Origin of the sequence: Actinomycetospora soli (assembly GCF_021026295.1) — a bacterium.
In the GTDB taxonomy this organism is placed as follows: domain Bacteria; phylum Actinomycetota; class Actinomycetes; order Mycobacteriales; family Pseudonocardiaceae; genus Actinomycetospora; species Actinomycetospora soli.
The window spans coordinates 1-56,321 of sequence record NZ_JAJNDA010000025.1; the positions used below are offsets into that span (position 1 = coordinate 1).

At 74.4% G+C, this 56,321-nt stretch carries 53 protein-coding genes (1 of these 53 running past the window's edge); 17 read left to right on the top strand and 36 right to left on the bottom strand.

Features of this window, described 5'->3' with window-relative positions:
* On the bottom strand, positions 1 to 376 hold a 376-nt coding region (locus tag LN037_RS27550; RefSeq protein ID WP_443611904.1), incomplete at its 3' end, for a TerC family protein.
* Between the two features lie 223 nt (positions 377 to 599).
* The gene (locus LN037_RS27555; protein ID WP_230759510.1) at positions 600 to 2,162 is read right to left on the bottom strand and encodes an Rv2578c family radical SAM protein; all 1,563 of its coding nucleotides are present in this window, start codon (positions 2,160 to 2,162) and stop codon (positions 600 to 602) included.
* Between the two features lie 112 nt (positions 2,163 to 2,274).
* Between LN037_RS27555 and LN037_RS27560 the strand changes: the two genes are divergently transcribed.
* From LN037_RS27560 to LN037_RS27575, 4 genes are all read left to right on the top strand, one after another.
* Positions 2,275 to 3,642, top strand: coding sequence for an acyl-CoA dehydrogenase family protein (locus LN037_RS27560; protein ID WP_230759512.1), 1,368 nt, complete (start codon positions 2,275 to 2,277; stop codon positions 3,640 to 3,642).
* Between the two features lie 72 nt (positions 3,643 to 3,714).
* A complete protein-coding gene (locus tag LN037_RS27565) occupies positions 3,715 to 5,178 on the top strand; it encodes a hypothetical protein (protein ID WP_230759514.1) in 1,464 nt (487 codons plus the stop codon).
* 162 nt (positions 5,179 to 5,340) lie between these two features.
* Entirely contained in the window at positions 5,341 to 6,075 is a 735-nt protein-coding gene (locus LN037_RS27570; RefSeq protein WP_230759516.1) for a hypothetical protein, read from the top strand.
* A gap of 63 nt (positions 6,076 to 6,138) precedes the next feature.
* A complete protein-coding gene (locus LN037_RS27575; RefSeq protein WP_230759517.1) occupies positions 6,139 to 6,516 on the top strand; it encodes a hypothetical protein in 378 nt (125 codons plus the stop codon).
* A gap of 15 nt (positions 6,517 to 6,531) precedes the next feature.
* Here the strand turns inward: LN037_RS27575 and LN037_RS27580 are convergent, their stop codons facing one another.
* Positions 6,532 to 8,181: an NAD-dependent malic enzyme gene (locus LN037_RS27580; RefSeq protein WP_230759519.1), complete on the bottom strand. Its 1,650-nt coding sequence runs from the start codon at positions 8,179 to 8,181 to the stop codon at positions 6,532 to 6,534.
* A 211-nt stretch (positions 8,182 to 8,392) separates the two neighbouring features.
* On the opposite strand from LN037_RS27580, the gene LN037_RS27585 reads away from it, so the two are divergent.
* Positions 8,393 to 9,286: a DUF8692 domain-containing protein gene (locus LN037_RS27585; protein WP_230759521.1), complete on the top strand. Its 894-nt coding sequence runs from the start codon at positions 8,393 to 8,395 to the stop codon at positions 9,284 to 9,286.
* Positions 9,287 to 9,329: 43 nt separating this feature from the next.
* Here LN037_RS27585 and hisS read toward each other — a convergent pair whose 3' ends face one another.
* Together hisS and LN037_RS27595 are read right to left on the bottom strand one after the other, a co-directional pair.
* Entirely contained in the window at positions 9,330 to 10,598 is a 1,269-nt protein-coding gene (gene hisS / locus LN037_RS27590) for a histidine--tRNA ligase (protein WP_230759523.1), read from the bottom strand.
* Between the two features lie 14 nt (positions 10,599 to 10,612).
* Positions 10,613 to 11,305 carry an MBL fold metallo-hydrolase gene (locus LN037_RS27595; protein WP_230759525.1) on the bottom strand — a complete coding sequence of 231 codons (693 nt, stop codon included), beginning with the start codon at positions 11,303 to 11,305 and terminating at the stop codon, positions 10,613 to 10,615.
* A 106-nt stretch (positions 11,306 to 11,411) separates the two neighbouring features.
* Here LN037_RS27595 and LN037_RS27600 point away from each other — a divergent pair, with 106 nt between their 5' ends.
* Positions 11,412 to 12,209, top strand: coding sequence for a peptidylprolyl isomerase (locus LN037_RS27600; RefSeq protein WP_230759527.1), 798 nt, complete (start codon positions 11,412 to 11,414; stop codon positions 12,207 to 12,209).
* A 54-nt stretch (positions 12,210 to 12,263) separates the two neighbouring features.
* Here LN037_RS27600 and LN037_RS27605 read toward each other — a convergent pair whose 3' ends face one another.
* From LN037_RS27605 to LN037_RS27645, 9 genes are all read right to left on the bottom strand, one after another.
* Positions 12,264 to 13,772 (bottom strand): glutamate synthase subunit beta, encoded by a 1,509-nt coding sequence (locus tag LN037_RS27605; protein ID WP_230759529.1) that lies wholly within the window; start codon positions 13,770 to 13,772, stop codon positions 12,264 to 12,266.
* Entirely contained in the window at positions 13,765 to 18,363 is a 4,599-nt protein-coding gene (gene gltB / locus LN037_RS27610; RefSeq protein WP_230759531.1) for a glutamate synthase large subunit, read from the bottom strand. The genes LN037_RS27605 and gltB overlap by 8 nt, the downstream gene beginning before the upstream one ends.
* A gap of 172 nt (positions 18,364 to 18,535) precedes the next feature.
* Complete coding sequence (gene lgt / locus LN037_RS27615) at positions 18,536 to 19,654, bottom strand: prolipoprotein diacylglyceryl transferase (RefSeq protein WP_230759533.1); 1,119 nt, start codon at positions 19,652 to 19,654, stop codon at positions 18,536 to 18,538.
* A 62-nt stretch (positions 19,655 to 19,716) separates the two neighbouring features.
* Positions 19,717 to 20,508, bottom strand: a complete 792-nt coding sequence (gene trpA, locus LN037_RS27620; protein WP_230759604.1) for a tryptophan synthase subunit alpha — start codon at positions 20,506 to 20,508, stop codon at positions 19,717 to 19,719.
* A gap of 23 nt (positions 20,509 to 20,531) precedes the next feature.
* A complete protein-coding gene (gene trpB / locus LN037_RS27625; protein ID WP_230759535.1) occupies positions 20,532 to 21,842 on the bottom strand; it encodes a tryptophan synthase subunit beta in 1,311 nt (436 codons plus the stop codon).
* Positions 21,842 to 22,651, bottom strand: a complete 810-nt coding sequence (gene trpC / locus LN037_RS27630) for an indole-3-glycerol phosphate synthase TrpC (RefSeq protein WP_230759537.1) — start codon at positions 22,649 to 22,651, stop codon at positions 21,842 to 21,844. Before trpC ends, trpB begins: the two co-directional genes overlap by 1 nt.
* Positions 22,652 to 22,745: 94 nt before the next feature.
* On the bottom strand, positions 22,746 to 23,369 hold the full coding sequence (locus tag LN037_RS27635) for a Trp biosynthesis-associated membrane protein (RefSeq protein WP_230759539.1): 624 nt from the start codon (positions 23,367 to 23,369) through the stop codon (positions 22,746 to 22,748).
* Positions 23,366 to 24,943, bottom strand: coding sequence for an anthranilate synthase component I (locus LN037_RS27640; protein WP_230759541.1), 1,578 nt, complete (start codon positions 24,941 to 24,943; stop codon positions 23,366 to 23,368). The genes LN037_RS27635 and LN037_RS27640 overlap by 4 nt, the downstream gene beginning before the upstream one ends.
* 23 nt (positions 24,944 to 24,966) lie before the next feature.
* Positions 24,967 to 25,929, bottom strand: a complete 963-nt coding sequence (locus tag LN037_RS27645) for a DMT family transporter (RefSeq protein WP_230759542.1) — start codon at positions 25,927 to 25,929, stop codon at positions 24,967 to 24,969.
* 72 nt (positions 25,930 to 26,001) lie between these two features.
* Here LN037_RS27645 and LN037_RS27650 point away from each other — a divergent pair, with 72 nt between their 5' ends.
* Positions 26,002 to 26,982 (top strand): LysR family transcriptional regulator, encoded by a 981-nt coding sequence (locus LN037_RS27650; protein ID WP_230759544.1) that lies wholly within the window; start codon positions 26,002 to 26,004, stop codon positions 26,980 to 26,982.
* On the opposite strand, the gene LN037_RS27655 is transcribed toward LN037_RS27650, so the two are convergent.
* Together LN037_RS27655 and LN037_RS33915 are read right to left on the bottom strand one after the other, a co-directional pair.
* The gene (locus LN037_RS27655) at positions 26,949 to 27,590 is read right to left on the bottom strand and encodes a response regulator transcription factor (RefSeq protein WP_308286203.1); all 642 of its coding nucleotides are present in this window, start codon (positions 27,588 to 27,590) and stop codon (positions 26,949 to 26,951) included. The genes LN037_RS27650 and LN037_RS27655 overlap by 34 nt on opposite strands.
* Complete coding sequence (locus tag LN037_RS33915; protein ID WP_230759545.1) at positions 27,587 to 28,753, bottom strand: sensor histidine kinase; 1,167 nt, start codon at positions 28,751 to 28,753, stop codon at positions 27,587 to 27,589. Before LN037_RS33915 ends, LN037_RS27655 begins: the two co-directional genes overlap by 4 nt.
* A gap of 109 nt (positions 28,754 to 28,862) precedes the next feature.
* Here LN037_RS33915 and LN037_RS27665 point away from each other — a divergent pair, with 109 nt between their 5' ends.
* Complete coding sequence (locus LN037_RS27665) at positions 28,863 to 29,756, top strand: hypothetical protein (RefSeq protein ID WP_230759547.1); 894 nt, start codon at positions 28,863 to 28,865, stop codon at positions 29,754 to 29,756.
* Here LN037_RS27665 and hisI read toward each other — a convergent pair.
* The 11 genes from hisI to LN037_RS27720 form a co-directional block, all read right to left on the bottom strand.
* A complete protein-coding gene (gene hisI, locus LN037_RS27670; protein ID WP_230759549.1) occupies positions 29,693 to 30,046 on the bottom strand; it encodes a phosphoribosyl-AMP cyclohydrolase in 354 nt (117 codons plus the stop codon). The genes LN037_RS27665 and hisI overlap by 64 nt on opposite strands.
* Positions 30,043 to 30,816, bottom strand: a complete 774-nt coding sequence (hisF, locus tag LN037_RS27675) for an imidazole glycerol phosphate synthase subunit HisF (protein ID WP_230759550.1) — start codon at positions 30,814 to 30,816, stop codon at positions 30,043 to 30,045. Before hisF ends, hisI begins: the two co-directional genes overlap by 4 nt.
* A gap of 9 nt (positions 30,817 to 30,825) precedes the next feature.
* The gene (gene priA, locus LN037_RS27680; protein ID WP_230759552.1) at positions 30,826 to 31,569 is read right to left on the bottom strand and encodes a bifunctional 1-(5-phosphoribosyl)-5-((5-phosphoribosylamino)methylideneamino)imidazole-4-carboxamide isomerase/phosphoribosylanthranilate isomerase PriA; all 744 of its coding nucleotides are present in this window, start codon (positions 31,567 to 31,569) and stop codon (positions 30,826 to 30,828) included.
* Between the two features lie 11 nt (positions 31,570 to 31,580).
* Complete coding sequence (locus LN037_RS27685) at positions 31,581 to 32,906, bottom strand: RNA polymerase sigma factor (RefSeq protein ID WP_230759554.1); 1,326 nt, start codon at positions 32,904 to 32,906, stop codon at positions 31,581 to 31,583.
* A complete protein-coding gene (locus tag LN037_RS27690; protein ID WP_230759556.1) occupies positions 32,903 to 33,337 on the bottom strand; it encodes a YciI family protein in 435 nt (144 codons plus the stop codon). The genes LN037_RS27685 and LN037_RS27690 overlap by 4 nt, the downstream gene beginning before the upstream one ends.
* Before the next feature lie 21 nt (positions 33,338 to 33,358).
* A complete protein-coding gene (locus tag LN037_RS27695; RefSeq protein ID WP_230759558.1) occupies positions 33,359 to 33,805 on the bottom strand; it encodes a YciI family protein in 447 nt (148 codons plus the stop codon).
* Between the two features lie 98 nt (positions 33,806 to 33,903).
* Positions 33,904 to 34,542, bottom strand: coding sequence for an imidazole glycerol phosphate synthase subunit HisH (gene hisH / locus LN037_RS27700; protein WP_230759560.1), 639 nt, complete (start codon positions 34,540 to 34,542; stop codon positions 33,904 to 33,906).
* A 23-nt stretch (positions 34,543 to 34,565) separates the two neighbouring features.
* Positions 34,566 to 35,237, bottom strand: coding sequence for a class I SAM-dependent DNA methyltransferase (locus tag LN037_RS27705; protein ID WP_230759562.1), 672 nt, complete (start codon positions 35,235 to 35,237; stop codon positions 34,566 to 34,568).
* Between the two features lie 88 nt (positions 35,238 to 35,325).
* Positions 35,326 to 35,487: a CG2302 family histidine operon protein gene (locus LN037_RS27710; RefSeq protein ID WP_230759563.1), complete on the bottom strand. Its 162-nt coding sequence runs from the start codon at positions 35,485 to 35,487 to the stop codon at positions 35,326 to 35,328.
* Positions 35,484 to 36,092 carry an imidazoleglycerol-phosphate dehydratase HisB gene (gene hisB, locus LN037_RS27715; protein WP_230759565.1) on the bottom strand — a complete coding sequence of 203 codons (609 nt, stop codon included), beginning with the start codon at positions 36,090 to 36,092 and terminating at the stop codon, positions 35,484 to 35,486. Before hisB ends, LN037_RS27710 begins: the two co-directional genes overlap by 4 nt.
* A gap of 22 nt (positions 36,093 to 36,114) precedes the next feature.
* The gene (locus LN037_RS27720) at positions 36,115 to 37,668 is read right to left on the bottom strand and encodes a bifunctional NAD(P)/FAD-dependent oxidoreductase/class I SAM-dependent methyltransferase (RefSeq protein ID WP_230759567.1); all 1,554 of its coding nucleotides are present in this window, start codon (positions 37,666 to 37,668) and stop codon (positions 36,115 to 36,117) included.
* A gap of 59 nt (positions 37,669 to 37,727) precedes the next feature.
* On the opposite strand from LN037_RS27720, the gene LN037_RS27725 reads away from it, so the two are divergent.
* Complete coding sequence (locus LN037_RS27725; RefSeq protein ID WP_230759569.1) at positions 37,728 to 38,300, top strand: helix-turn-helix domain-containing protein; 573 nt, start codon at positions 37,728 to 37,730, stop codon at positions 38,298 to 38,300.
* Here the strand turns inward: LN037_RS27725 and LN037_RS27730 are convergent.
* A complete protein-coding gene (locus LN037_RS27730; protein ID WP_230759571.1) occupies positions 38,291 to 39,406 on the bottom strand; it encodes a histidinol-phosphate transaminase in 1,116 nt (371 codons plus the stop codon). The genes LN037_RS27725 and LN037_RS27730 overlap by 10 nt on opposite strands.
* Positions 39,403 to 40,680 (bottom strand): histidinol dehydrogenase, encoded by a 1,278-nt coding sequence (gene hisD, locus LN037_RS27735; RefSeq protein ID WP_230759608.1) that lies wholly within the window; start codon positions 40,678 to 40,680, stop codon positions 39,403 to 39,405. The genes LN037_RS27730 and hisD overlap by 4 nt, the downstream gene beginning before the upstream one ends.
* Positions 40,681 to 40,829: 149 nt before the next feature.
* Between hisD and LN037_RS27740 the strand changes: the two genes are divergently transcribed.
* On the top strand, positions 40,830 to 41,432 hold the full coding sequence (locus LN037_RS27740) for an NADPH-dependent FMN reductase (protein WP_230759573.1): 603 nt from the start codon (positions 40,830 to 40,832) through the stop codon (positions 41,430 to 41,432).
* A gap of 77 nt (positions 41,433 to 41,509) precedes the next feature.
* Here LN037_RS27740 and LN037_RS27745 read toward each other — a convergent pair whose 3' ends face one another.
* Positions 41,510 to 42,370 carry a GH12 family glycosyl hydrolase domain-containing protein gene (locus tag LN037_RS27745; RefSeq protein WP_230759575.1) on the bottom strand — a complete coding sequence of 287 codons (861 nt, stop codon included), beginning with the start codon at positions 42,368 to 42,370 and terminating at the stop codon, positions 41,510 to 41,512.
* 154 nt (positions 42,371 to 42,524) lie between these two features.
* On the opposite strand from LN037_RS27745, the gene gnd reads away from it, so the two are divergent.
* Both gnd and LN037_RS27755 read left to right on the top strand, forming a co-directional pair.
* On the top strand, positions 42,525 to 43,964 hold the full coding sequence (gnd, locus tag LN037_RS27750; RefSeq protein ID WP_230759576.1) for an NADP-dependent phosphogluconate dehydrogenase: 1,440 nt from the start codon (positions 42,525 to 42,527) through the stop codon (positions 43,962 to 43,964).
* A gap of 55 nt (positions 43,965 to 44,019) precedes the next feature.
* Entirely contained in the window at positions 44,020 to 44,715 is a 696-nt protein-coding gene (locus LN037_RS27755) for a DedA family protein (protein ID WP_230759578.1), read from the top strand.
* Between the two features lie 446 nt (positions 44,716 to 45,161).
* Here the strand turns inward: LN037_RS27755 and LN037_RS27760 are convergent, their stop codons facing one another.
* The 3 genes from LN037_RS27760 to LN037_RS27770 are packed head-to-tail and all read right to left on the bottom strand — an operon-like array spanning position 45,162 to position 48,905.
* Positions 45,162 to 45,875 carry a hypothetical protein gene (locus LN037_RS27760; RefSeq protein ID WP_230759580.1) on the bottom strand — a complete coding sequence of 238 codons (714 nt, stop codon included), beginning with the start codon at positions 45,873 to 45,875 and terminating at the stop codon, positions 45,162 to 45,164.
* A gap of 57 nt (positions 45,876 to 45,932) precedes the next feature.
* Complete coding sequence (gene typA / locus LN037_RS27765; protein WP_230759582.1) at positions 45,933 to 47,861, bottom strand: translational GTPase TypA; 1,929 nt, start codon at positions 47,859 to 47,861, stop codon at positions 45,933 to 45,935.
* 42 nt (positions 47,862 to 47,903) lie between these two features.
* A complete protein-coding gene (locus LN037_RS27770; protein WP_230759584.1) occupies positions 47,904 to 48,905 on the bottom strand; it encodes an NAD(P)/FAD-dependent oxidoreductase in 1,002 nt (333 codons plus the stop codon).
* A 57-nt stretch (positions 48,906 to 48,962) separates the two neighbouring features.
* Here LN037_RS27770 and LN037_RS27775 point away from each other — a divergent pair, with 57 nt between their 5' ends.
* Positions 48,963 to 49,166 carry a hypothetical protein gene (locus LN037_RS27775; RefSeq protein ID WP_230759586.1) on the top strand — a complete coding sequence of 68 codons (204 nt, stop codon included), beginning with the start codon at positions 48,963 to 48,965 and terminating at the stop codon, positions 49,164 to 49,166.
* Positions 49,167 to 49,209: 43 nt separating this feature from the next.
* Here the strand turns inward: LN037_RS27775 and LN037_RS27780 are convergent, their stop codons facing one another.
* The gene (locus tag LN037_RS27780; RefSeq protein WP_230759587.1) at positions 49,210 to 50,082 is read right to left on the bottom strand and encodes an SCO6745 family protein; all 873 of its coding nucleotides are present in this window, start codon (positions 50,080 to 50,082) and stop codon (positions 49,210 to 49,212) included.
* A 50-nt stretch (positions 50,083 to 50,132) separates the two neighbouring features.
* Between LN037_RS27780 and LN037_RS27785 the strand changes: the two genes are divergently transcribed.
* Genes LN037_RS27785 through LN037_RS27795 form a run of 3 tightly spaced genes read left to right on the top strand, consistent with a single transcriptional unit; the run spans position 50,133 to position 53,144 of the window.
* Entirely contained in the window at positions 50,133 to 50,987 is an 855-nt protein-coding gene (locus LN037_RS27785) for an esterase/lipase family protein (protein ID WP_230759589.1), read from the top strand.
* Between the two features lie 52 nt (positions 50,988 to 51,039).
* Positions 51,040 to 51,489: a MarR family winged helix-turn-helix transcriptional regulator gene (locus LN037_RS27790; RefSeq protein ID WP_230759591.1), complete on the top strand. Its 450-nt coding sequence runs from the start codon at positions 51,040 to 51,042 to the stop codon at positions 51,487 to 51,489.
* Complete coding sequence (locus LN037_RS27795) at positions 51,486 to 53,144, top strand: chloride channel protein (protein WP_230759593.1); 1,659 nt, start codon at positions 51,486 to 51,488, stop codon at positions 53,142 to 53,144. The genes LN037_RS27790 and LN037_RS27795 overlap by 4 nt, the downstream gene beginning before the upstream one ends.
* Here the strand turns inward: LN037_RS27795 and LN037_RS27800 are convergent.
* On the bottom strand, positions 53,087 to 53,983 hold the full coding sequence (locus LN037_RS27800; protein WP_230759595.1) for a Dyp-type peroxidase: 897 nt from the start codon (positions 53,981 to 53,983) through the stop codon (positions 53,087 to 53,089). The two genes, LN037_RS27795 and LN037_RS27800, sit on opposite strands and share 58 nt — an antisense overlap.
* Positions 53,984 to 54,076: 93 nt before the next feature.
* Between LN037_RS27800 and LN037_RS27805 the strand changes: the two genes are divergently transcribed.
* Positions 54,077 to 55,972 (top strand): HNH endonuclease signature motif containing protein, encoded by a 1,896-nt coding sequence (locus LN037_RS27805; RefSeq protein ID WP_230759596.1) that lies wholly within the window; start codon positions 54,077 to 54,079, stop codon positions 55,970 to 55,972.
* Here LN037_RS27805 and LN037_RS27810 read toward each other — a convergent pair whose 3' ends face one another.
* Positions 55,973 to 56,321, bottom strand: partial view of an ABC transporter permease gene (locus LN037_RS27810; RefSeq protein ID WP_230759598.1) — the end only. It continues 707 nt past the right edge of the window; the window shows 349 of its 1,056 coding nt (coding positions 708-1,056); the start codon falls outside the window, past its right edge; the stop codon is at positions 55,973 to 55,975. It abuts the gene before it with no gap.

The following is a 56,321-nucleotide window of genomic DNA, read 5'->3' on the forward strand; positions in this document are numbered from 1 at the left end:
TCACCAGTGCGATGAGGATGCCGACCAGCAGGACCCGGTGTTGGAAGGCCTTGGGCACCGCGAACGCGGTCATGATCAGCAGGAACACGAACAGGTTGTCCACCGACAGCGAGTACTCGGTGACGTACCCGGCGACGAACGCCGTGCCCTGCTCACGGCCGCCGAACCAGAAGACCCCGGCGGCGAAGACGGCCGCGAGACCGACGTACACCCCGACCCCGCGGGCCGCGTCGCGCATCGTCACCTCGCGCGCCCGGCGCCCGGCCCAGAGGTCGACCGCGAAGATCACCGCCAACCCGACGATGGTCAGGGCCCAGACCCAGAACGGCTCACCGCCGGCGGGCGCGGGGACGGGTGGTGCTGCTGCTGGGGACATGGCTCCTCCGGTGACGACGCATCACGTGCTCACCGGAGGTCTCTCCCGCCGCCGGACCCGTGGTGGAGCCGACGCCGGGCGCCCCGGACAGCGTCGGAGCTGTCGTGCTGACGAGGCACCCGCAGGCGTTCCGGGGATACTCCCCTCCGCACCTGCGGATGCTCCCGGCCCCGGGACGGTCGTGTCTGCGTTGGGGAGATAGACCGCGTTGTGGTCGTAGTGGTCACAGGAGCGACAGCTGCTCCGGCGGGGTCTGCTCCACCAGCGGGGCCGGCACCCGCGGCAGCGCGCCGTCCGGCCACGGCTCGGGGTTGTCCGGCGCCGCACCCTTCCCGCCGTCCAGCCGACCGCCCATGTGGTGCCCACCGCCCTCGAGGCCGTGTCGGCGCAGCAGCACACCCACCCGCCGGGCCAGGTCGGTGCGATAGGCCTGCTGCACGTAGGCGCCGCGGCGGTAGAGCTGCGCGTAGCGCTCCAGCAGGTGCGGGTGCTCGCGGGCGAGCCAGCCGTGGAACCACTCCCGCGTGCCCGGCCGCAGGTGCAGCGCCAGGACCGACACCCCGCTGGCGCCCGCCGCCGCGATCTCGGCGAGCAGGGCGTCGAGGGCCTCGTCGGAGTCGGTCAGCCCCGGGAGCACGGGGGCGACGAACACCCCCACCGGGAGCCCGGCGTCGGTGATGCGGCGGACCAGGTCGAGGCGGGCCCGCGGCGTCGGGGTGCCGGGCTCGACCGACCGGTGCAGGTCGGGGTCGAGCATCGCCAGCGACACCCCGACGCCCACGGGGACGTCCCGGCCCGCCGCGGTGATCTCGGGGAGGTCGCGGGCGAGCAGCGTGCCCTTCGTCAGGATCGACAGCGGGGTCCCCGACGAGCCGAGCGCCCGGATGATCCCGGGCATGAGGCGGTACCGGCCCTCGGCGCGCTGGTAGGGATCGGTGTTGGTGCCCATCGCGACGTGCTCGCGGGTCCAGCGCGGCGACCGCACCTCCCGGGCCAGCACCTCCGGGGCGTTCAGCTTGACCACGACCTGCCGGTCGAAGTCGTCGCCCGCGTCCAGGTCGAGGTAGGTGTGGGTGTTGCGGGCGAAGCAGTTGTGGTGGACGAGCCCCACGGCCACGTAGTCCCCCGTCGTCGTCGTGACGTCGAAGACCTCCTCCTCCCCCGCCGGCTCGACGGCGACCACGGTGCGGTCGGCCCCGCGGGCCTCGTCGAGGACGTCCCGCACCCCGGCGAGCCCGGGCGCGGGCAGCGTCTCGGCGCCGACCAGGGCGTCGCCGGGCACCATCCAGGTGCCGCCGTGACCGTCGGCGCCGGCCCGCGACACGTGCCGCCACCCCGTCCGGGCCAGCAGTCGGTGGTCGGCACCCACCACGACCTCGGTGCCGTCGGCCAGGCGGACGCGCACGACGGGCCGCCGGCTCGACCAGTGCGCGAGCACGTGGGTGCGGACGAGCCGCCGCACCCCGCCCTCCACGACCGTCCCGACGACCGCGTCGCCCTCGCGCACGTCGGCCATGCGCACCGAGCCGCCGTCGGCGCGCAGCACCGGCGTCGGGCCCACCGTGCAGTAGGTGCACGCGTGGGAGCAGCCGCGGTACGGGTTGACCGTCCACGCGAACGGCATCGGCGAGCCGCCCGGCACCCGGTTGAGCACCGAGCGGGCCCGGACCTCGTGGAACGTGATGCCCGCGAACTCGGGCGTGCGCACGCTGCGGACGAGGCCCTTCAGCGCCGGCATCCCCGGCAGCGTCCCGTCGTCGTCCAGCTGCTGACCCGCCCACCGCATGGCTAGCAGTCGAACACGTGTTCGCATCGAACGCAAGTTCGATCATCCGGCGTGGTTTCGGTACCGCCGGTACGCGGTACTGCAGATCACACCGGATCAGGAGGCCCGCGTCATGGCGTTCACGCTCGAGCTCACCCCGGCGCACCACGAGCTGGTGCGCCGTGCCCACACCTTCGCCGAGGAGGTGATCCGCCCGGCGGCCCCGAAGTACGACGAGCTGCAGGAGTGCCCGTGGGACATCGTCGACGCGGCCGCCCGTGAGGGGTTCTACAACGCGCTGTTCTACGCCGACCTGATCGCCGACCCGACGGGGCTCTCCCTGCCGCTGTTCCTCGAGGAGATCTTCTGGGGTTGCGCGGGCATCGGGCTCACGGTCGTCCTGCCGGCCCTCGCGCTCTCCGCGCTCAACCAGGCGGGCACCCCCGAGCAGATCGCCACGTGGGCCCCGGAGATGTTCGGGACACCGGGCGACATCAAGCTCGCGGCCCTCGCCGTGAGCGAGCCGCAGGGCGGCAGCGACGTGTCCAACCTGCAGACCCGGGCGGTCAAGGACGGCGACGACTGGGTGCTGAACGGCACGAAGATCTGGATCGGCAACGGCGGCATCGCCGACGTGACGGTGGTGAACGCCGTGGTCGACCCCGATCTCGGCACCAAGGGCCAGGCCATGTTCCTCGTGCCGAAGGGCACGCCCGGCATGGACCAGGTCCGCCGTCTCGACAAGCTCGGGCACCGGGCCTCCCACACCGCCGAGCTGTCGTTCACCGACTGTCGGATCCCCGGCGACCAGCTCCTCGGCAGCGAGGACAAGCTCAACCACAAGCTCGACAAGGCCCGGCGCGGCGACTCCACCCGTTCCGCCGCCCTGGGCGCGTTCGAGCAGACCCGACCGATGGTCGCCGCCATGGCCCTCGGCGTCGCGCGGGCGGCCTTCGAGTACGCCTGCGACTACGCCTCGCGGCGCGAGGCCTTCGGAGGACCGATCATCGAGAACCAGGGCGTCGCGTTCCCGCTGGCCGACCTCGCCGCCGACATCGACGCCGCCCGCCTGCTGGCCTGGCGGGCCTCGTGGATGGCCGCGAACGGTGTGCCCTTCCACTGCGGCGAGGGCTCGATGTCGAAGCTCAAGGCCTCCGAGGTCGCGGTCCGCGCCGCCGAGCAGGCCATCCAGACCTGCGGGGGCTGGGGCTACGTCAGCGACCTGCCGGTGGAGAAGTGGTACCGCGACGCCAAGCTCTACACGATCTTCGAGGGCACCAGCGAGATCCAGCGGATGGTCATCGGGCGCACCCTCGCGACCGAGGCCTCCCAGACGCCGCAGCACCACCTGCTGCCCGGCGACCACGGGGGGCTCTCACGGAAGTTCGGGCACGGCTCGCTCGCGCGCGCCCGGGCCGGCGAGGCGTTCCTCAAGCTCGCTCAGAAGGCCCCGCACCGGCTCCTCGAACTCGGGGGCCGACTCGCCTCGCCCGGGCGCTGATCACGACGGCGGGTGCCGTGACCCTCTAGGCTCACAGCACTCGTCCCCCGGATGCCGTAGTGAGGGCCCTCGATGACGCAGTCGACGCCGCCGTCGCGCCGTCCCGCTCCCACCCCCGGGGTGTTCGACACGGTGTACGCGCTCGCGGCCGCCTCCGCGCGGACCGCGGTGGAGCTGACGCTGCGCGGGCCCTCGATCGTCCGCGGGCTCGCGTCGGCGGCGCACACCGTGTCGGTGGAGGTGACCCCGCTCGTCGGGGACGCGCTGCGGGCGCTCCCCCGGGTGGTGACCGTGCTCGAGCAGCTCCTGCCGCTCGCGCAGGACCTGCAGCGCTCGCTCGACGAGCTGGCCTCCGCGACGCCCGACCTGCACGCGCTCGCGCAGGCGGTGCCGGCGCTCCAGCAGCTCGGCGGGGCGGCGGAGGACATCCGCGCGCTCACCGCCGCGGTGCCGGCGCTCCAGCAGCTCGGCGGGGCGGCGGAGGACATCCGCGCGCTCACCGCCGCGGTGCCGGCGCTCCAGCAGCTCGGGGGTGCGGCGGAGGACATCCGCGCGCTCACCGCCGCGGTGCCGGCGCTCCAGCAGCTCGGCGGCGCGGCCGGCGACATCCGGGCCCTCACCGCCGCCGTCCCCGCCCTGCAGCAGCTGGGCGGGGCCGCCGAGGACATCCACGCGCTGACGGCCGCGGTGCCGGCGCTGCAGCAGCTCGGCGGGGCCGCGGAGGACATCCACGCGCTCCGCGAGGCGGTCCCCGCCCTGCAGCAGCTCGGCGGTGCCGCGGCCGACATCCACCTGCTCACCGGTGCCGTCGACTCGCTGGCACGGCTCGGGAGCGCGGTGGACGACCTCCGGCGCATCGCCGCCGCCACCGACGACATCGGCACGATCGCGGGCGCCGTCACCACCGTCGAGCAGATCGCGGCCGCCGTTCCGACGATCGAGCGGATCGCCGACGCCGTGGGCACCGTCGAGGCCATCGCCGCCGCGGTCCCGACCGTCGAGCGGATCGCCGACGCCGTCGGCACCATCGAGCAGATCGCCGGGGCCGTGCCCTCCATCGAGCGGCTGGCGGAGGCCACCGGCACGATCGGGCGCCTCGCCGACGCCGTCCCCACCGTCGAGCGGGTCGCCGACGCCGTGCCGACGGTGCAGGCGGTGGTCGACGCCGTCCCGACCGTCCAGCAGATCGCCGACGCCGTCCCCGCCATCCGGGCGCTGGCCGAGGCCGTCCCCGAGGTCCGTCAGCTGACGGCGGCGATCGAGCACGTCGAGACGCTCGCCCACCACGCCGACACGACGTTCCCGGAGCTGCCGCCCCGCCTGCAGACCCTCGACTCGTCGCTCTCGGTCGCGGCGTCCGAGCTGGTCCGGGTCGCGCCCGACCTGCGGACCGTCGCGGGTCGCATCGAGGACCTCGACGGCCAGATCAAGGTGCTCGCCGACGCCCTCGCCCCGCTGCAGGGCACCACGGAGCGGCTCGGTCGCCTCGTCGACCGCCTGCCGGCGGGTCGTCGGCAGAAGGCCGTCGAGGGCTGACCCCACCGGTCGGGCGTCCCCCTCGGCCCCACGGACCGAGCGTGCCCCGCCGATGTGACCTCCCGTGCCGGTGTCGTCCCGACGACGGGCCTGCACCGTGGTCGGGGAGCTGCGTGCTGCCCGACGCGGAGGAGGCACCCCTTGGGTGGGAACGGCATCGACGTGACCGACTCGACGGAGCCCCGGGTCGGCACCGAGGACCGGGCCACGCAGGAGGGCGACGCGCCGCCGTCCCGACGCCGGGTGGTCGGCGTCCTGGCCGACCCGGACCGCCCGATCGAGATCGCCGAGGCGATCGCCGACGGCCTGCTGCCCCGCCTGCTGGCGGAGGAGATCGACGACGGTGTCGTGTGGGAGGTGCACACCTGCACCCGCCCCCTCGCCGTGGGCGAGGAGGACATGTCCGAGATGCTGGACGCCGCGGCCCGGCTCCTGGCCGACGAGACGTGGGACTGGGCGGTGTACATCACCGACCTGCCCATCCGGTCCGACGGTCGTCCGGTCCTCGCCGACGTGTGCGTCGACCGCGGGGTGGCGACGCTCTCGCTGCCGGGTCTCGGCATGCTCGCCCTGCAGCGGCGCACGGCCGCCGTCGTCGTCCGTCTCGTCGCCGCGTTGTGCGGCGCCGCCGAACGCACCCGCGTCGATCGGGGCGTCCTCCACCGACACCGCGCGACCCGGAGGATCGCGGCCGTCACCAGCCCGATCCGCAGCACGTCCGTCGGCGACGGTGACGGCCGCGAACGGCTCCACACGCCGCCGGTCCGCGGCCGGATCCGGCTGCTCGCCGGGATGATCCACACCAACCACCCCGGACGGCTCCTGCTGGGGATGTCCAGCGCCTTCGGCGCCACCGTCGCCGCCAGCGCCTTCATGATCTTCAACTCGTCGACCTGACGGATCGCCACCACGGCCGGCTCGGTACGGCTGCCGCTGGCGGTCGTCGCGGCCGCGCTGCTCATGACCGCGTGGATCGTGGCCCGCCACGGCCTGTGGGAACGTCGCCGCCACCACGAGGACCGTGAGCTCGTCCACCTCTACAACCTGGCCACCCTGGCCACCATCGGGCAGAGCGTCCTGGTCCTCATCGGCGCGACCTTCCTGATCGACCTCGGCGCCGTGCTGTTCCTCCTGTCCCCGGAGGCCATCACGACCACCCTCGAACGTCCACCGGTGCTCTCCGACTGGTTCGCCATCGCCGCACTCGCCACCGTCGCCGCCACCCTCGCCGGTGCCGTCGGCATCGGGCTGCAGCGCGAGCAGGACGTCCGCAACGCCGCCTACGGCTACCGCGAACGCGAGCACCGGCGCGATGCCCACGACGACGGCGATCAGTAGGCGATCAGTAGGCGATCAGTAGGCCGGGTCCCAGCGGGTCGCGCGGATCGCGTCGTGCAGCTCGTCGTCGGAGGCCGCCGGGGCGACCCCGTCGACGACCGCCCGGCGGGCCACGGCGAGCGCGATGCCGTCCGCGACGTCGCGGACGTCCGCCCACGCCGGCAGCAGCGGTGCGTGCGGGTCACGCAGCGCCGGGGAGGCGTCCCCGAGCGCCCGGGCGGCCGCCCGCATCATCGCGTCGGTCACGCGGGTGGCGCGGGCCGCGGTCACGGCCAGCCCGACCGCCGGGAAGATGTAGACGTTGTTGCACTGGGCCACCGGGACGTCGGCGGCCCCCTCCCGCGCGAGCGGCGGGAACGGCGAGCCGGTGGCGATGAGGGCGCGCCCGTCGGTCCACGCGTCGACGTCGGCCGGGCGGGCCTCGGCGTTCGAGGTGGGGTTGGAGAGCGGGAAGACGACGGGCCGGTCCACCTTCGCCGCCATCGTCCGCACGATGTCCTCGGTGAAGGCGCCCTGCGCGGTCGACAGGCCGAGGAGCACCCCGACGGTGACGTGCTCGACGACGTCCGCGAGCCCGGGCAGCCCCTCCACGCCCCAGCCGGCGACGTCGGCCGGGTCGTGGGCGAACGCCCGCTGGTCGTCGGACAGGTCGTCGCGGTCGGTCGTCAGGAGGCCGCGCACGTCGACCACCCAGCAGCGGGCGCGGGCCTCGTCCGCGGACAGGCCCTGGTCGACCATCTCCTGGCGCACCATCTCCATGACCCCGATGCCCGCCGACCCGGCCCCGAGCATGACGACCTGCTGATCGGCCAGGCGCGTGCCGGCCACCTCGGAGGCGCCCTGCAGGGCCCCGAGCGCGACGGCGGCGGTGCCCTGGATGTCGTCGTTGAAGGTGAGCAGGCGGTCCCGGTAGCGGGCGAGGATCGGGGCCGCGTGCGGGGTGGCGAAGTCCTCCCACTGCAGCAGCACGTCCGGCAGCTCCGCCTCGACGGCGGCCACGAAGTCCTCGACGAAGGCGAAGTAGTCCTCGTCGTCGATCCGGCGGTGGCGCCACCCGAGGTAGAACGGGTCGTCGAGCAGGTCGGCGTTGTCGGTCCCGACGTCGAGCAGGATCGGCAGCGTGCGCGCGGGGTCGATCCCGCCGATGAGGGTGTAGAGCGAGAGCTTGCCGACCGGGATGCCCATCCCGCCGACGCCCTGGTCGCCGATGCCGAGGATCCGCTGGCCGTCGGTCACGACGATGACGTCGACCTCGTCGTGGGGGCGGTTGCGCAGCATCTCGCGCAGGTTCTCGCGGTCGGGCCAGGCGAGGTAGAGCCCGCGGGGCCGGCGCCACAGCTCCGAGAAGCGCTTGCAGCCCTCGGCGACGGTCGGGGTGTAGACGAGCGGGAGCGCCGTCGGGACGTCGGCGGCGAGCACGGAGTAGAAGAGGTGCTCGTTGCGGTCCTGCAGCGAGCGCAGGTAGACGTAGCGCTGGAGGTCGGTGGCCTGCCGGTCCACCTCGCCCCAGCACCGGCGCACCTGGTCCTCGAGCGTCGTCACCGCGTACGGCAGCAGCCCCCGCAACCCGTGCTCCGCGCGCTCCTCGGCCGTGAAGGCGGTGCCCTTCGTGCGCATCGGGTCGTCGAGGATGACGCCCTCGTCACCCGTCCCGGCTGCCCCCATCGTGTGCTCCTCCCCTGACGGTCCGCACTGGTCAGGGTGCCGTGGACGCTCCGTTACCCGCGCGTATCGGACGGGGGTTTGAGGAGAAGCTGAGCATGGGGGCGATAACGGGTGTTCCGTCCCACTCGTTACCCTCACGTTCACCTGATCGTCGTGATCATGACGGGGCTCGTTCAGCACGCGGCCGATCCCCGGCGAGAGGGAGGCCCCGATGACGACGCACCCCGCAGGGCCGGTGCCGGCGGACCGCTCCGACCTGGCCGAGGCCGGACGGATGCTGCTCCGCACCGTGCTGCCGGTCGGGGTCCTGCTCGGGCTCGCCCTCGCGGTCTACGGCGGCACCGGGCACGACCTGACGATCGTGCTGCAGGACCGGTTCCCCGAGGACTCCGAGTACTCCGGGCTCTTCACGATCGTCTTCTGCAGCGCGCTCATGGTGTGCGCCGGGATCGCCCTCGGCTCCCTCGTGGTCTCCCGCGCCTGGGCCCGCTCCACCGGCGACACCGCGGCCGCCTCACCCGCCCTGCGCGCCGGCCTCGCCGTCGCGGTGCTCTGCATCTTCCTCGGCTTCGACGACGTCATGATGGTCCACGACGCGGTGCTCCCCGGCGCGGGCATCCCGGAGAACGCCGCCCTCGCGGCGTACGCCCTGCTCGGCCTCGTGCTGGTCGCCTGGGCGTTCCGGCCGCTGCTCGCCGAGCGCCTCGGGCTCACCTTCCTCGTCGGACTCGTCCTGCTCGGCGGCTCGCTCGGCGGGGACGTCCTCGAGTCCTTCTTCGAGGAGGACCGGCCGGGGATCGCCACGGCGCTCGGCCACGCCGAGGACGCCGTCAAGTTCCTCGCCTACGCCGCGCTGTGCCACCTGTGCGTGCTGCTCGCCCGCCGCGTCATGGCGCGGACGCTGTCGGCCGCGACCGAGCGGGCCGCCCGGGAGGCGGTCGAGCGGTCCGGCGGTGCCGCCCCGGCCGCCGCGACGTCGGGTTCCGGTCGTGTGCCGCTGCGGGTCACCCCCGGCCGGCACGCCGCGCCCACCGGCGCGACCCCGACCGTCGGCGCGGACGCCGATCTCACCCGTCCCATCCCGACGCCGGGGCCGCGACGCTAGCTCCCGCCGGACCCGCCGGACCCGCCGTCGGGAAGGGACGCGGTCAGCCGTGCAGGGCCCGGTCGACCGCCGCCGCGGCGTCGGTCAGGGCGACCTCGGTCTGGCTGCCGTCGCCGAGGTCCTTGAGCTGGACCGTCCCGGCCTCGAGGTCGCGGTCGCCGAGCACGAGGGCGTAGCGGGCGCCCGAGCGGTCCGCGGCCTTCATCGCGCCCTTGAGGCCGCGCCCGCCGTAGGCGAGGTCCGACCGGATCCCGGCGCGGCGCAGCTGCCCGACCAGCCCGACGAGGTGGTCGCGGGCGGCCTCGCCCAGCGGCACGCCGAAGACCTCGACCCGGCGGGCCGGGGCGACCTCCAGCCCCTCCGCCTGGCACGCGAGCAGCGTGCGGTCCACCCCGAGACCGAAGCCGACCCCGGAGAGGGCCTGCCCGCCGAGCTCGGCCATGAGCCCGTCGTACCGGCCGCCGCCCCCGATCCCGGACTGCGAGCCGAGTCCGTCGTGGACGAACTCGAAGGTCGTCTTGGTGTAGTAGTCGAGCCCGCGGACCATACGCGGGTTCTCGGTGTAGGCGACCCCGAGCTCGTCGAGGTACTGCTTCACCTTCGCGTGGTGCGCGGCCGCGGCGTCGGAGAGGTGGTCGACCATGAGCGGCGCGTCCGCGAGCTGCTCGCGGACCTCGGGCCGCTTGTCGTCGAGCACGCGCAGCGGGTTGATGCGCGCGCGCTCCCGGGTCGCCTCGTCGAGGTCGCACTTCTCGAGGAACGCCTGCAGCTCGGCGCGGTAGGCCGGCCGCGTCTCGGCGTCGCCGAGCGAGGTGAGCTCGAGTCGGTAGCCGGTGAGGCCGAGCGCGCGGAACCCGGCGTCGGCGACGGCGAGCACCTCGGCGTCCAGCGCCGGGTCGTCCACCCCGATCGCCTCGACGCCGACCTGCTGCAGCTGCCGGTAGCGGCCGGCCTGGGGGCGCTCGTAGCGGAAGAACGGGCCGGCGTAGCGCAGCTTGACCGGGAGCGTGCCGCGGTCGAGGCCGTGCTCGATGACGCTGCGGACCACGCCCGCCGTGCCCTCCGGACGCAGCGTCACGCTGCGGCCGCCGCGGTCGGCGAACGAGTACATCTCCTTCGACACCACGTCGGTCGACTCGCCGACCCCGCGGGCGTAGAGCGCGGTGTCCTCGAAGACGGGCAGCTCGAGGTGGGCGTAGCCGGCGCGGTCGGCCTCGCGGACGAGGGTGTCGCGGACGGCGACGAAGTCGGGCCCGACGTACTCGGGGATGCCCTTGGGCGCGGCGAAGCCGCCGGGCGGGATCTCGGCCATGCGGTGTGTTCCCTCTAGAGGTTCCGGCCGGGCGCGTTCTGCGGCCCCTGCAGGAACGGGTTGGTGTGGCGCTCGTCCCCGATGGTGGTCGGCTGCCCGTGGCCGGGCAGGACCGCGGTCTCGTCGGGCAGCGTGAGGAGCTTGGTGCGCAGGCTGGTCATCATCTCCTCCAGCGAGCCGCCGGGGAGGTCGGTCCGGCCGATGCTGCCCTGGAAGAGGGTGTCGCCGGCGAGGACGAACGGGGCGCCGTCCTCGGTGGCGCTGCGGAAGATCACCGAGCCGCGGGTGTGTCCGGGCGTGTGGTCGACGGTCAGCGTCAGCCCCGCGAGATCCAGCGTCGCCCCGTCCGCGAGGGTCTCCACGTGCCGCGGCTCGCGGAACTCCAGGCCCGGGTACATCGCGGCGAGCTGGGCACCCATCGGGCCGACCCCGGCCAGCGGGTCGGCCAGCATCGCCCGGTCCTCCGGGTGGATCCACGCCGGGATGTCGTCGCCGTCGCACACCGGCGTGACCGACCACATGTGGTCGAGGTGCCCGTGGGTGAGCAGGACCGCGACGGGGCTCAGCCGGCGGTCCGCGAGGACCTTGCGCAGCGGCTCCTCGGCGTCCTGCCCCGGGTCGACGACCACGCACGGACCGCCCTCGTCGGGCGCGATCACGAAGCAGTTGGTCTGGAAACTCCCGGCCGGGAACCCGGCGACCAGCACGTGGGCCCACCCTCCTCGAGACGACTGGCGTCCAGCCTAGTCGTCGCCCGGTGGCCTCCCCTGACCTGCCCGAACTCACCGCGGCCTGACTTCCTAGGATGCCGCCGTGCCGACCAACGAGCAGCGCCGCAAGGCCGCCAAGCGCAAGCTGGAGCGACAGATCGAGCGCCGCGCGGAACGTGCCCGCCGTCGCCGGCAGCGGCTGACGATCATCGCGGTCGGCGCCGTCGTCGCCGTTCTCGCCGCCGGCATCGCGATCTACCTCGGCACCCGCCCGAGCGAGACGACCGCGGCCCCGGCCGCCGCCTCCGGGGCATGCACGTACACGCCGGACGGCCAGGCCTCGCGGCCGGTGCAGACGCCCGACCCGAACCCGGAGCGCACCGGCGTCGTCGGGCTGACCCTGCAGACCTCGCAGGGCGCGATCCCGCTGACCCTCGACCGGGCCCAGGCCCCGTGCGCGGTGAACGCGGTGACCTCGCTGGCCCAGCAGGGCTTCTACAACGACACGCCGTGCCACCGCCTCACCACCGGCGAGGGCCTCAAGGTGCTGCAGTGCGGCGACCCGAGCGGCACCGGCTCGGGCGGCCCCGGGTTCCGCTACGCCGAGGAGCCCCCGACGAACCTCGCTCCGTCGCCGCTGGGCCAGGGCGCCTCGAACTACGCCCGTGGCCTCGTCGCCATGGCCAAGACCTCGCAGCCCGACACCACGGGCAGCCAGTTCTTCCTGGTCTACGCCGACTCGGCCCTGCCGCCGGAGTACACCGTCGTGGGCCGGATCGCCCCCGAGGGCCTCGCGGTGCTCGACAAGGTCGCCGCGGGCGGGACGGACAACTCGAACGGCGAGGGCGACGGCAAGCCCGTCACCGCGGTCCAGATCCAGCAGGCCCAGGTCCAGTCCTGAGGTTCCGATCCCGACGGCGGGTCGCGCTGCGACCCGCCGTCGGGAACCCCGGTCTCAGACGCTGAGCGGCAGCGCGTTCGGGTGCACCGGGGCCGGCAGGTCGGTGCGCCCGTCCTCGGACAGGAACGCGTCGACCGCCGCCGCGGCCGAGCGGCCCTCGGCGATGGCCCACACGATCAGCGACGCCCCGCGGTGGGCGTCCCCGCACACGAACACCCCCGGCACGTCGGTCTGCCAGTCCGAGCCGCAGCCGATCGTGCCCTTGGGGGTGCGCTCGATCCCGAGCCCCGGGACGAGCGCCCGCTCGTCGGGCCCGGTGAAGCCGATGGAGAACAGCACGAGGTCGGCGGGGAGGGTGTGCACCTCCTCGGAGGTCGGCACCACCTCGCGACGGCCGTCCTCGGTCCGGCGCACCTCCACCGTCGACAGCTCGACCGCACGCACGTGCCCGCGGTCGTCCCCGAGGAAGCGCTTGACCGCGGAGGCGAACAGGCGCTCGCCGCCCTCCTCCAGCGCCGGCGGCGTCCGGTACATCACCGGCCACGTCGGCCACGGCGAGGTCGACTCGTCGCGGGTCTGCGGCGGCGCCGGGTACTGGTCGAGCTGGTGGACCGCGATCGCGCCCTGGCGGGTCGCGGTGCCGTAGCAGTCCGCCCCGGTGTCGCCGCCGCCGATGACGACGACGTTCTTGCCCCGGGCGTCGATCGGCGACGGCCCGTCGCCCTCGCACTCCCGGTTCGCGGGCGTCAGGTAGTCCATGGCCAGGTGGATGCCCTCGAGGTCGCGACCCTCGACAGTCCGGTCGTCCCGACCCTCCAGCGCTCCGACGGCCAGCACCACGGCGTCGTACTCGGCCCGGAGCCGATCCACCGGGAGCCCGTCCCCGCCGACCTCGCAGTTCACGACGAACCGCGTCCCCTCCGCCCGCATCTGCTCCAGGCGCCGGTCGAGCTCCCACTTCTCGAACTTGAACTCGGGGATGCCGTAGCGCATCAGCCCGCCGAGCCGGTCGTCGCGCTCGTACACCGTGACGTCGTGCCCGGCGCGGGTGAGCTGCTGGGCCGCGGCCAGCCCGGCCGGACCGGAGCCGACGACCGCGACCCGCCGGCCCGACGACTCCGCCGCCGGCTGCGGGGCGACGTGCCCGTCGCGCCACGCGACCTCGGCGATCGACCACTCGACCCGCTTGATGGTCACCGAGCCGGGCTGCTCGGTGATCGACAGGACGCAGGCCTCCTGGCACGGCGCGGGACAGAGGGCCCCGGTGAACTCCGGGAAGTTGTTCGTGGCGTGCAGCCGCTCGCTCGCGCGGCCCCACTCGCCGCGCCGGACGAAGTCGTTCCACTCCGGGATCAGGTTGCCCAGCGGGCAGCCGGCGGAGCCGGAGTGGCAGAACGGGATGCCGCAGTCCATGCACCGCGCCGCCTGCCGCCGGGTCTCCGCCTCGACCGCCGGGTCGGTGACGTCGGCGTAGAGCTCGTGCCAGTCGGTCCGACGTTCCTCGACCGGGCGCTTGGGGTTGTCCTCGCGGGGATAGGTGAGGAACCCGCGTGGGTCAGCCACCCGCCACCTCCATGATGACCTCGTTCGGGTCGCGACCCTCGGTCGCGGCGCGCTGCTCGGCGTCGAGCACGCGCTGGTAGTCGGTCGGCATCACCTTCGTGACGTGCCCGACCTGGTTCTCCCAGTCGTCGAGCAGACGGGCCGCCTTCGGCGAGCCGGTCAGCTCGAGGTGGCGCTCGACCACCCCCCGCAGCCAGGCGGCGTCCTCGCCGTCGAGGGGCAGCAGGTCGACCATCTCCTGGTTGACCCGGACCGCCGGCAGGTCGTGGACGAACGCGATGCCGCCGGACATCCCGGCGCCGAGGTTGCGCCCGGTGCTGCCGAGCACCACGACGCGGCCACCGGTCATGTACTCGCAGGCGTGGTCGCCCACGCCCTCGACGACGGCGAGCGCGCCGGAGTTGCGCACGCAGAACCGCTCCCCCACCTGCCCGCGCAGGAAGACCTCGCCCGACGTCGCGCCGTAGGCGATGACGTTGCCGGCGATGGTGTGCCGCTCGTCGTGATCGGAGTCGGGGGCCTCGGTGAACCGCGCCCCCTCGGGCGGGCGGACGATCACGCGGCCCCCGGAGAGGCCCTTGGCCACGTAGTCGTTGGCGTCGCCGACGAGGTCGAGCGTCACGCCCTGCGGCAGGAACGCGCCGAACGACTGCCCGGCCGAGCCCGTGAACCCCACGTGGATCGTGTCGTCGGGCAGGCCGTGCTTGCCGTAGCGCCGGGTGACCTCGGCGCCGAGCAGCGTGCCGACCGTCCGGTTGACGTTGCGCACCGGCATCTCGAGACGGACCGGGACGGCGTCGTCGAGCGCGCCCTCCGCGAGCTGGATCAGCGTGCGGTCCAGCGCCCGGTCCAGTCCGTGGTCCTGCGCCGTCGTCCGGCGGCGGTCGGTCGAGGCGCCCTCGGGGACGTCGGGCACCGTGAACAGCGGCGTCAGGTCGATCCCCTGGGCCTTCCAGTTGTCGACCGCCTCGCCGGCGTCGATCAGCTCGGAGTGGCCGACCGCCTCGTCGATGGTGCGGAAGCCGAGCTGCGCGAGGTACTCCCGCACCTCCTCGGCGATGAACCAGAAGAAGTTCTCGACGAACTCCGGCCTGCCCGTGTAGCGCTTGCGCAGCTCCGGGTTCTGCGTCGCGACGCCGACCGGGCAGGTGTCGAGGTGGCAGACCCGCATCATGATGCAGCCGTTGACCACCAGCGGCGCCGTCGAGAACCCGTACTCCTCGGCGCCGAGGAGCATCCCGACCATGACGTCGAAGCCGGTCTTCATCGCGCCGTCGACCTGGACCGAGATGCGGTCGCGCAGCCCGTTCAGCATGAGCGTCTGCTGGGTGTCGGCGAGCCCGATCTCCCACGGCGCACCGGCGTGCTTGAGGCTGGTCAGCGGCGCGGCGCCGGTGCCGCCGTCCCAGCCCGAGATGAGCACGACGTCGGCGTGGGCCTTGCTGACCCCGGCCGCGACGGTGCCGACGCCCACCGAGCTGACGAGTTTGACGTGGATCCGGGCCCGGTCGTTGGCGTTCTTCAGGTCGTGGATCAGCTGCTTGAGATCCTCGATCGAGTAGATGTCGTGGTGCGGCGGCGGCGAGATGAGCCCGACGCCCGGGGTCGAGTACCGGACCTCCGCGATCCACGGGTAGACCTTCTTGCCCGCGAGCTGGCCGCCCTCGCCGGGCTTCGCGCCCTGCGCCATCTTGATCTGGATGTCGTCGGCGTTGACGAGGTACTCGCTGGTCACCCCGAAACGCCCGGAGGCGACCTGCTTGATCGCCGAGCGCTTCGACGGGTCGACCAACCGGACCGGGTCCTCGCCGCCCTCCCCCGTGTTGGACTTGCCGCCGATGTTGTTCATCGCGATCGCGAGGTCGGTGTGCGCCTCGCCGGAGATCGAGCCGTAGCTCATCGCGCCGGTGGCGAACCGCCTGACGATCTCGGAGGCCGGCTCGACCTCGTCGAGGTCGATCGGGGTCCGGTCCTCGTAGCGCAGGCGGAACAGGCCGCGCAGCTGCCCGCCGCTGCGGGTCAGCCGGTCGACCTCGGCCGTGTACCGGCGGAACACGTCGCGCTGCTTCGTGCGCGTCGAGTGCTGCAGCAGGAACACCGTCTCGGGCGTGAACAGGTGCAGCTCGCCCTCGCGGCGGTAGGCGTACTCGCCGCCGACGTCGAGGCGGCGGTGCGCCCGCTCGGTCGGGTTCGACGGGTAGGCCGCGGCGTGCCGGGCGGCGACCTCGGTGGCGAGCACGTCGAGTCCGCCCCCGCCGAGCTTCGACGACGTGCCGTGGAAGTACTCGTCGAGGAACTCCTGGGACAGCCCGATGGCCTCGAAGACCTGCGCGGCGGTGTACCCGCTGACCGTCGAGATGCCCATCTTGGACATCACCTTGAGCACGCCCTTGACGCAGGCCTTCACGTAGTTCGCGATGGCCTGCTCGATCTCGAGGTCCTCGAGCCACCCCGAGGTGATCATGTCCTCGATCGACTCGAACGCGAGGTACGGGTTGATCGCCGCGGCGCCGTAGGAGAGCAGCAGCGCCATGTGGTGCACCTCGCGTGCGTCGCCGGCTTCGACGACGAGCGCGACCTGCGTCCGCTCGCGCGTGGCCACGAGGTGGTGGTGCACGGCCGAGACCAGCAGCAGCGACGGGATCGGGGCCCACCGGGCGTCGGAGTCGCGGTCGGAGAGCACCAGGATGCGCTTGCCGTCGGCGATGGCCTCGCTCGCCTGCCGGCGGACCCGGTCGAGGGCCGCCCGGAGCGCCGTCTCGCCGCCGTCGACCTCGTACAGCCCGGAGAGCACCGTGGCCGCGAAGCCGGGCATGTCCCCGTCCTGGTCGATGTGGATGAGCTTCGCGAGCTCGTCGTTGTCGATCACCGGGTACGGGAGGACGACCTGCCGGCAGCTGGCCGGTCCCGGGTGGAACAGGTTCTGCTCCGCCCCGATCGGCCGGGACATGCAGGTGACGAGCTCCTCGCGGATCGCGTCCAGCGGCGGGTTGGTCACCTGCGCGAACAGCTGGACGAAGTAGTCGAAGAGCAGCCGTGCCCGCCGCGACAACACGGCGGTGGGGGTGTCGGTGCCCATCGACCCGAGCGGCTCCGCGCCCGTCGTCGCCATCGGGGCGAGCAGGATCCGCAGGTCCTCCTCGGTGTACCCGAACGTCTGCTGGCGGCGGACGACCGACTCGTGGGTGTGCACCACGTGCTCGCGGTCGGGCAGCTCGTCGAGCCGCACCAGGCCCGCGTGCAGCCACTCGCCGTACGGCTCGGCGGCCGCGAGCTCGGACTTCAGCACGTCGTCGTCGACGATGCCGCCCCGCCGGGTGTCCACGAGGAACATGCGGCCCGGCCGCAGCCGCCCCTTCGCGACGACGTCGCCCGCGGGCACGTCGAGCACGCCCGACTCGCTCGCGAGCACCACGCGGCCGTCGGCGAGGTGCCACCAGCGGCAGGGCCGCAGGCCGTTGCGGTCGAGGGTCGCCCCGAGCTGCGTGCCGTCCGAGAACACGACCGCGGCCGGGCCGTCCCACGGCTCCATCAGGCTCGCGTGGAACTGGTAGAACGCCCGCTGGTCGGCGGGCATCTCGGCGTGGTTCTCCCACGCCTCGGGCATCATCATCATCACCGCGTGCGGCATCGACCGGCCGCCGAGCGTGAGCAGCTCGAGCACCTCGTCGAAGCTCGCCGAGTCCGACGTCCCCGGCGGACAGACCGGCATTGCCCGCTGCAGGTCGCCCGGGAACCGGTCGGTGCCGAGCAGCGCCTCCCGGGCCCGCATGCGGTTGCGGTTGCCGCGGATGGTGTTGATCTCGCCGTTGTGGGCCATCGTGCGGTACGGGTGCGCCAGCGGCCAGCTCGGGAAGGTGTTCGTCGAGAACCGGCTGTGCACCACCGCGACCGCGCTGAGCAGGCGCTCGTCGCGCAGGTCGGGGAAGAACAGCGGCAGCTGGTCGGTGGTCAGCATGCCCTTGTAGGTCACGGTGCGGCTCGACAGTGAGACCACGTACGTCCCGCAGCCCTGCTCGACCGACTCCCGTTCCGCCCGCTTGCGCACGATCCAGGCCACGCGGTCCAGCTCGACGCCGGCGAGCGTGCGGTCGGGGTGCGAGACCAGGACCTGGGCGAACCGCGGCATCACCGAGCGGGCCACCGACCCGACGTCGGCGCCCACCGGGTCGACCGGGGTGTCGCGCCAGGCCAGGACCTCGAGGCCCTCCTCGGCGGTGATCCGCTCGAGCAGGGCCATGGCCTTGGTGGCGCCGTCGTCGTCGGCGGGCAGGAAGACGAGCCCACAGGCGTACGTGTGCTCCTCCTGGCCCCCGTCGACCGAGGGCCGGGGGGCCGGGAGCTCCGCGTCGACGGTGGCGCGGAGGAGTTCGTCGGGGACGCCGAGCAGGATGCCCGCACCGTCCCCGCTGGTCGGCTCGCTGCCCGCGGCGCCGCGGTGGTCGAGGTTGTGCAGCACCTGCAGGGCGTCGGCGACGATGCCGTGGCTGCGCCGGCCGTGGACGTCCACGACGGCACCGACGCCGCAGGCGTCGTGTTCGAAGGCGGGGTCGTACAGGCCCTGAGGCCCGGGAACGGACGAGAACAGCACTGGGCGGGCCTCCTGGGCACCGGAACTCCGCGCCCGGAGATCCGCCGGGGATGGAGCCCCTCGGCGGTCGTCGCGAGCCGGATGACGAGGATCCGGGACGACGATGGCCCGGGGAGAGTCTAGCCCGCTGACCGGGCGACGGCGGGGCGTGCGGGCCCCGCGGGGGTCCTGCTCAGGACCCGTGCGCGGAGGACGGCGGGGCCGCGGAGGCCTCCTCCTCGGGCTGCGTGCCCTCGGGCTCGGCGTCCACGCCGGAGGGCTCGGCGGCACCGTGGTGGGTGTCGGTGTCGTCGCGGTCGGGGGCGGCGGCCTCGTCGCGGGACTGCCGCGCGGCGCGGGCGTCGTCGTTCTCGTCGTCCCTGGGAGTCACGGACCCGGGCGTACCCGCACCGACCCCCGTCGAACCGGTCGGCTCGTGCGGCTCGGGCGGTACGGAGCCGGAGAGGTCCTCGCGGGGCCCGCGTGCGAGGACGAGGTAGAGCAGCGCCGCGACGCACAGCACGGCGGCCACGATGACGTTGACCCGCACGCCCTCCACCCGCGTGAGCGCGGGGTCGGTGCGCAGCATCTCGATCCAGAAGCGGCCGAGCGTGTAGCCCGCCACGTAGAGCGCGAAGGCCCGGCCGCGGGCGAGGGTGAAGCGTCGGTCGGCCCAGATGACGAGCACCGCGACCGCGACGTTCCACAGCAGCTCGTAGAGGAACGTGGGCTGCACGATCTCGATCGGCGTGCGGTCGACCGCCACCCCCGCGAGGTTGTCCACCGCGCCCGTGCCCGGGTCGATCCGCCGGTAGATCTCGAGGCCCCACGGCAGCGTGGTGGGGGCGCCGTAGAGCTCCTGGTTGAAGTAGTTGCCGAGCCGGCCGATGGCCTGGGCGAGCACGATGCCGGGGGCCGCGGCGTCGGCGAACGCGGTGAGCGGCACGCCCCGGCGGCGGCACGCGATCCAGGCGCCGACCGCACCGAGCGCGATGGCGCCCCAGATGCCGAGCCCGCCGTTCCACACGTAGAGCGCCGCGACCGGGTCCCCGCCCGGGCCGAAGTAGGTCCGCCAGTCGGTGGCGAGGTGGTAGAGCCGCCCGCCGACCAGGCCGAACGGGACCGCCCACACCGCGACGTCGATGACGAACCCCGGCGCCCCGCCCCGCGCGACGAACCGGCGCTCGGTGAGCGAGACCGCCACGACGATCCCGGCGATGATGCACAGCGCGTAGGCGCGCAGCGGGATCGGACCGAGCTGCCAGACGCCCTGGGGCGGACTGGGGATGGTCAGGGGCAGCGAGGCGAGCACGCGCTCACGCTATCGGTCGCCCCCGACACCGTCCGTGAGGCGGGGGCCCGGTCGGCGGGGCCTCAGCGGCCGGTGTGGTTGCCGCGGACGCCCGCCGCGAGCTCCGTGGCCAGGCGGGCGACCGCCGCGCGCCCGTGCTCCGCGGCCGACACCAGCGCCGAGCCGACGATGACGCCGTCGGCGAACCGGGCGACCTCCCCCGCCTGGGCCCCGGAGCGCACGCCGAGGCCGACGCCGATCGGCAGGTCGGTGTGCCGGCGGGTGCGCTCGACGAGCGCCGGGGCCGTGTCGGACACCGCGTCCCGCGCCCCGGTGACGCCCATGGTGGACGCGGCGTAGACGAAGCCGGTCGTGGCCGCCGCGGTGGAGGCGAGACGCTGCTCGGTCGACGACGGGGCCACCAGGAACGTGCGGCCCAGGGCGTACCGGTCGGCGGCGTCGAGCCAGCCGGCGGCCTCGTCGGGCACGAGGTCCGGGGTGATCAGCCCGAGGCCACCCGCCGCCGCCAGGTCCCGCGCGAACGCCTCGACGCCGTAGCGCAGGATCGGGTTCCAGTACGTCATGACGACGGCCCGTCCCCCGCGCGCGGCGATCGACTCGACGACCTCGAGGGTGTCCCTGGTCCGCACGCCGCCGCGCAGGGCGGTCTCGACGGCGTGCTGGATGACCGGCCCGTCGAGCACCGGGTCGGAGTAGGGCAGGCCGACCTCGAGGAGGTCCGCGCCGGCGTCGAGCGTCTGGGCCAGCAGGCCCTTCGAGCCCGCCACGGTGGGGTAGCCGGTGGGCAGGTAGCCGATGAGCGCGGCCCGGTTCTCGGCCCGCGCGGTGGCGAAGACCTCGTCGAGGACGGTCAGCCCGGTGCGGGTGCCGGTGTCGCTCACAGCTCCCGCTCCCCCGCCGCGGCGTCGTCGGGCACCGGCTCGGTGGTGGGCAGGGCGGCCGGGTCGACCACCTCGAACCAGCGCGCGGCGGTCTCCACGTCCTTGTCGCCGCGGCCGGAGAGGTTCACCAGCAGCGTGGCGTCCGGGCCGAGCTCGCGTCCGAGGCGCAGGGCGCCGGCGATCGCGTGAGCGGTCTCGATGGCGGGGATGATGCCCTCGGTGCGGCACAGCAGCCGGAACGCGTCCATGGCCTCGGTGTCGGTGACCGGGACGTACTCGGCGCGCCCGATCTCGGCGAGGTAGGAGTGCTCCGGGCCGACGCCGGGGTAGTCGAGGCCGGCCGAGATCGAGTGCGACTCGACGGTCTGCCCGTCCTCGTCCTGCAGCACGTAGGTCAGCGCGCCGTGCAGGGCGCCCGGCGAGCCGCCGGTGATGGACGCGGCGTGCCGGCCGGTGTCGACCCCGTCGCCCGCGGCCTCGCACCCGACGAGGCGCACCGCCGTGTCGTCGAGGAACGGGTGGAAGATGCCGATCGCGTTCGACCCGCCGCCCACGCAGGCCAGCACCGCGTCCGGGAGGCGGCCGTGGCTCGCCAGCACCTGCGCGCGGGCCTCCAGCCCGATCACGCGGTGGAAGTCGCGCACCATCATCGGGAACGGGTGCGGGCCCGCGGCCGTCCCGAGCACGTAGTGCGTGTGCTCGACCGACGACACCCAGTCGCGGTAGGCCTCGTTCAGCGCGTCCTTCAGCGTGCGCGAGCCGGTGGTCACCGGGACGACCTCGGCCCCGAGCAGGCGCATCCGCGCCACGTTGAGGGCCTGGCGCTCGGTGTCGACCTCGCCCATGTAGACCACGCACTCGAGCCCCAGCAGGGCGGCGGCGGTGGCGGTGGCGACGCCGTGCTGGCCCGCGCCGGTCTCGGCGATCACGCGGGTCTTGCCCATGCGCACCGTGAGCAGGGCCTGCCCGAGCACGTTGTTGATCTTGTGCGAGCCGGTGTGGTTGAGGTCCTCGCGCTTGAGCAGGATCGTCGCCCCGCCCGCGTGCTCGGACAGCCGCCGGGCCTCGGTCACCGGGGACGGCCGGCCCGCGTAGTCGCGCTGCAGGCGGTCGAGCTCGGCGAGGAACGTCGGGTCCTGCCGGGCCTTGTCGTACTCGGCGGCGACCTCGTCGACCGCGGCGATCAGGGCCTCGGGCATGTAGCGCCCGCCGAAGCGGCCGAAGTGCCCGCCGACGTCGGGGTCGTGGTCGTGCCGGGTGAGCCCGTCGGAGGCGGTGGGGAGCCGCTGCGCTCCGTCCGCCGTCATCAGCGGGCGGGCTTCGGGCAGGCCGGGTGCGACCCGGCGGTGACCAGCTGCCGGACGGCGGCCCGCGGGTCCTCCGCGGTGGCCATCGACTCGCCGACGAGCACGGCGTCCGCGCCGAGGCCCGCGTAGGTCATCAGGTCGCCGGGACCGCGCACCCCGGACTCCGCGACCCGCAGCACCTCGCCGGGCAGGCCGGGCGCGAGCCGGCTGAACACCTCGCGGTCGACGTCGAGCGTCCTGAGGTTCCGGGCGTTGATCCCGACGAGCTTCGCGCCGGCCTGCAGCGCCATGTCCGCCTCGATCTCGTCGTGGATCTCGACGAGCGCGGTCATGCCCAGCGAGTGCACGCGGTCGACCAACGCGTCGAGGGCGTTCTGCTCGAGCACCGAGCACATCAGGAGCACGAGGTCGGCGCCGTGGGCCCGCGCCTCGTGGACCTGGTAGGTGCCGACCACGAAGTCCTTGCGCAGCACCGGGATGTCGACGGCGGCGCGCACCTCGTCGAGGTCGGTGAGCGAACCCTCGAAGTACCGCTGCTCGGTGAGCACGCTGATGATCCGGGCGCCGCCCTCGACGTACTGGCGGGCCAGCTTCGCCGGGTCGGGGATGTCGACCATGTGGCCGCGCGACGGGGACGCCCGCTTGACCTCGGCGATGACCCCGATGCCCTGCCCCTGCAGGGCCGCGAGCGCGTCCTTGGCCGGCGGCGCGGCCGCGGCGGCCGCCTTGACCTCGTCGAAGCCCACGGCGGCCTCGCGGGCGGCGAGGTCGGCCCGGACCCCCTCGAGGATCTGCTCCAGGACGCTCACGCGGGTGCTGCCCCCATCCTTCGGGCTCTCGATCGAGCCGTCCCCCCGCAGCTGCGGGGCGCCGGTTCCGGTCCCTGGCGAGTACACCGGGAGTTTAACTCCCGGTCCCACCGGTTCCGTCCGGCGCCCTCGGTGTCGGGCTCTCCGGACGCGCCGTGGGATCCTCGCCGGCGTCGAGCGCCGCCCACAGCGAACGGTCCTCGTCGTCGGCGTCCTGACGACGGGTCGGTGCACCGGGGGCGTCGTAGCGCGCCCCGAGCCGCGGCATGGCGGCCCCGCGCAGGGTCACGAGCAGCCCGACGCCGATCAGCAGGAGGCCGCCGAGCCCGCCGAGCAGCGGCCACACCACGGACGCCTCCACCCCGACGGCCCGGCCCGCCTGCCGGGCCGCGGCCGGCAGCGCGTCGGGCGGCGGGGCGGCGAGCCCGGACAGTGCGCGCAGCAGCGCCCACAGCCCGGCGATCCCGACGACCGCGCCCACCGCCCGTCGGCCCCATCCCGAGGTGGCGAGCAGGCCACCGATCGCGGCGAGCGCGAGCAGCGCCCAGGGCACGAGGACCGGTTCGGCGTCCGCCCCGGTCGCGGTGACCACCACCCGACCCCGCAGCGGGACGTCCCAGGTCGCGGTGAGCCAGGTGCCGCGGGAGGCGCCCCAGAGCGCCACGGCGGCGAGCAGCAGCCCGACGACCGCGACGCCCAGCAGGCGAGGCCCCCTCACGTCGCGCCCGTCCCGGGGACGGGCGTGCGCAGCGTGGCGGCCGTGGCGACCGCCGCGAGCACCGCCCGGGCCTTGTTGGAGGCCTCGGTGTCCTCGGCGACCGGGTCGGAGTCGGCGACGACCCCGCCGCCGGCCTGCACGTGGGCCACGCCGTCGCGCAGCAGACCAGTGCGGATGGCGATGGCGGTGTCGGCGTCCCCGGCGAAGTCGAGGTAGCCGACGATCCCGCCGTAGAGACCGCGGCGCGTGGGCTCCAGCTCCTCGATGATCTCCATGGCCTTCGGCTTGGGCGCCCCCGAGAGGGTGCCGGCCGGGAAACAGGCGGCCACCGCGTCGAACGCGCTGCGGTCCTCGCGCAGCCGGCCGCTGACGGTCGAGACCAGGTGCATGACGTGGCTGTAGCGCTCGATGTCGAAGAACCGGTGCACCTTCACGGTGCCCGGCACGCAGACCCGCCCGAGGTCGTTGCGGCCGAGGTCGACGAGCATGAGGTGCTCGGCGCGCTCCTTCTCGTCGGCGAGGAGGTCCTTCTCCAGCAGGATGTCCTCCTCGGCGTCGACACCGCGCCAGCGCGTGCCGGCGATCGGGTGCGTGGTCGCCACGCCGTCGCGCACCGTCACCAGCGCCTCGGGGCTCGACCCGACGATCTCGAACGGTCGGTCGGCGGCGTCGGTGAGCCGCAGCAGGTACATGTACGGGCTCGGGTTGGTGGCCCGCAGCACCCGGTAGACGTCGAGGGCGTCGGCCTCGGTGTCGGACTCGAAGCGCTGGCTGACCACCACCTGGAACGCGTCGCCCGCGCGGATCCGCTCCTTCGCCGTCTCCACCGCCGCGAGGTAGGCGTCGCGGTCGAACCGCCGGCGGACCTGCGGCGAGCGCCCGGCCGCCGGGTCGTACTGCGCCACCGTGGACGGCGCGGGGGCACCGAGCTCCGCGGTCATCCGGTCGAGCCGGGCCACCGCGTCGTCGTACGCCGCGTCCGCCCGCTCCGGGCTGTCGTCCCAGTTCACGGCGTTGGCGATGAGCGTGACGGTGCCCTCGTGGTGGTCGAGCGCCGCGAGGTCGGTGGCCAGCAGCATGACCAGCTCGGGGATCCGCAGGTCGTCCTCGGCGAGCTCGGGGATCCGCTCCAGGCGCCGGACGGCGTCGTACCCGACGTAGCCGACCAGCCCGCCGGTCAGCGGCGGCAGCCCCGGCAGCGGGTCGGTGCGCAGCCGCTCCAGGGTCTCGCGCAGGGCGTCGAGGGGGTTCTCGCCGGCGCCGGGCAGCCCGACCGGGGGCGTCCCGGTCCAGTGCGCGCGCCCGTCCCGCTCGGTGAGGGCGGCCGCGCTGCGGGCCCCGACGAAGGACCACCGCGACCACGACTCGCCGTTCGCCGCCGACTCGAGCAGGAACGTCCCGCTGCGGCGCCCGGCGAGCTTGCGGTACACCCCGAGCGGCGTCTCGTCGTCCGCGAGCAGGCGCCGCACCACCGGGATCACCCGGTGGTGCGCGGCGAGCTCGTGGAACCGCTCGCGGCTCGGCGAGACGGCGCCGAGCGTGGTCGGCGGGTCGGTGACGGACACGTCGCCCATTGTGGACGGGGGGTCCGACACCCTCAGGCGGCGGCCTCCTCCGGGGCCGGCTCGGCCCGGCGCCGCACGGCGATCGCCACCGCCCCGATCACCACCGCGCAGCCCACCAGCTGCCACGCCGTCGGGAACTGGCCGAGCACCGCCATGCCGAGCAGCACGGCCCCGACCGGCTGGAGCAGCAGGATCGACGCCCCGGTCGACGACGGCAGTGCCGCCATCCCGCCCGCGATCAGCACCCAGCCGATCGACTGCCCGACGACCGCGAGCAGCGCCAGCCACGCGATCGCGGTCCAGCCCGGCGTCAGGTCGACGCCCTCCCACAGCGAGCCGAGCGCGAACGAGCTGACGGCCGCCGCGACGGTGGCGAGCGTGACCGGTGCCGCCTTCTCCCCGGGCGCCGCGCCGAGGCGCAGGAAGAGCAGGTAGCCGGCGTAGGCGAAGGCCGCGAGCAGGGCGAGCACCGTGCCCAGCACCGGGTCCGGGGCGGTGGTCGGGTCGCTGTCGACCAGTCCGCCCGCGAGGGCGACGCCGACGAGCATCACCGGCACCGTGAGCAGGAACGACAGCCGCACCCGCTCGCCGAGCACCAGGAACGCGAGCAGCGGGAGGATCACCACCTGGGCGTTGACCAGCACCGTCGACACCCCGGCCCCGACCGCGTGGATCGCCCCGGTCCACAGCGTCATGTCGACGCCGAGCAGCAGGCCGCCCACGACGACGAGCCAGGGAGAACCGAGCCGACCGGGCCCGAGTCCCGCCTGCTGCGCCCGGCGCGTCCGGCGGCGCTCGAGCAGCGCGATCGGGATCAGCACCGGCAGCGCGAGCAGGCACCGGAAGACCGTGGCGGTCCCCGGGGAGGTGCCCGAGAGCGCGATGAGGATCGGCGACAGCGCGATGCAGAGGCTGCCGACCACGGCCATGAGGCGGGGGTCGACGGACCGGCGGGCGGTGGGAGCGGAGGTCGCGAGCATGTCGGGGACGGCCACGTGTCCAGCCTGCGTGGGGGCACTGTTCAGGACCAGCGACTTCTCCTGGCCGGGAACCGTAAGCTCCACTGCATGTTCGGGATCGCGCGCCTGCAGGCCCTGCACGCGGTCGCGACGCACCGCACCGTCGGGCGGGCGGCGACCGCGCTCCACCTCACGCCGTCGGCGGTGTCCCAGCAGCTCGCGACCCTGGAGCGGGAGGCGGGCACCCGGCTCACCGAGCCGGCGGGCCGCGGCATCCGGCTGACGCCGGCGGGCCTCGTGCTCGCCGAGCACGCGGCGGCCCTCCTGGAACGGATGGCGGCGGCGCGGCGGGACCTCGACCGGCTCGACGACGAGGTCGTCGGCCCGCTGCGGATCGGCGCGATCCCGACCTCGGCGCACGCCCTCGCGCCCGCGACGCTGGCGCGGCTGCGGGTCGCGCACCCCGACCTCACGGTCCTGCTCGACGACGGCGAGGCCGAGGAGACGATGCCCGCGCTGCTGGCGGGCGACCTCGACCTCGCGGTCGTCGAGAACTGGGAGGGGCTGCCGTCGCCGTCGCCGCCGGGGACCGCCCGCACCCAGCTCTGCGACGACGTGCTCGACCTCGCGCTCCCCCGCGAGCACCCGCTCGCGTCCGCCGGGCACGTGGCACTGGCCGACCTCGCGGGAGCGGGCCTGGAGTGGGTGGCCGACACCCGCAGCTCCCGGGCGCACGACTGGCTGCTCGACACCCTGCGCCGCGCCGGGGTGGAGCCCCGGGTGACGAGCCGGGTGTGCGGCTTCGCCATCCACCTCGAGCTCGTCGCCGGCGCCGGGCTCGCCGCGATGGTGCCCCGCCTCGCCCGCCCGCCCCTCCCCGCCGGGGTCCGCATGCTGACGACGAGCCCGGTGCTCGCCCGCACCGTCGACGCCGTGTGGCGCTCCGACCGCGAGACCCCCGCGGTGCGCGCGGCGGTCACGGCGCTGCGCGCCACCGCCGCGGCCCGCATCCCGCCGCACGACGTGCCGCCGGACCGGCGGCCGGACCAGCGGCCTCACTCCCCCGGCACGACGAACCCCGACTCGTAGGCCAGCACCACCGCCTGGGTCCGGTCCCGGGCGCCCAGCTTGCCGAGCACGGCCGCCACGTGGGTCTTCACGGTCTCGGTCCCGACGACGAGCGCGGCCGCGATCTCCGCGTTGGTCGCGCCCCGGGCCAGGTGGCGCAGGACCTCGGTCTCGCGGTCGGTGAGCGCCGGCAACGTCGGACGCGCCGCGGGGGCCCGGCGGCGGGCGAGGTCGCGGACGGCCTCGGGGAACAGCAGCGTGTCGCCGAGCGCCACGGTGCGGACCGCCGCCACGATCTCGGCGGGCCGGGCCCGCTTGACCAGGAACCCCGCAGCGCCCGCCCGGAGCGCCTCGTACACGGCCTCCTCCTGCCCGAACGTCGTGAGCACCAGGACCCGCGGCGGGTCGGCCAGGGACTCGACGAGGTGCCGCGTGGCGGTCAGGCCGTCGACCCGCGGCATCCGCACGTCCATGAGCACCACGTCCACCGCGTGCCGACCCACGAGCGAGGTCACCTCGACCCCGTCGCCGGTCTCCGCGACCACCTCCAGGTCGGGCTCCGCCTCGAGGATCATGCGCAGGCCGGCCCGCACCAGCTCGTCGTCGTCCACGAGCAGCAGCCGGGTCACGGGCCCTCCCCGGGCAGCTCGGCGTGCAGCGTCCACGACCCGTCGGCCGGACCCGAGCGGAGCCGGCCCCCGACGGCCTCGACCCGGTCGCGCAGACCCTCCAGCCCGTGACCGCGCCGCGTCGCGCTCCCGGCGACCCCGGCCGGGTTGGTGACCGTGACGACGCTGCCGGTCGGCCCCGCGCGCACGACCACCTCGACCGGCCCGGTCCCGCCGTGCCGCACGGCGTTCGTCAGGCCCTCCCGCACCACGCGGCGTGCCTCGGGTCCCGGCTCGCCCTCGAGCACGAGGTGCACCTCCCGCCCCGTGGCGCGGATGCCCTCGACGAGCGACGGCACGTCGCCGGGATCACCGAACCCGCCGGGGTCGGCGCCCTCGGGGTCGCGGAGGAGCGTGAGCACCCGGTCCAGCTCGTCCACCGCGGCCCGGCCGCGGTCCTCGATGGCGGCGAGCGCGCGGCGGGCCGCCTCCGGGTCGGCGTCGAGGACCCGTCCGGCCGCCCCGGCCTGCAGCGTCATCGCGGTGAGCGTGTGGCCCAGGTGGTCGTGCAGCTCCCCGGCGAGCCGGGCGCGCCACGCCAGCCGCCCGGCCCGGGCGCGCTCCGCGGCGAGGGCCTCCGCGGGCGTCGGCCCGAGCAGGCGGGGCGCGAGCCCGGCGAGGCCGGACCCGAGCCCCGTCACGACGAGCACCACGAGGGCGAGGCCGACGAGCGCGACGAGCGGCCCCAGCAGCATCGCGGCTCCGCGCGGGGCCCACACCTCGCCGCCCACCCGCAGCGTCCCGCCGGTCAGCGGCAGCACCGCGAACCCCACGGCCTGCGGCACGAGCACCAGCACCGCGAGCACCGCGACCGCGCCCGCCAGCGCCGTGATCGCGAACCACGCGGCGGCGCGGACGCGTGCGTCGCGCGGGGCCGGCCCGGGGCCCGCGTCGGGGAGGTCCACCCCGAGCAGGGTGCGCACGACCACGATCGCGAGCGGGCGCACGACCGGCAGCAGCGCGACGCCCAGCCCGCCGGCGACCGCGAGCAGGCCGAGCACGCCGACGACGAGACCGGGCCCGCTGCCGAGCGTCCGCTCGAACAGCCACACCAGCCCGGCGTAGGGCAGCGCCAGCGCACCACCGAACGCCAGGTGGGCGGCACGACCGACGAGGACCCTCACGGCGGTGATCGTCACACGGGCGGCGGACGGTCTCCTCCCCTGCGCGAGGGAGACCGGTCCCCCCGCGCGCGGGAGCCGCCGGCGACCGCCGCCGGGCACCGTTCCCGGTATGCGAACCGCGCTCGCCACGCTCGTCGTCGTCGCCACGCTCCCGTACCTCGTGCTCAAGGCGCTGTGGCTCACCGGGCACGCGGTCGGTGTCCCGGACCCGGCCTTCCTCGCCTCCCCCGGCCTGCACGCGGCCAACCTCGTCACCGCAGGGATGGACGCGGTCGCGATCCTGCTCGCCGTGGTCCTCGCGTCGGGGACGCGCCGTCCCCCGGCCTGGTCGGTGCTCCTGCCGGGCTGGGTCGGGGCCGGGTTCCTCGTCCCGATCGTGCTGACCACCGCGCCCGGACTGCTGCTCGACGGCGGGGTCGCCGGCGGCCCGGAGCCGCTGGCCCCGTGGGTGAAGCCCCTCGTCCACGTCGGCTTCACGCTGCAGGGCATCGGGCTGGTCGGTCTGTTCGCCGGGTACGCGTGGCGGCGCTGGGCGCCGACCGCGGGACGGGTCGCACTCCCCTGGGCGCGCACGGTGGTCCGGCTCGCGGCCGTCGGGGCGGCGGGGTTCGCGGGCGTCCAGGTCGCCCAGGCCGCGGGCCTCGTCCCCGACGGCGGCCCCTGGAGCGCCTCGGCCGCGCTGGCGGCGGTCGTGAAGGCGGCCCTGGCGGTCGGCGGCGTGGTCGGCGCCCACGAGGTCACCGCGGGCCGCGGTCGCCGCGGGCACCTCGTCGCCGCGGCCGCCGGCTCGGCGTCGATGTTCTCGTGGGGTCTCTACGGCACCGTGATGACGGCGGGCGGCACCGTCTTCGCCGCCTCGTCCCCGGTGTCCGGCCTGGCCGCGCTCGTGGCCCTGCTGACCGGCCTCGTCCTCGGCCTGGCCGTGCTGGGCGCGGTCGCTCAGCCCGCGGTGTCGGAGGTGAGCAGCACGTCGGCGTCGAAGCAGGTGCGGTCACCGGTGTGACACGCCGCGCCCTGCTGGTCGACCAGGACCAGCAGGGTGTCGCCGTCGCAGTCCAGCCGCACCTCGTGGACCGCCTGGGTGTGCCCGCTCGTGGCGCCCTTGATCCACAGCTCCTGACGGGAGCGGGACCAGTAGGTCGCCTCGCGGGTCTCGAGCGTCCGCGCGAGCGCCTCGTCCGACATCCACGCGACCATGAGGACCTCGCGGGTGTCGTACTGCTGCACCACCGCGCACACCAGGCCGTCGGCGTTCCAGCGGACCCGGGCACCCAGCTCCGGCGCCACCGTCATCGGACCTCCACCCCGGACTCCCGCAGGGCGTCCTTGACCTCGCCGATCCGCATCATGCCGAAGTGGAACACGCTCGCCGCGAGCACCGCGTCCGCGCCCGCCTCCACCGCGGGCGCGAAGTGCTCGACGGCCCCGGCGCCCCCGGAGGCGATCACCGGGACGTCGACGAGCGACCGCACGCGGCGCAGCATCTCCAGGTCGAACCCGTTCTTGGTCCCGTCCGCGTCCATCGAGTTCAGCAGGATCTCCCCGACGCCGAGCTCGGCGCCGCGCTGCGCCCACTCCAGCGCGTCGATCCCGGTGCCGCGCCGCCCGCCGTGGGTCGTGACCTCGAACCCGGAGGGCGTCGGCTGCCCGTCGGCCGGCACCCGCCGGGCGTCGACCGAGAGCACGATGCACTGCGAGCCGAACCGGCGGCTGGACTCGCCGAGGAACTCGGGACGGGCGATCGCGGCGGTGTTGATGCCGACCTTGTCCGCGCCCGCCCGCAGCAGCTTGTCGATGTCCTCGTTCGTCCGCACCCCGCCGCCGACGGTCAGCGGGATGAACACCTGCTCGGCCGTGCGGCGCACGACGTCGTAGGTCGTCTCCCGCTCCCCCGACGAGGCGCTCACGTCGAGGAAGGTCAGCTCGTCGGCGCCCTCGGCGTCGTAGAGCCGCGCCATCTCCACCGGGTCCCCGGCGTCACGCAGGTCGACGAAGTTCACGCCCTTGACCACGCGCCCGGCGTCGACGTCCAGGCACGGGATCACACGGACGGCCACACCCATGCGATCAGCCTACTGAGCGGGCCGCGCGGCGGCGTCGAGCGCTTCGGGCAGCGTGAACGCGCCCGCGTAGAGGGCCTTGCCGATGATCGCGCCCTCCACCCCCTGCGGCGCGAGGGCCGCGAGCGCGCGCACGTCGTCGAGGGTCGCGACGCCGCCGCTCGCGACGACCGGCGCCTCGGTCCGGGCGCACACCGCGGCAAGGAGGTCGGTGTTCGGGCCGGTCAGCGTGCCGTCGCGGCCGACGTCGGTGACGACGTAGCGGGCGCACCCCTCGGCGTCGAGCCGCGCCAGGACGTCCCACAGGTCGCCGCCGTCGGACACCCACCCGCGGGCCGCGAGCCGGTGCTCGCCGTCACGGATCTTGACGTCGAGCCCGACCGCCACCCGGTCGCCGAACTCCGCGATGGCCTTGGCGCACCACTCCGGGTCCTCGAGGGCGGCGGTGCCGATGTTGACGCGGGCGCACCCGGTGTCGAGGGCGCGACGCAGCGACTCGTCGTCCCGGATGCCGCCGGAGAGCTCGACCTTGACGGGCACCTGCGCGACCAGGCCCGCCAGCAGTTCGGCGTTGGACCCGCGCCGGAAGGCGGCGTCGAGGTCGACGAGGTGGATCCACTCGGCGCCGTCGTCGACCCAACCCCGGGCCGCGTCGAGGGGGTCGCCGTAACCGGTCTCGGTGCCCGCCTCGCCCTGGACGAGTCGGACGGCCTGGCCGTCGACGACGTCGACGGCGGGCAGCAGGTCGAAGCTCACGGTGCGTGATCCTAGGAGCCGGGGTCGGCCCGCTCCGCGACCACCTGCGCGGACGACTCCCGCAGGTCCTCCAGCCGCCGCCGCAGCAGCGCCCGCTCGGCCTCGTTCGACGCGAGCGTGGCGGCCCGCTCGAGGTCGGCGGCCGCCTCGGCGGGCCGGTCGAGCTGCGTGAGCAGCTCCGCGCGCACGGCCGGCAGGAGGTGGTAGCGGGCGAGGGCCGGTTCGTCGCGCAGGCCGTCGACGATCGCGAGGGCCGCGGCCGGACCGGAGGCCCGACCCACGACGACGGCGCGGTTGAGCTCCACGACCGGCGACGGCGCCACCGCCGCGAGCTGCCCGTAGAGCTCGGCGAGCCGGGCCCAGTCGGTGGTCTCGACGCTGCCCGCACGGGCGTGCTCGGCCGCGATCGCCGCCTGGAGCGTGTAGGGGTCGGCACCGCCGAGGCCACGGGCACGGTCGAGGCCGGCGAGCCCGCGGCGGACGAGCAGCCGGTCCCAGCGGCCCCGGTCCTGGTCGGCGAGCAGCACCGGCCGTCCGTCCGGGCCGGTCCGGGCCCGTAGCCGGGAGGCCTGCAGCTCCATCAGCGCGAGCAGCCCGTGCACCTCCGCGCGGTCGGGCAGCAGCGCCGCGAGCCGGCGACCGAGGCGCATCGCCTCGTCGCACAGGTCGTGGCGCATCCAGTCGGCGCCCGCCGTGGCGGTGTACCCCTCGTTGAACACGAGGTAGACCACCTCGAGCACGGCCCCGAGCCGGCCGGGGAGCTCCTCGGCCGACGGGATCTCCAGCTCCACGCCCCGGGCCGAGAGCCGCTTCTTGGCCCGCGAGATGCGCTGGCCGACCGTCGTCGACGCGACCAGCAGGCCCCGGGCGATCTCGTCGGTGGTCAGGCCGCCGAACAGCCGCAGCGTGAGCGCCACCCGGGACTCGCGCGCGAGGACGGGGTGGCACGTGGCGAACAGGAGGGCGAGGACGTCGTCGCCGACCGTGCGGGTGGGGTCGGCGACGACGTCGGCCGCGTCGGGTGCGACCCGGCCGGACTCGGCGCGGCCCACCTCCTCGGCCTTGCGCGCGAAGGTCTGCTCCCGACGGATCGTGTCGATCGCCCGCCGCCGGGCCGTGGCCGCCAGCCAGGCACCCGGGTTGTCCGGCACGCCCTCGGCGGGCCACTGCTCGAGCGCCGCCACCAGGGCGTCGTGCGCCAGTTCCTCGGCGAGGCCGACGTCGCGCACCACCCGCGCGACCCCCGCCACGATCCGGGCCGACTCCGCCCGCCACACGGCGTCGAGGACGGCGAACGGGTCGCGCGGGCGGGGCCGGGCGGGGGTCGGGGTCGTCATGACCCGTGCTGGTCGGCCACCTGGGTACGCATCCGCTCCTCGGCCTCCATCACCTCGTCGGGCGCGACCCCGGCGAAGTCCTCGGGGTCGAACACGCGGCGGATCTGGACGCGCTCGCCGTGGCGGAACGGGGCGCGGCGCGCCCAGCCGACGGCCTCGTCGAGGGAGTCGACCCGCAGGATCCAGAACCCGCCGATCAGCTCCTTGATCTCGGTGAACGGCCCGTCGGTGACGGTGGGTTCCTCGCCGTCGCCCTCGCCGAAGGCGACGATCGCACCCTGGGAGCTGGGCGCGAGCCCCTCACCCGCGAGCAGGACGCCCGCGTCGACCATCGCCTGGTTGAACCGCCCCATCTCCTCGAAGATCTCCGGCTCGGGCGGGCGTCCGGCCGCTGCGGCCTCGTCGTAGGTCAGGACCAGCATGAAACGCATGGCGGCATCCTCCCCGGTCCGTCAACGGGCGTTGCGCTCGGCGATCCGCGACCGCAGCGCGGCCTCGGCGTCGATCACCTCGGCGGGCGCGATGCCCTCGAACTCGCGGAAGTCGGGCACGCGCCGGACCTCCAGGCGCACGCCGGGGCCGATCGGGCACCGCCGCGCCCACTGCTCGGCCTCCGCCCGGGTCGCGACGTCGAGGATCCAGAAGCCCGCGATCAGCTCCTTGGCCTCGGTGAACGGGCCGTCGGTGACGGTGGCCGCCTCGGAGGCCGGGTCGTCCTTGGTGACGACGAAGCCCTCGGCGCTCGGCGCGAGGCCCTCGGCCGCGAGCAGCACCCCGGCCTCGACGAGGTCGGTGTTGTAGCGGCCCATCAGCTCGAAGGCCTCGGTCGCGTCGAGCGGTGCGTCCGGCTCCCCGATCGCCATCGACTCGGGGGCGGACATGATCAGCATGTAGCGCATCGGGTGCTCCTCGGTGCTCGGCGGCCGGGTCCGTCCCGGCCCGCACCCCCACGTCGAACGGGCGGACCGACCTTCGACACCCGCCGTCGGGACAATCCCTAGAGCACCGCGAGCCAGTTCTCCAGCAGCCGGCGGCCCGCGTCGCCGGACTTCTCGGGGTGGAACTGCGTCGCCCACAGCGGCCCGTTCTCCACGGCCGCGACGAAGTCCTCGCCGTGGTGGGCCCACGTGACCTTCGGCGGCGTGAACGGCTCGACCGGCTCCATCTCCCAGCGCCGCGCGGCGAACGAGTGCACGAAGTAGAAGCGCTCGTCGGCGGGCATGCCGGCGAAGAGCTGCGAGTCGGCGGGCGCGGTGACGGTGTTCCACCCCATGTGCGGGAGGACGTCGGCGTGCAGCTTCTCGATCGTGCCGGGCCACTGACCGGCGCCTGCGGCCTCCTCGCCGAACTCCACGCCGCGCTCGAAGAGCACCTGCATCCCCACGCAGATCCCGAGCACGGGGCGGCCCCCGGCGAGGCGCTGCTCGAGGATCCGCTCGCCCCCGACCGCGCGGAGGCCCGCCGCGCAGGCGGCGAAGGCGCCGACCCCGGGGACGACGAGGCCGTCGCTGTCGATCGCCGCCCGGGAGTCCGCCGTGACCTCCACCTTCGCGCCGGCCCGTTCGAGGGCCCGCTCGGCGGAGCGCAGGTTGCCCGACCCGTAGTCCAGGACGACGACGTGGGGTGGAGTCGACATGTCCCCAGACTATCGGGGCCGGGTCACCAGCCCGGTCCGGTCGTGGGGGCCGAGGCCGCCATCACCTCGAGGACCGCCACGACGTGGCGGGCGCCCGTGGACGGGTGCAGCGGGTGCTCGTCGGTCTCCAGCACGCGCGCGATCCGGCGGGTGGTGAGCCGGCGGACATGGTGCTCGACCTCGGCCCAGCCGTCGGTGCCGACGGTCAGCACGATGTGCCCGCCGCGATGGACCACCCGGGCGAACTCCACGAGGGCCGAGGGCGGCAGGTGGCCGGGCCCCAGGGCGTTCACGCACGTCACGACGCCGAACTTGTCGGGGGCCCCGGGCAGGCGCTGGGTGAGGTCGGCGGGCCCGAGGTCGTGGTAGACCCGCCGGTGCCGGGCGTGGGCGATCATGCGCGGCGAGATGTCGAGCCCGTCGACCGAGGTGAAGCCGTGGCGCGCGAGCGCCCCCCCGACGAGCCCGGTGCCGCAGGCCGCGTCGAGGACGTCGCTCTCCGGCTCGTCGAGCCGCGCCACGACGTCGGCGACGATGCCGGGCAGCGGGTAGTCGTCGCCGTGCGCGCCCGCCAGGTCCTCGTCGTAGGTCGGCGCCCACTCGTCGTAGACGTCGCGCACCTCGGACGGGTCCGTGGCCGCGTGCACCCGGGCCTCGAACTCGTCGGCCTTCCCGCCGCCGTGCTGCGTCTCCATCGTCACCACCCCGCCTCGCATCCCGGTCCTGGTTCCCCGGGGGCGGGAGTTCAACCGCGCGCGGTCGGGCGTCACCCGGGAAGTCGGGTCACACCAGCCGCAGGACGGCCGCGACCGCGGCGACGACGGCGAGCACCGCGAGGACCCCGGCCGGGAGCCACCGGCGCTCGCGGCCGAAGCTGATCACGCCGCCGATCAGGAACCCGGCGAGCAGGAGCAGCCCGAGGGCGAGGAGCTGGGCCCCGCTCACGTCTCGAGCACGCCCTTCGTCGAGGCGGTGCCCCCGCCGAGGCGGGCGTCGGGCTCGGTGGCCGCCCGCAGCGCCCGCGCGATCGCCTTGTACTCGGCCTCGGTGATGTGGTGCGGGTCCCGCCCGCCGGTGACCCGCACGTGCAGGGCGATGCCGGCGTGGAAGGCGATCGACTCGAAGACGTGCCGGTTGAGCACCGTCGGGTAGTTGGTGCCCACGACGAAGCCGGTCATCATCTCCGGCTCGCCCGTGTGCACGCAGTACGGGCGGCCGGAGACGTCGACGACGGCCTGGGCGAGCGCCTCGTCCATCGGGATCCAGGCGTCGCCGAAGCGGCGGATGCCGGACTTGTCGCCGAGGGCCTGCCGCAGCGCCTGCCCGAGGACGATGGCGACGTCCTCCACGGTGTGGTGGGCGTCGATCTCGACGTCGCCGGTCGCGCGCACCACGAGGTCGAAGCTGGAGTGCTTGCCGAGCGCGTCGAGCATGTGGTCGAAGAACGGCACCCCGGTGGCGACCTCGGTGCGCCCCGTCCCGTCGAGGTCGATCTCGACGAGGACGCTCGACTCCTTGGTCACGCGCTCCACGCGCCCGGTGCGGCTCATGCCTCCAGTGTGACGCACCGGCTCACGACCGCCGACGGACCTCCACGATCTCGTCGGTGACGGCCGCCTCCTGCCCGTCGGGGCCGGTGGCGACCCGCTCCGGCGAGTCGGCCCGGACGACCTCCCACTCCGGTCCCAGCGCCAGCGACGCGAGCACCTCGGGGGCCGTCGGCAGCCGCAGCGACGGGTCCCAGGACCACGGCGCGAGCCGGCCGTGCCCCGTCACCAGCAACGTCCCGCCCGGGGCCACGGCCGCCGCCGCCCGCCGCAGGATCGCGGTGCGCGGGAAGTCGACGTTCGGCGAGTGCAGGTAGGAGGCCGCGACGAGGTCGAACTCGCCGTCGGGGAAGGTCTCGGACAGGTCGTGCCGCTCCGCGGTGATCGGCAGCTCCCCCGCCCGCGCGGCGATCCGGTCACACGCGCTCCGCGCGACGTCGGTGGCGGTGACCCGCCAGCCCCGCGCGGCGAGCCACAACGCGTCGCCGCCCTCCCCCGCGCCGAGGTCGAGCGCGGTCCCCGGTGTCAGCGCGGCCGCGGTGGCCTCCACCGAGGGGTTCACCCGCCCGCTCCACACCTGGTCGCGCTCGGCGTAGAAGCGTTCCCAGAACGCGGGGCTGCCGTCGCGGCTCGCCATGAGCGCCAGCCGCACGTCCTCGGCGACCAGGTCGGCGTTCACCGCCGCGGCGACCGAGACCCCCTGGGCGGACGCCACGATCACCGTCGCCCGCAGGTCGGTGACGTTGCCGGCCGCCCACACGCCGGGGACGGCGGTCAGGCCCTGCGCGTCGCTCTCGACGTGCTCGCCGACGACGACGTCCCCCATCCGCATCTCGACCGTCGGCAGCCCGAGCATGGCCGCGACCTCGCCGCGGGCGTGCACCCGGGTCGCGACCGCGAGCGCGTCGACGGGGACCGTCGACTTGTCCGCCAGCTCCACCGCCTCCAGGGCGTCCGAGCCGGTCCCGACGACGAGCCGGGTCGCCTTGCCCCCGACCACCTCGACCCCGCGGGCGGCCAGCTCGTCGCGGCCGTGACCGGTCAGGTCGAGCGCGTCGTTCGCGAACAGCACCACGTCCTCGCTCCACTGCCGGAACAGCTGCACCTGGTGCAGGGCCAGCGGGCTCGTCGCGAGCACCCCGATCCGCCGGTCGCGGACCTCCCAGCCGTGGCAGTACGGGCAGTGCAGGACGTCGCGGCCCCACCGCGCGGCCAGCCCCTCGACCTCGGGCAGCTCGTCGACCACCCCGGTCGCGAGCACCAGGCGCCGCGCGTGGTGGCGACCCGCGTCGTCCAGCGTCACGTCGAAGCCGCCGGCCTCCGACGCGGCGGCGGACGTGACGGCGCCCCGCCGGACCACGCCGCCGTAGGACTCGACCTCGGCCCGCCCGTCGGCGAGCAGGTCGGCCGGCGAGGTGCCCTCGCGGCCGAGGTAGTTGTGCATGTGCCCGGCCGGCGCGTTGCGGGGCTCGCCCGCGTCCGCGACCAGCACCCGCCGTCGGGACCGGGCCAAGGTCAGCCCGGCCGCCAGGCCGGCGGCCCCGCCGCCGACCACGATCACGTCCCAGTTCTCGCTCATGCCGACGACTCTGCGCCCGAGGGCAGCGAACCGGCAAACCTTCTTGCTATAACAGCAACATGGACGACGGCGAGATCCTGGACAACGTCGGGCCGCGCCTGCGGGCGCTGCGGACGGCCCGCGGCCTGACGCTGACCGACGTCGCCGCGTCGACCGGCATCTCGCTCTCGACGTTGTCGCGCCTGGAGTCCGGGGGCCGCCGCCCGACCCTGGAGCTGCTCCTCCCGCTCGCCCGCGCGTTCCAGGTGGCGCTCGACGAGCTGGTCGACGCGCCCCCGACGGGCGATCCGCGCGTGCGGCTGCGGCCGGTCCGGCGCAACGGGCTGACCATGCTGCCGCTGACCCGTCGCCCCGGCGGGCTGCAGGCCTACAAGCTGATCATGCCGGTCGGCTACCCGGGGCGGGACCTCGAGCAGCAGTCGCACGAGGGCTACGAGTGGGCGTACGTGCTGTCGGGGCAGGTGCGGCTGTGGCTGGGCGACGACGACGTCGTGCTGCGCCCCGGCGAGGTCGTCGAGTTCGACACGCACGTCCCGCACGCCATGGGCAACGCCGGGACCGAGCCCGCCGAGATCCTCGCCCTGTTCGGCCCGCAGGGCGAGCGAGCGCACATCCGCACGCGTCAGCGCTGACGCAGCGCGGCGCTGACCTCCAGGAAGCGGTCGTTCTCGGCCGGGGTGCCGACCGTGACCCGCAGGTGCCCCGGGATCCCGACGTCGCGGACCAGCACCCCGGCGTCGAGGTAGGCCTGCCACGTCGCGTGCGCGTCGCCGAGCGGCAGCCCGCCGTAGAGCAGGAAGTTGGCGGTCGACGGGACCACCGCGTAGCCCAGCTCCGTCAGCGCCGTCGCGATGCGGTCTCGCTCCCGCGACAGCGTGCCGACCAGCGCCAGCGTCTCGTCGGCGTGGCGCAGCGCCGCGAGCGCCGCGGCCTGTGTGAGGGCCGAGAGGTGGTAGGGCAGGCGGACGAGCATCAGCGCGTCGACGACGGCCGGCGCGGCCGCGAGGTAGCCGAGGCGCCCGCCCGCGAAGGCGAAGGCCTTCGACATCGTGCGGCTCACGACGAGCTTGTGCCCGTGGGTGGCGAGCAGCTCGACCGCGCTCGGCCCGGACGAGAACTCGACGTAGGCCTCGTCGACCACGACGACGCCCGGTGCGGCGTCGGCGATCGCGGCCAGCTCGTCCAGCTCGATCGACTGGCCGGTCGGGTTGTTCGGCGTCGTCACGAACAGCACGTCGGGACGCGCCTCGCGGACCACGTCGACGGCGGCCGCCGCGTCGAGCGAGAAGTCGTCCCGACGAGGCGCGGGCACCCAGTCGGTGCGCGTGCCCGCGGCGAGGATCGGGTGCATGGAGTAGCTCGGCTCGAACCCGAGCGCGAGCCGGCCCGGCCCGCCGAACGCCTGCAGGAGCTGCTGGAGCACCTCGTTCGACCCGTTGGCCGCCCACAGGTTCTCGGTGGCGAGCGGGACGCCGGTCGCGGCGGTCAGATACTCGGCGAGCGCGGTGCGCAGGGCCACGTGGTCCCGGTCGGGGTAGCGGTGCAGCGCCGCGGCCGCCTCCCGCGTGGCGGCGGCGACGTCCTCGACCAGCGCGGGCGGCGGCGGGAACGGGTTCTCGTTGGTGTTGAGCGCGACCGGGACCTGCAGCTGCGGGGCGCCGTACGGCGAGCGGCCGCGCAGGTCGTCGCGCAGCGGCAGGTCGGCGAGCTCCACGCCCGCGCCGATCACGTCGCTCACCGGTTCCACTCCCGCCGGCTCCCGAAGCGGGCGGCGACGGCCTGCCCGTGGGCGGGCAGGTCCTCGGCCTCGGCGAGCGCGACCACCTGGTCGGCCACGTCGCGCAGCGCGGCCTCGGAGTAGTCGACGACGTGGATGCCGCGCAGGAACGTCTGCACCGACAGCCCGCTGGAGTGCCGGGCGCACCCGCCGGTCGGCAGCACGTGGTTCGACCCGGCGCAGTAGTCGCCCAGCGACACCGGGCTGTGCGGACCGACGAAGATCGCACCGGCGTTGCGCACCCGCGCGGCCACGCCGGGGGCGTCCGCCGTCTGGATCTCCAGGTGCTCGGCGGCGTAGGCGTCCACCACGCGCACCCCGTCGTCGAGGTCCGCGACCAGGATCGTCCCGGACTGCGGCCCGGACAGGGCGGTGCGGATGCGCTCGTCGTGCTTGGTGGTGCCGACCTGCGTGACGAGCTCCGCGTCCACCGCGTCGGCGAGCTCCGGGCTCGTCGTGACGAGGACCGAGGCGGCCGACGGGTCGTGCTCGGCCTGGCTGATCAGGTCGGCGGCGACGTGCACCGGGTCGGCCGTGTGGTCGGCGAGGATCGCGATCTCCGTGGTGCCCGCCTCGGAGTCGATCGCGATGCGTCCGCGCAGGGTGCGCTTGGCGGCGGTGACGAACACGTTGCCGGGGCCGGTGACGGTGTCGACCGGCTCGAGCGGGGCACCGTCGGTGTCGGTGCCGCCGTAGGCGAGGAGGGCGACGGCCTGGGCGCCGCCGACCGCCCACACCTCGTCGACCCCGAGCAGGGCCGCCGCGGCGAGGATCAGCGGGTGCGGCCGGCCGCCGAACTCCTGCTGGGGCGGCGAGCAGACGACGAGCCCCTCGACGCCCGCGGCCTGCGCCGGGACCACGTTCATCACGACGCTGGAGGGGTAGACCGCGAGGCCGCCCGGCGCGTAGAGGCCGACCCGGGCGACCGGCACCCACCGCTCGGTGACCGTGCCGCCGGGCACGACCTGCGTGGTGGTGTCGGTGCGGCGCTGGTCGGCGTGGACGGCCCGGGCGCGCTCGATACTGGTCTCCAGGGCGGCGCGCACCTGCGGGTCGGTGGCCTCGAGGGCCTCGCGCAGCGCGGCGTGCGGCACGCGGACCGACTCCGAGCGCACGTGGTCGAAGCGCTCCCCGTACTCGAGGACGGCCTCGACCCCGCGGTCGCGCACGTCGTCGATGATGGGACGCACCTTCTCGACGACCGCGTCGACGTTCACCTCCGCGCGGGGCAGCATCGCGCGCAGCTGCGCGGGGGCCGGGACGCCACCGCGGAGGTCGGACCGGGACAGGAGCGTCGTCACGTGCCCAGGGTAACGAGGCACCCCGACGGCTTCCGGTGCAGGATGGTTGCGAGGACAACTGTTAGCCGTACGAAGGAGCATCCATGAGCGACGACGCCCGGCGTCCGCTGCTGCAGATCATCGTCGCGAGCACCCGGCCCGGCCGCGTCGGCGAGCCCGTCGCGCAGTGGTTCGCGGGCTACGCGCGGGCGTACGAGGGCTTCGAGGTGGAGATCGTCGACCTCGCCGAGGTCGACCTGCCGATGTTCGCCGAGCCCGAGCACCCGCGCCTCGGGCGGTACACGCTCGACTCGACGAAGCGGTTCTCCGCGATCATCGAGCGCGCCGACGCCTTCGTGTTCGTCACCCCGGAGTACAACCACAGCTTCAACGCGGCCCTGAAGAACGCCCTCGACCACCTCAACCGCGAGTGGGCGGGCAAGCCGGCGACGATCGTGAGCTACGGCGGCGTCGCCGCGGGCACGCGCGCGGCCGAGGCGCTCTGGCCGGTGCTGATCGGCCTGAACATGGTCCCGGTCGCGGCGGCGGTGCCGATCCCGTTCGCGATGAAGAACGTCTCGGGCGAGGGCGAGGAGCGCGTGTTCACGCCCGCCCCGGAGACCGAGGCCGGCGCCAAGGCCGCCCTGGACGGGCTGTCCGCCTGGATCGACAAACTGGGCCTGCAGGGCACCACCACCCCCGCATGAGTCTCCGCGGATGACACAAGAGCGTCGTTGCCGGCACGGGGTGCCGGCGACGACGCTCTCCTGTCACGAGGGCGGGGCTACAGCCCGTTGCGCGTCACCGAGAAGTTGGTGACCTTGAGGCCCTTGCCGCCGGTCCACGGCTCGAAGCCCGCCTGGACGCTGGTCATGTACCAGGTGTTCTTGACGACCCCGCGCAGCGTGGCGTCCCGGACGAAGGCGTCGATCGGCAGGTTCGACACCGCGGTGGTCGGCGTCTTGCGGACGTACGAGATGACCGGCAGGTCGATCTTGCCGTACCAGACCGTGTAGACCGCGCCGCCGATGTTGACGTCGTAGTAGGGCTTGCCGATCGGCTGCACCCACGAGGTCCGGTTCAGCCAGATCATCATCTCGGCGCCGGTGTTGCGACCCGTGTTGGTCGGCGTCGGGTCGAACCAGATGTCGTAGGCGGTGTTGTACTGGTTCACCGGCTGGGTCCTGTCCGGACCCGTCGTCGTGAAGGTCGACCGGACGGTGCCGAGCGTGCGGACGGGGGCCGGGAAGACGTTCGTCGAGCCCGGGGTGCAGTAGCCGTACACGCAGCCGCGGTAGAGCGACGGGTACGAGGCCGGGCCGGTGTTGTTGGTGCCGTCCGCGACGTCGAGCGAGAAGCCGGTGTCGAACGGCGTGATGCACTGGTTCTTGTCGGTGCCCCACTTGTTGTTCTGCGCGACGTACTTGCCGCCGACGAGCTTCGAGCCGAACTTCTCGCACACCTGCGGGTAGGTCGCCGCCGACCCGACCGCGTTGCCGACGAAGAGCGAGCCGCCCGCCACCACGAGGGTGAGCATCGCAGCGAGCAGGAAGCGCGTGCGTCGGGTGGCGCGGGCCGCGGCCCGTCGTGCCGCTGCGCGACCGCCGCCGACCGTGCCGCCGGTGTCAGGTGTGCGATCCGTCATCGTTCGTCGTACTCCCCCGTGACCGTCCGCGACGGTCTGCTGCCGTCGCGGTACGACCCCTACCTCGCTGCCGGGATCACAACCGTTAGCGGCGCGCAGGAAACGTCACCCCGTCGAGCGTGTCGCGACCCCGTTCGCGGGCACACTGCTCGGTGTGAGTCAGACAGCGGAGATCGGCGTCAGCGGCCTCGCCACCATGGGGCGCAACCTCGCACGCAACCTCGCGCGGCACGGGCACGCCGTGGCGCTGCACAACCGGACCGACAAGCGCACCAGGGACCTCGCCGAGAACTTCTCCGACGAGGGGACCTTCGTCCCGTCCTACTCGGCCGAGGACTTCGTGGCGTCCCTCGAGCGACCCCGTCGGATCATCCTCATGGTGCCGGCGGGGAAGGCCACCGACGCGGTCATCGACGAGTTCGTCCCGCTGCTCGAGCAGGGCGACGTCATCATCGACGCGGGCAACGCGCACTACGCCGACACCCGCCGTCGGGAGAAGGCCCTCTCGGAGAAGGGGCTGAACTTCGTCGGGATGGGCGTGTCCGGCGGCGAGGAGGGCGCGCTCAACGGGCCGAGCATCATGCCCGGCGGGCCGTCCGAGGCCTACGACAGCCTCGGGCCGCTGCTCGAGGACATCTCGGCCAAGGTCGACGGCGAGCCCTGCTGCACCCACATCGGGGCCGACGGCGCGGGCCACTTCGTCAAGATGGTGCACAACGGCATCGAGTACGCCGACATGCAGCTCATCGCCGAGGCCTACGACCTCCTGCGCCAGGGCCTCGGGATGGAGCCGTCCTCGATCGCGGACACCTTCACTCAGTGGAACTCCGGGCGCCTGGACTCCTACCTCATCGAGATCACCTCGCAGGTCCTCGCGCACACCGACGCCGCCACCGGCAAGCCGTTCGTCGACGTGGTTGCCGACGAGGCCGAGCAGAAGGGCACGGGCCGCTGGACGGTCCAGGCCGCGCTCGACCTCGGGGTGCCGGTCACCGGGATCGCCGAGGCGACCTTCGCCCGCTCCCTTTCGGGCAACCGGACGCTGCGCGACGCCGCCCGCGGGCTGCCCGGCGTCTCCGGGGCCCGCCTCGAGGGCGCCGCCGCGGAGGGCTTCGCCGACGACATCGAGCAGGCGCTCTACGCCTCCAAGATCGTCGCCTACGCGCAGGGCTTCAACGAGATCCAGGCCGGCGCCGAGGAGTACGGCTGGGACATCGACCTGGGCAAGGTCGCCAGCATCTGGCGCGGCGGCTGCATCATCCGCGCGAAGTTCCTCAACGAGATCACGGCCGCCTACTCGCGCGAGCCGAACCTGACGACGCTGCTCACCGACTCCTCGTTCGCCGACGCGATCGGCGGCGCGCAGGACTCGTGGCGCCGGGTGGTCGCGAGCGCGGCCCAGCTCGGCATCCCGACGCCGGGCTTCTCCTCGGCGCTCGCCTACTACGACGGCATCCGGGCCGACCGGCTCCCGGCCGCCCTCGTGCAGGGCCAGCGCGACTTCTTCGGGGCGCACACCTACCGCCGCGTCGACCGCGAGGGGACCTTCCACACCGCGTGGGCCACCGACGACCGTGCGGAGTCCGAGGCCTAGATCTCAGCGAGATCTCAGGCGCACCCGGGAGAAAAACGGACATGCCGGACGTTGGATGATCATGCTCCCGCTGCAGGCCCCTCCGCCCACCGACGGCGGTCTCGCCGGCTGGGCGACCGACCTGATGGCCACGTTCGGCGCCCCCGGAGCCGGACTGATCGTCGCGATCGAGAACGTCTTCCCCCCGATCCCGTCCGAGATCATCCTGCCGCTGGCGGGGTTCGCGGCGGGGCGGGGGGAGTTCTCGGTCTGGGCGGCGATCATCTGGACGACGGCGGGCTCGGTCGTCGGTGCGATCGCGCTCTACCTCGTCGGGATGCTCTGCTCCGACGGGTGGGTCCGCCGCACCATCGCGCGGATGCCGCTGGTCTCCGAGGACGACGTGCTCAAGGCCGAGTCGTGGTTCGACCGGCACGGCCGGGCCTCGGTCTTCTGGGGCCGCATGATCCCCGGCGTCCGGTCGTTCGTGTCCATCCCCGCCGGCCAGCGTCGCATGCCCTGGTGGGAGTTCACGATGTTCACGGCGCTCGGCAGCCTGATCTGGAACTCGGTCTTCGTCGGCGGCGGCTACGCGCTGGGCTCGCAGTGGCACCTCGTGGAGCAGTACGCCGGGGTCTTCCAGACGATCGTGCTGGTGCTCCTGGTCGGCCTCGTCGGGTTCATGCTGGTCAAGCGCTACCGCAAGCACCGTGAGGTCAAGAAGATGGAGGCCCCCACCCAGGTCCTGCGGGTTCCCGACGACGGGTCCTGACGGCGGGTCCCGCCCGCCCGTGGCCGGGGACCTTGTCGCGGGCTCCCGACCGGGCTGGGGCACCTTGTCGTGGGGAGTCGCCGCGACAAGGTCGGGCGTCCCGGGTAGTTCCCCGCGACAAGGGCCCGGCGAGGTCGGCGAGACCTTGCGGTTCGCCCACTCGCCGCCTTGTCGCGGGCTCCCGACCGGGCTGCGGCACCTTGTCGTGGGGAGTCGCCGCGACAAGGTCTGGCGTCCCGGGCGGTTCCGTGCGACAAGGGCCCGGTGAGGTGGACGAGATTCTGCGGCTCGCCCACGTCCCGCCTTGTCGCGGGCTTCCGACCGGGCCGCGGCACCTTGTCGTGGGGACTCACCGCGACAAGGCCGGGCGCCCCGGCCAGTTCCCCGCGACAAGGGCCGGGCGCCCCCCAAAGCGAGTACCGCGCGACCGGGCCGCGACCAGGTCCTCACGTCTTCCGCGAGATCCCGCCGACCAGGTCGACCACGCGGTCCCACGGGTTGCGGGCGCCCTCCGGGTACCGGGACCGCGAGCGGACGTCCCGCCGGGAGCCCGGCGTGTAGCGGCGGCGCGCCCACGGTGATCCCGGCCGGGCGAGGCGCAGTGCGCCCAGCAGCGCCACGGGCGGCAGCAGGACCCCGATGATCGCCGTGACGATCTTGCCCTTGAACGCGGCGGTGATCGCCGCACCCGACGTCACGATCGCCGACAGCGCCGCCCCGAGCGCCCCGTCGTCGCCGCTGGCGCCGAACGGGTTGGCGCCCAGGACGAGCAGCGTGCCCACCACGGCGACCATGAGCACCGCGTCGACCGAGAGCCGGCCCTCGTCGGACCAGTAGACGTCGGCGAGCCGCAGCCAGAGCGCGAACTCGTCGAGCGCGAGGGCGGCCCCGGCGCCGAAGGCCACGGCGAGCACCGTGCGCCACACGCCGTCGGGCCGGTAGATGAACTCCCCCGCCCCGGCCAGCAGCATCAGGGCGATGCCGTAGACGAGGTGGTGGACGTGGACGCCGCCGACGGAGGTGTCGCGGAACGGTCCGCGACCGGCCCGGATGAGCCGCGTGATCACGCGGGTCACCAGGAACACGATCAGGAACGACCCGAGCATCCAGACCGCGGTGATGCGGCCGGGGTCGAGGCCGAGGTCGAAGGTCACGGTCATCGGGGCCTCCTCGGTGTCACGCGCATCGTGACGGACCGGGCGACCCCGACGCGACCACTACTTCGTCGCGAGCCCCTGCTTGGCGCGCGACCGCTGCCGGTTGCGGGTGTGCGAGTCCAGCTCGACCTTTCGGATCCGCACCGCCGACGGCGTCACCTCGACGCACTCGTCCTCGGCGCAGAACTCCAGCGACTGCTCCAGGGACATCAGCCGCGGCGGGGTGAGGCGGACCAGCTCGTCCCCGGTGGAGGACCGCATGTTGGTCAGCTTCTTCTCGCGGGTGATGTTGACCTCCATGTCGTCGGAGCGGGAGTTCTCCCCGACGATCATGCCGGTGTACACCTGCGTGGTGGGGCCGACGAACAGCTCGCCGCGCTCGGAGAGCAGGCCCACCGCGTAGCCCGTGACCGGGCCCGAGCGGTCGGCGATGAGCGAGCCGGACAGTCGCGCCCGCAGCTCCCCCACCCACGGCCCGTAGCCGTCGAAGAGCTGGTTCGCGATCCCGGTGCCGCGGGTCTCGGTGAGGAACTCGGTGCGGAAGCCGATGAGCCCGCGCGAGGGGACCCGGTACTCGAGGCGGACGTGGTCCGACGACGTCGAGTGGGTCATCTCGAGCATCTCGCCCTTGCGGGCGGCGAGCAGCTGGGTCACGGCCCCGAGGTGCTCGTCCGGGACGTCGACCGAGAGCCGCTCGAACGGCTCGTGCAGCTTGCCGTCGACGGTCTTCGTGACCACCTCGGGCTTGCCCACCGTCAGCTCGAAGCCCTCGCGGCGCATCGTCTCCACGAGGATGGCCAGGGCCAGCTCACCGCGACCCTGCACCTCCCACGCGTCGGGCCGCTCGGTGGGCAGGACGCGCATCGAGACGTTGCCGACGAGCTCGGCGTCGAGCCGGTTCTTCAGCAGGCGCGCGGTGAGCTTGGTGCCGGGCTTCGGGTCGCGCCCCGCGAGCGGCGAGGTGTTGATGCCGATCGTCATCGCGATCGCCGGCTCGTCGACGGTGATGCGCGGCAGCGGGTGCGGGTCCTCGGGGTCGGCGAGGGTGTCGCCGATGGTCACGTCGGCGATGCCGGCGACGGCGACGATGTCGCCCGCCGCGGCCTCCTCGGCCGAGACCCGCTCGAGGCCCTCGGTGCGCAGCAGCTCGGTGACCTTGACGCGGGTGACCGTGCCGTCCTCGCGGCACCAGCCGACCTGCTGGCCGCGGCGGATCCGGCCGGAGCGGACGCGGCAGAGCGCGATGCGGCCGAGGTAGGCCGACGCGTCGAGGTTGGTGACGTGGGCCTGCAGGGTGCCCTCCGGGTCGTCCGCCGGGGCGGGCACCTCGGAGAGGAGCAGCTCGAAGAGCGGATCGAGGTTCTCGGACTCGGGCACGGTGCCGTCGGCCGGGCGCTCGAGCGAGGCCTTGCCGGCGCGCGCCGAGGCGTAGACCACCGGGAGCTCGAGGAGCTGGGAGACGACGTCGTCGTCCATCTCCAGGTCCGTGGCGAGCTCGAGGAGCAGGTCGAGCGACTCGTTGACGACCTCCTCGCACCGGGCGTCGGCGCGGTCGGTCTTGTTCACGGCGAGGATCACGGGCAGGCGGGCCGCGAGCGCCTTGCGCAGCACGAAGCGGGTCTGCGGGAGCGGGCCCTCGGAGGCGTCCACGAGCAGGACGACGCCGTCGACCATCGACAGCCCGCGCTCGACCTCGCCGCCGAAGTCGGCGTGGCCGGGGGTGTCGATGATGTTGAAGGTGACGTCCCCGCGGCGCACGGCCGTGTTCTTCGCGAGGATCGTGATGCCCTTCTCGCGCTCGAGGTCGCCGGAGTCCATCACCCGGTCGACGAGCTCGGCCCGCGCGGAGAAGGCGCCCGACTGGCGGAGCATGGCGTCGACGAGCGTGGTCTTGCCGTGGTCGACGTGGGCGACGATCGCGATGTTGCGCAGGTCCGTGCGCAGGGCGTGATCGGCGGACCCGGGCCGCTCGGGTGCGGACGTGGTCACGAGGAGAGACTTCCTTCAGACAGGGTGCCGGACCCTCCCAGGTTACCGACCGTGATCCGCAGGGTCGTCGGGTGGACCGATGGCGTGCGCCACGTGGTCCTCCGTGACCGCCGCAGCCAGGCGTTCCCCGAGCAGCGGCGCGAACTTCGCGAGGTTGCCGCCCCACAGCACGTGGACCGTCCCGACGCGGGCCGTGCGCACCCCGTCGCCCTCCCCCGCGGTCGGCGTGCAGGTCACCTCGTCGACCGGGTCCGGCTCCAGCTCGGGCAGTCGCTCGGCGACGTGGGCGGTCACCGTCTCGCGGGACCGCCGCCGGACGTCGTCGAGGGAGTGCGCCGCCGTCGTCGTCAGCTCGTCGGGCAGGTGGCCCCCGATCGCCCAGGTCCCCTCGGGGGTGCGGTGCTGATAGGTCGCGTCGTCGATGTGGGCGGGCGGGACGGTCGACGGCGCCGTGCGGAACCGGAACGAGAACCGGACGTGGTGGCAGAGCTCGGCGGGCACCGCGACGCCGACCTGCGCGGCGAGCTCGGCCGTGCCCGCCCCGGCCGTGAGGACGACGGCGTCGGCGATCAGCTCGTCCAGGTCGACCACCCGCCCGGGGCGCAGGTGGGGCTTCGTCGTGCGGAGCAGCAGCTCGCCCGCGCCGGCGAGGTCGAGCGCTCCCCCGGCCGGGTCGTGGAGCACCGGTCCGTCGGTGCGTCCGAGGGTTCCCGACGGCGGGTCGCCCCGCTCGTGGTCCGCGCCCGCGGCCGCCATGGCGGCGGCCCAGCCGTCGACGCGGGTGCCGGAGAGGACCGTGCCCTCGCCGCCGAGCAGCGGACGTCCGGCGCGCTCGGACCAGACGTCCCACAGCCGGCGCGCCTCGACCGCGGCGGCCACCAGCTCGGGGTCGCCGTGCGCGAGCCGGAAGACGCGCGACGTCCCGGCGCTGCGGGCGCCGAGCGGGCGGCGCGCCTCGAGGACGGTGACGTCGTGGCCGCGACGCAGCAGCGCGTCCGCGGTCGACAGCCCGACGATCCCGGCACCCACCACGGTGACCCGCATGAAACTCAGGGTCGCACCCCGATCCCGTGGCGCGCAGGTCGGCGGAGCATCGACCTCATGAAGATCGTGGTGTGGATCCTGGTCGGTATCGGTGCGCTCGTGCTGCTCGGTGGGGTGGTCCTGCCGCTCGTGCACTGGCTGCTCGGAGCGCTCGGCTGGCTGATCGCGGGCGCGCTCGTGATCGGCGGCGGCATCTGGCTCGCGAAGCGGGCCGGCGCGCACGGGGAGGTGGGGTCGGGCGACCCGCAGCGCCTGCCGTGAGTCGTGGCGGACGCCGGGCCGCACGGTCCCGGACCGACCGGCGCTACCCCTTGGGCGTCCGGTCGGCCCCCGGCGCGAACACGCCGGCGGGGAACGCGCCCGCCTCGAGCAGGCGCTTCGTGAGCCCGCCGCCGAGGTCCGCCAGCTCGGCGCACCCGTCGGCGCCCAGGTGTTCCCACGGTGCCGCCGAGGTGCGGTTCGTCGCATCCTCGATGCCGTCGCGGAACGCCGCCCCCTCCTCGGTGAGGCCGAGTTCGGCGTCCACGAGGCCGCGGGAGCGGAGACCGGCGACGGCCTCGCCCCACTGCTCGGCGTTCCAGCCCCGCGTGGCCTGGGCGACCTCGGGCAGGAAGCCCCGACCGGTCGCGGTGTGCAGGACCAGGGCCTCGAGCCCGGACACCCTGGCGCCGAGCAGCGCGGCCAGGTGGCCGTCGCCCCGGTACTCGCGCAACAGGGTGATCGCGTGCCACAGCGCGAGGTGCGGCTCGTCGGGCCGGGGCAGGTCGGCGTGCGCGGCGTAGAGCGGGCGCCCCTCGGGGGTGCACGCCTCGGAGGCCTTCCGGACGAGCACCGCGGCCCGCTCGCACTCCCGCGAGGACACGGCGTCGCCGAGGAGCCGCCGCAGCGCCCGGTCGGCGGCGCGCAGCCGGCCGTTGAGCACCGCCTCCGGCGAGGCGGACATCCAGATCGCCGGGACGAACCGTGCGACCAGGGCAGGGTTGAAGTTGTAGTACGTCGCCGCGACCACCCCGGGGCCGACCGCCCCCATCGCCGCCGACCGCTGGGCGAAGTACTGGGCCCGCGGGTGCTCGATGCCGAGCTCGGCCAGTTCCTCCCCGACCTCGGGCGCGAAGTAGATCATCGAGTGCAGGGGTTCGATCCGCCGGTACAGGCGCGCGACGTCGCTGGGCTCCACGGGGACGCACGCTAACGCGAGCACACACGATCATGGGCACACTGGAGGGCGTGACGCGGTGGCCCGAACGAGCGCCCCTCGGCGGCCTCGCTCCCCGCCGTCGCCTGTTCGTGCTCGTCATGGCGGCGATCGTGCTGGCCGTGGCGGTGCTCGTCGGCGTCTCCGTCGCCCGCGAGTACGCCGTGCCGCCGAAGGCCGACCCCGCCGTCATGGGCCCGGTCGTCCTCGTCCCCGGCTACGGCGGCAACACCGCCGCCCTCCAGGCGCTCGCGCTGCGGCTGCAGGTGGTGGGCCGACCCGCCGTCGTCGTGAACCTTCCCGACGGCGGGACGGGGGACTTCGCCGCGCAGGCGGCGGCGATCGACGACGCGGTGCGCGACCTGATCCGCCACGACGGCGCCACGAGCGTCGACCTCGTCGGCTACTCCGCGGGCGGGGTGGCGTCGTGGCTGTACCTGCAGACCGGGACCACCGCGCCCGCGATCCGGCGCCTGGTCACCCTGGGCTCCCCGCTGCAGGGCGCCGAGCTCGCCGCGGCCGGCGGCGCGCTCGTGCCGGGCGCCTGCCCGCGGGCGTGCCAGCAGCTCGCGCCCGGCAGCTCCCTGCTCGCCCGCCTCGCCGCGCAGCCCCGCCCGGACGTCCCGTGGCTCTCGCTGTGGACCGACCAGGACGACACCGTCACCCCGCCCGACTCCTCCGCCCTGCCCGGGGTGCGCTCCCTCCGGCTCCAGGCGGTCTGCGACGGCATCCTCATCGGGCACGGCCAGCTCCCGACGGCGGGTCTCGCGGTCGGGCTGACCCTGCGCGCCCTCGGCACGCGGCCGCTCCCGGTACCCGTGCCGGGCGACTGCTCGCGGCTGCAGGCCGAGGGCGTCGGGCGCCCGGTCCTCGTCGGCACGCGATGATCGGCACCACACCGAGCTGACGCAAGCGTTGCGTTGCGCAATGGTTGCGTACGTGAACGAAGCGGTGGACGCCCTCATGGCGACGACCCGGCTGCTCGTCGGGGTCGCGAGCCGGGCCCTCGAGGACCTCGGCATGTCGCTCCCCCCGTTCCGCCTGCTGCTCGTGCTCGACGAGCTCGGGCCGAGTCCGGGCACGGTCGTCGCGCAGCGGCTCGGCACCGCCGGCTCGTCGGTGACCCGGCTCGCGGACCAGCTGGAGGCCTCGGGCCACCTGATCCGTCGTCGGGACCCGGCCAACCGCAGCGTCGTCGTGCTGGAACCGACCGAGGCCGGCCGCGCGCTCGTCGTGACGGTGCTGACCCGTCGTCGGGAAGCCCTCGCCGACCTCGTCGACCGGCTCCCGGACGAGCAGCGCCACGCGCTCACCGCCGCCCTGACCGCCCTTCGAGACGCCGCCGGCCCCGACCTCGGCGCCGGCCCCGTGGAGCTGATGACCCCGTGAGACGGCCCGGTCCCCTGTCCGACTTCACCCTCACGCCCCGCGTCGGCGTCATCGTGGCCTGGGCGATCCCGATCGGTGCCCTCGGCGCCGGGGCCGCCTGGCTCCTGCTGTCCCTGATCGGGTTGATCACCAACGCGGTGTTCGGCGGCCGGTTCTCGACGGCGACCGTGAATCCCGGGACGCTCGGTGCTCCCTGGTGGCTGGTGCTCGGCGCGCCCGTGGTGGGCGGGCTCGTCGTCGGTGTCATGGCCCGCTACGGCTCCGAGAAGATCCGCGGACACGGGATGCCGGAGGCGCTCGAGGCGATCCTGTTCAGGCGCAGCATCGTGGAGCCGAAGGTCGCGGTGCTCAAGCCGACCTCGGCGGCGGTCAGCATCGGCACCGGCGGCCCCTTCGGCGCCGAGGGCCCGATCATCATGACCGGCGGCGCCCTCGGCTCCCTCGTCGCGCAACGGCTGACGCTGTCCGACGACGAGCGCAAGGCGCTGATGGTCGCCGGTGCGGCGGCGGGCATGGCGGCGACGTTCGACGCCCCGCTCGCGTCGGTGCTGCTCGCCGTCGAACTGCTGCTCTTCGAGTGGCGCCCGCGCAGTTTCCTGCCCGTGACCGCCGCCGTCGTGGTCGCGACGCTCCTGCGCGTCCCGCTGCTCGGCTCCGGCCCGATCTTCGGGGTCGACACGGCCGGCTGGCGGATCGCCGTGCCCGCGGAGCTGCTCAGCGTCGGGATCGGGGTGCTCGGTGGGCTACTCGCGGTCGCGGTGACGGCCCTGGTCTACCGGTCCGAGGACGCCTTCGAGCTGCTCCGCGGGCGGCTGCACTGGATGTGGTGGCCGGCGATCGGCGGTCTGGTCATCGGGATCGGCGGCCTGATCGTGCCGCGGGCGCTGGGCGTCGGCTACGACGTGATCGGCGACCTGCTCTCCGGGCACGCGGCGCTGTCGCTGATCGTCGGGATCCTGGTCGTGAAGTCGCTGATCTGGGGGCTCTCGCTGGGCTCCGGCACGTCCGGCGGGGTGCTCGCGCCGACCTTCATGATCGGTGCGGCGCTGGGTGCGTTCGCCGGCCTCGTCCTCCCGCCGGTGGGTCCCGGGTTCTGGGCGCTGGTCGGGCTCGCGGCGACGGTGGGCGGCGTCATGCGGTCACCCCTCACGGGGGTCGTGTTCTCGCTGGAGCTCACGCACGCCTGGTCGGCCCTGCTCCCCCTGCTCATCGCCTCCGCCACGGCGTACGGGGTGTCGGTGCTGCTGCTGAAGCGCTCGGTGCTCACCGAGAAGATCGCCCGTCGCGGTGGCCACCTCTCGCGGGAGTACGAGGTGGACCCGCACTCGACGCGGTTCGTCGACGAGGTGATGGCTCCCGTTCCCGGGGACGACACGGACGGGTCCGGACGCCTCCGGCTGCGCGTCGACGACGACGGGCGGCTGCGTGGGCTGGTGCGGCGGTCCGGGGAGGTGGTCGACGACCCGGTCACGCTCGGGCCGGACGACACGCTCCTCGACGCCCGCCACCGCCTCCTGACCGCGGGCGTGACGGCAGCACCCGTCGTCGGGAAGGACGGAGAGCTGCTGGGGACGGCGACGCTGGCGGAGCTCCTCGGTCAGCCCGCCGGGGCCGGGGCGAGCCGGACGAGGCTGTCGGCCGCGGGGATGACGTAGTAGGCGCCCGTGAGGGCGGTCGTGTAGAGCGTCAGGGCGTCGCGGGGCCCGTCCTTGCCGGCCATGGCGTCGAGCATGTCGGCGAGCGGGCCCTGCGCGGCGCAGAAGCCGACGAACATCGTGCCGTGGTCGGACGTGTCCCCGTAGGCGGAGTTGCGGCGGAAGATGTGGCCGTAGGTGTCCTGGTCGGTGCGCGCGGCGTGGGCGTTCTCGGGCTTGGGGGCGAGCTCGATCGAGTCGGGCTTGGTCCGGCCGATGACGTCCTCCTGCGACCGGCGGTCGAGGGCGTACCACCGCCGGGCGTCGTGCCGCCACTTCTGCAGCAGGAGCACGGACCCGCCCGCGCCGGGCTCGCCGTCGGGCACGAGGACGACCCCGGGCGCCTCGGCGGCGGGCGGGTTCTCCGTGCCGTCCTCGAAGCCGGTCAGGTCGCGGTCGTGGTGGTGGGACCAGGCGTCGGTCTCGTCGGCGAGGTCGGCCACGTCGCGCAGCGCCGCGACCGCCGTGGTCGCCCCGTCGAACACCACCGACCGGCTGCCGCCGGACACCCAGATCACCGCGTCGTGCTGGGTGGCGGGCATGGTGAAGCCGTCGGGCCCGGTGACCGGCTCGTCGAACCCGTGCACGTCCCGCGGGGCGTCCTCCGGTGCGACCTCGGCCCACAGCTCGGGCCGGGCCCCCACGACGAGGCTGACCGCGCCCGTCGTCCGGACCGAGACCGCGAGCTCGGCGAGCGCGTGGACCAGCGCGGCGGCGTCGACCCCGTGACGGCGGTCGAACTCGAGGTAGGCGTGCGAGGACGTGCCGAGGGCCAGCACGCCGTTCTGCGGGACGGCCATGGGCGGGCACGCTACTCGTTGATCCGTTCGCGATGACGAAGTTGCTCCGAGTGGACTCTGGATCTTCTCGAACTGGTGTTCGATGATGGGTGCATGGCGATCGAGGCAGGGTGGGACCCCGACACGGGGCTGCCGCTGCCTGACGACCCGCCGTTCGTGCCGCTCTCCGAGGAGGAGCTCGCGGCGTGGGCGGTCGAGGACGCCCTCGCGCCGATCTCGGCGTACTCCTTCCACGACGAGGAGGAGCCGCCACTCGCGGCGGAGCCCGCCTGGGCCGTTCCGGGTGTCTCCTCCGCTGAACCTTCTTCTGGGGAGGGTGTGTCGGCGGAGTCGTTGGCGTTGTTGGCCGAGGGCGCGGCCGCGGTCCGGGCCCGACGGTTGGCGGGGGCCCGGTTGTACCGGGCGATCAACGCGATCCGTGACAGCGATGTCCTTGACGAGACCGGGTACCGGCGGATGTCGCGGTTGCTCGAGGACCACCTGCGCCTGGACCCCACCACGGTGCGCCTGCTCGAGCGGCAGGCGGACGCGCTGCGCGAGACCGTCACCCCCACCGGGGCCACGACACCGGCGGATCTGCCCGCGACGGCGGCGGTGGTCGAGGACGGGCTGGTCGACGAGCACCACGTCGAGATCATCCGCAAGACCATGCAACGTCTCGGCACGGTCCCCGGCCTCGGGCCGGCGGTGCTGGCGACGGCCGAGGAGCAGCTCGCGGCGCTGGCGACGACGCATTCGCCGAAGGCGTTGTTCTCGGCGGCGACGGTGATCGCGGATCGGCTCGACCCCGACGGGGCGGCCCCGAAGGACGACGACGCGTCGGGCAACGAGTTGCGCTACACCAAGCGCCGCAACGGTGACCTGCACGCCAAACTCGTACTCCGCGAACGGGCCGCCGCGGCGTTGTTCGACGACGCGATCCGGGCCGCCACGCCTGCTCCGGCGTCCTCGGTGGTCGCCGACCCCGACACCGGGGAAGCCCCGGAATCCGCCGACGGGAACCGTGGGCACGACCCGCGCGACGAGGCCGACCGCTCCCTCCCGGCCCGGCAAGCCTCGGGGTTGTTGGACCTGATCTCCGCCAGCCACCACGCCGGCCTCAACGAACCCGACCCCCACCCCGGCCCCGGGCAGGCGGACACGCCGTCCCCCGACAGCGACGGCGACGGCGACGGCGACGGCGACAACACCGCGCCCACCGCGTCCGCAACGTCCGCCACGGACAAGCCTGCGGCTGGCCGCGACACCGGAGCCGATGCCACCAGCAGCGGATCCGACGCGAACCGCGCACCGGAGCCCGCCACCGACGAGCCCGAGGCCGACGAGCCCTCGATGTTCGGCCCCGGCGCGCCCGGGCAGGACCACGGAACCGATGCCGCTGGCACCGGTTCCGACGCGGCACCCGAGCCCGAGTCCGAGGCCGATCCGGGCGAGTCGCCACCACGGCGGCCGTGGACCCCGCCGGACTTCGACACCATGGCGCTACCCGGGCGGGAACGCGTCACCCTCACCGTCACGTTGGACTACGAGACGCTGCGCCAACAACTCACTGACACCAGCACCGCACTGGCGCTGCTCGGTGACTCCACCTGGATCCGCCCCGACACCGCCCGGCGGTTGGCCTGCGACGCCGACATCATCCCCATGCTGCTGGGCTCGAAGGGCGAGGTCCTCGACGTCGGCCGCAAAACCCGCTCGATCCCCACCGCCACCGCCCGCGCCATCGTCCGCCGCGACCGGCACTGCGCGTTCCCCGGCTGCCGCCGACGCGCCCGGCACTCCGAGATCCACCACATCATCCACTGGGCCAACGGCGGACACACCGAACCCGACAACCTGGTCTGCCTCTGCCGGTATCACCACGACCTGGTCCACCACAGCGGCTGGGACGTCGACATGGTCGACCACATGCCCTGGTTCCGACCCCCGACATGGCTCGACCCCACCCGACAACCCCGACACAACCGGCCCTGGCAGGTCGTGAGCTGACTACTGCGCGACGTCCTTCGTCGTGAAGTTCGCCCACGCGGCGAGCATGAGGATCACGACGTAGGCGGCCTGGACGATGAGGCCGGCGCGGATGTCACGCAGGAAGATCGGGTCGCGGAAGAAGTCGATCCAGGCGAGCCAGTAGCGGGTCGGCAGGTAGGGGGTCACGGAGGCGGCGGCGTCGAGGGTGACGAGCACCTGCGAGGTGATGAGCGCCGCCAGGGCACCGAGGGTGGCGCCCAACGAGGAGGCGGTCACGGTGGACAGGAACAGCGCGATCGCCCCGACCCCGAGCATGGAGATCGTGATGTAGGCCATCGCCCCGAGCAGCCGCAGGGCGAGGTCGGCC

Excerpts from the sequence above, each read along its gene's own strand:
- LN037_RS27555 (WP_230759510.1), bottom strand. The coding sequence starts at position 2,162 with ATGCGGTGGGCGGGTCAGCAGCTGGACGACGACGGGACGCTGCCGGGG.
- LN037_RS27560 (WP_230759512.1), top strand. The coding sequence starts at position 2,275 with ATGGCGTTCACGCTCGAGCTCACCCCGGCGCACCACGAGCTGGTGCGC.
- LN037_RS27565 (WP_230759514.1), top strand. The coding sequence starts at position 3,715 with ATGACGCAGTCGACGCCGCCGTCGCGCCGTCCCGCTCCCACCCCCGGG.
- LN037_RS27575 (WP_230759517.1), top strand. The coding sequence starts at position 6,139 with ATGACCGCGTGGATCGTGGCCCGCCACGGCCTGTGGGAACGTCGCCGC.
- LN037_RS27580 (WP_230759519.1), bottom strand. The coding sequence starts at position 8,181 with ATGGGGGCAGCCGGGACGGGTGACGAGGGCGTCATCCTCGACGACCCG.
- LN037_RS27585 (WP_230759521.1), top strand. The coding sequence starts at position 8,393 with ATGACGACGCACCCCGCAGGGCCGGTGCCGGCGGACCGCTCCGACCTG.
- hisS (WP_230759523.1), bottom strand. The coding sequence starts at position 10,598 with ATGGCCGAGATCCCGCCCGGCGGCTTCGCCGCGCCCAAGGGCATCCCC.
- trpB (WP_230759535.1), bottom strand. The coding sequence starts at position 21,842 with ATGACGGCGGACGGAGCGCAGCGGCTCCCCACCGCCTCCGACGGGCTC.
- LN037_RS27640 (WP_230759541.1), bottom strand. The coding sequence starts at position 24,943 with ATGGGCGACGTGTCCGTCACCGACCCGCCGACCACGCTCGGCGCCGTC.
- LN037_RS27650 (WP_230759544.1), top strand. The coding sequence starts at position 26,002 with ATGTTCGGGATCGCGCGCCTGCAGGCCCTGCACGCGGTCGCGACGCAC.
- LN037_RS27665 (WP_230759547.1), top strand. The coding sequence starts at position 28,863 with ATGCGAACCGCGCTCGCCACGCTCGTCGTCGTCGCCACGCTCCCGTAC.
- hisI (WP_230759549.1), bottom strand. The coding sequence starts at position 30,046 with ATGACGGTGGCGCCGGAGCTGGGTGCCCGGGTCCGCTGGAACGCCGAC.
- hisF (WP_230759550.1), bottom strand. The coding sequence starts at position 30,816 with ATGGGTGTGGCCGTCCGTGTGATCCCGTGCCTGGACGTCGACGCCGGG.
- LN037_RS27685 (WP_230759554.1), bottom strand. The coding sequence starts at position 32,906 with ATGACGACCCCGACCCCCGCCCGGCCCCGCCCGCGCGACCCGTTCGCC.
- LN037_RS27690 (WP_230759556.1), bottom strand. The coding sequence starts at position 33,337 with ATGCGTTTCATGCTGGTCCTGACCTACGACGAGGCCGCAGCGGCCGGA.
- LN037_RS27695 (WP_230759558.1), bottom strand. The coding sequence starts at position 33,805 with ATGCGCTACATGCTGATCATGTCCGCCCCCGAGTCGATGGCGATCGGG.
- hisH (WP_230759560.1), bottom strand. The coding sequence starts at position 34,542 with ATGTCGACTCCACCCCACGTCGTCGTCCTGGACTACGGGTCGGGCAAC.
- LN037_RS27705 (WP_230759562.1), bottom strand. The coding sequence starts at position 35,237 with ATGGAGACGCAGCACGGCGGCGGGAAGGCCGACGAGTTCGAGGCCCGG.
- hisB (WP_230759565.1), bottom strand. The coding sequence starts at position 36,092 with ATGAGCCGCACCGGGCGCGTGGAGCGCGTGACCAAGGAGTCGAGCGTC.
- LN037_RS27720 (WP_230759567.1), bottom strand. The coding sequence starts at position 37,668 with ATGAGCGAGAACTGGGACGTGATCGTGGTCGGCGGCGGGGCCGCCGGC.
- LN037_RS27725 (WP_230759569.1), top strand. The coding sequence starts at position 37,728 with ATGGACGACGGCGAGATCCTGGACAACGTCGGGCCGCGCCTGCGGGCG.
- hisD (WP_230759608.1), bottom strand. The coding sequence starts at position 40,680 with ATGCTGCCCCGCGCGGAGGTGAACGTCGACGCGGTCGTCGAGAAGGTG.
- LN037_RS27740 (WP_230759573.1), top strand. The coding sequence starts at position 40,830 with ATGAGCGACGACGCCCGGCGTCCGCTGCTGCAGATCATCGTCGCGAGC.
- LN037_RS27745 (WP_230759575.1), bottom strand. The coding sequence starts at position 42,370 with ATGACGGATCGCACACCTGACACCGGCGGCACGGTCGGCGGCGGTCGC.
- LN037_RS27755 (WP_230759578.1), top strand. The coding sequence starts at position 44,020 with ATGATCATGCTCCCGCTGCAGGCCCCTCCGCCCACCGACGGCGGTCTC.
- LN037_RS27760 (WP_230759580.1), bottom strand. The coding sequence starts at position 45,875 with ATGACCGTGACCTTCGACCTCGGCCTCGACCCCGGCCGCATCACCGCG.
- LN037_RS27770 (WP_230759584.1), bottom strand. The coding sequence starts at position 48,905 with ATGCGGGTCACCGTGGTGGGTGCCGGGATCGTCGGGCTGTCGACCGCG.
- LN037_RS27775 (WP_230759586.1), top strand. The coding sequence starts at position 48,963 with ATGAAGATCGTGGTGTGGATCCTGGTCGGTATCGGTGCGCTCGTGCTG.
- LN037_RS27800 (WP_230759595.1), bottom strand. The coding sequence starts at position 53,983 with ATGGCCGTCCCGCAGAACGGCGTGCTGGCCCTCGGCACGTCCTCGCAC.
- LN037_RS27805 (WP_230759596.1), top strand. The coding sequence starts at position 54,077 with ATGGCGATCGAGGCAGGGTGGGACCCCGACACGGGGCTGCCGCTGCCT.